This is a genomic window from Pseudaestuariivita atlantica (assembly GCF_001205715.1).
In the GTDB taxonomy this organism is placed as follows: Bacteria; Pseudomonadota; Alphaproteobacteria; order Rhodobacterales; family Rhodobacteraceae; genus Pseudaestuariivita; species Pseudaestuariivita atlantica.
Genome location: NZ_AQQZ01000004.1, coordinates 170,006 through 226,006, shown reverse-complemented (window position 1 = coordinate 226,006; position 56,001 = coordinate 170,006). Strand labels below are relative to the sequence as shown.

General features: G+C 66.6%; 54 protein-coding genes (2 of these 54 only partly in view). 30 read left to right on the top strand and 24 right to left on the bottom strand.

Going from position 1 to position 56,001, the window contains the following annotated elements; genetic code table 11:
- On the bottom strand, nt 1-132 hold the 5' end (the start) of the coding sequence (locus ATO11_RS10460; protein ID WP_050530817.1) for a hypothetical protein. Its footprint begins 174 nt before the window's first position; 132 of the gene's 306 nt are visible here — the first part of the coding sequence; the start codon lies at nt 130-132; its stop codon lies beyond the left edge, outside the window.
- A 207-nt stretch (nt 133-339) separates the two neighbouring features.
- Between ATO11_RS10460 and ATO11_RS10455 the strand changes: the two genes are divergently transcribed.
- The 3 genes from ATO11_RS10455 (at nt 340) to ATO11_RS10445 (ending at nt 2,115) form a co-directional block, all read left to right on the top strand.
- Complete coding sequence (locus ATO11_RS10455; protein WP_050530816.1) at nt 340-906, top strand: HD domain-containing protein; 567 nt, start codon at nt 340-342, stop codon at nt 904-906.
- A 317-nt stretch (nt 907-1,223) separates the two neighbouring features.
- Nucleotides 1,224-1,532 carry a DUF6280 family protein gene (locus ATO11_RS10450; protein WP_134643095.1) on the top strand — a complete coding sequence of 103 codons (309 nt, stop codon included), beginning with the start codon at nt 1,224-1,226 and terminating at the stop codon, nt 1,530-1,532.
- A gap of 112 nt (nt 1,533-1,644) precedes the next feature.
- Nucleotides 1,645-2,115: a GNAT family N-acetyltransferase gene (locus ATO11_RS10445; RefSeq protein WP_082176250.1), complete on the top strand. Its 471-nt coding sequence runs from the start codon at nt 1,645-1,647 to the stop codon at nt 2,113-2,115.
- Between the two features lie 177 nt (nt 2,116-2,292).
- On the opposite strand, the gene ATO11_RS10440 is transcribed toward ATO11_RS10445, so the two are convergent.
- Nucleotides 2,293-2,682 carry a YigZ family protein gene (locus ATO11_RS10440; protein ID WP_050530813.1) on the bottom strand — a complete coding sequence of 130 codons (390 nt, stop codon included), beginning with the start codon at nt 2,680-2,682 and terminating at the stop codon, nt 2,293-2,295.
- Nucleotides 2,682-3,398 (bottom strand): M48 family metallopeptidase, encoded by a 717-nt coding sequence (locus tag ATO11_RS10435; RefSeq protein WP_050530812.1) that lies wholly within the window; start codon nt 3,396-3,398, stop codon nt 2,682-2,684. The genes ATO11_RS10440 and ATO11_RS10435 overlap by 1 nt, the downstream gene beginning before the upstream one ends.
- Before the next feature lie 124 nt (nt 3,399-3,522).
- Between ATO11_RS10435 and ATO11_RS10430 the strand changes: the two genes are divergently transcribed.
- From ATO11_RS10430 to ATO11_RS10415, 4 genes are read left to right on the top strand one after another with little or no spacing between them, the layout of a single operon-like run.
- Nucleotides 3,523-3,762, top strand: coding sequence for a hypothetical protein (locus ATO11_RS10430; RefSeq protein ID WP_050530811.1), 240 nt, complete (start codon nt 3,523-3,525; stop codon nt 3,760-3,762).
- On the top strand, nt 3,759-4,862 hold the full coding sequence (locus ATO11_RS10425; protein WP_050530810.1) for a class II histone deacetylase: 1,104 nt from the start codon (nt 3,759-3,761) through the stop codon (nt 4,860-4,862). Before ATO11_RS10430 ends, ATO11_RS10425 begins: the two co-directional genes overlap by 4 nt.
- Nucleotides 4,863-4,919: 57 nt before the next feature.
- Nucleotides 4,920-5,498 carry a nitroreductase family protein gene (locus tag ATO11_RS10420; protein WP_050530809.1) on the top strand — a complete coding sequence of 193 codons (579 nt, stop codon included), beginning with the start codon at nt 4,920-4,922 and terminating at the stop codon, nt 5,496-5,498.
- Entirely contained in the window at nt 5,495-6,199 is a 705-nt protein-coding gene (locus ATO11_RS10415; RefSeq protein ID WP_050530808.1) for an EI24 domain-containing protein, read from the top strand. The genes ATO11_RS10420 and ATO11_RS10415 overlap by 4 nt, the downstream gene beginning before the upstream one ends.
- Here ATO11_RS10415 and ATO11_RS10410 read toward each other — a convergent pair.
- Nucleotides 6,187-6,468 (bottom strand): DUF1467 family protein, encoded by a 282-nt coding sequence (locus ATO11_RS10410; protein WP_050530807.1) that lies wholly within the window; start codon nt 6,466-6,468, stop codon nt 6,187-6,189. The two genes, ATO11_RS10415 and ATO11_RS10410, sit on opposite strands and share 13 nt — an antisense overlap.
- Nucleotides 6,468-6,872 carry a methylmalonyl-CoA epimerase gene (gene mce / locus ATO11_RS10405; protein ID WP_050530806.1) on the bottom strand — a complete coding sequence of 135 codons (405 nt, stop codon included), beginning with the start codon at nt 6,870-6,872 and terminating at the stop codon, nt 6,468-6,470. The genes ATO11_RS10410 and mce overlap by 1 nt, the downstream gene beginning before the upstream one ends.
- Nucleotides 6,873-6,999: 127 nt before the next feature.
- Here mce and ATO11_RS10400 point away from each other — a divergent pair, with 127 nt between their 5' ends.
- The gene (locus ATO11_RS10400) at nt 7,000-7,725 is read left to right on the top strand and encodes a response regulator (protein ID WP_050530805.1); all 726 of its coding nucleotides are present in this window, start codon (nt 7,000-7,002) and stop codon (nt 7,723-7,725) included.
- Nucleotides 7,726-7,738: 13 nt separating this feature from the next.
- Here the strand turns inward: ATO11_RS10400 and ATO11_RS10395 are convergent, their stop codons facing one another.
- From ATO11_RS10395 to ATO11_RS10380, 4 genes are all read right to left on the bottom strand, one after another.
- Complete coding sequence (locus ATO11_RS10395) at nt 7,739-8,479, bottom strand: GNAT family N-acetyltransferase (RefSeq protein WP_050530804.1); 741 nt, start codon at nt 8,477-8,479, stop codon at nt 7,739-7,741.
- Nucleotides 8,480-8,535: 56 nt separating this feature from the next.
- Entirely contained in the window at nt 8,536-9,765 is a 1,230-nt protein-coding gene (locus ATO11_RS10390; RefSeq protein WP_050530803.1) for a DUF1501 domain-containing protein, read from the bottom strand.
- Between the two features lie 19 nt (nt 9,766-9,784).
- A complete protein-coding gene (locus ATO11_RS10385; RefSeq protein WP_050530802.1) occupies nt 9,785-11,179 on the bottom strand; it encodes a DUF1800 domain-containing protein in 1,395 nt (464 codons plus the stop codon).
- Nucleotides 11,180-11,285: 106 nt separating this feature from the next.
- On the bottom strand, nt 11,286-12,932 hold the full coding sequence (locus ATO11_RS10380) for a sulfatase-like hydrolase/transferase (protein ID WP_050530801.1): 1,647 nt from the start codon (nt 12,930-12,932) through the stop codon (nt 11,286-11,288).
- A gap of 121 nt (nt 12,933-13,053) precedes the next feature.
- Between ATO11_RS10380 and ATO11_RS10375 the strand changes: the two genes are divergently transcribed.
- On the top strand, nt 13,054-13,530 hold the full coding sequence (locus ATO11_RS10375; protein WP_050531096.1) for a hemerythrin domain-containing protein: 477 nt from the start codon (nt 13,054-13,056) through the stop codon (nt 13,528-13,530).
- 33 nt (nt 13,531-13,563) lie between these two features.
- Here ATO11_RS10375 and aspS read toward each other — a convergent pair whose 3' ends face one another.
- On the bottom strand, nt 13,564-15,339 hold the full coding sequence (gene aspS / locus ATO11_RS10370; protein WP_050530800.1) for an aspartate--tRNA ligase: 1,776 nt from the start codon (nt 15,337-15,339) through the stop codon (nt 13,564-13,566).
- 165 nt (nt 15,340-15,504) lie between these two features.
- On the opposite strand from aspS, the gene ATO11_RS10365 reads away from it, so the two are divergent.
- Nucleotides 15,505-16,740 (top strand): SAM-dependent methyltransferase, encoded by a 1,236-nt coding sequence (locus ATO11_RS10365; protein ID WP_050530799.1) that lies wholly within the window; start codon nt 15,505-15,507, stop codon nt 16,738-16,740.
- Between the two features lie 12 nt (nt 16,741-16,752).
- Here the strand turns inward: ATO11_RS10365 and ATO11_RS10360 are convergent, their stop codons facing one another.
- A complete protein-coding gene (locus tag ATO11_RS10360; RefSeq protein WP_165586953.1) occupies nt 16,753-17,427 on the bottom strand; it encodes an HAD family hydrolase in 675 nt (224 codons plus the stop codon).
- Nucleotides 17,428-17,579: 152 nt separating this feature from the next.
- Between ATO11_RS10360 and carB the strand changes: the two genes are divergently transcribed.
- Nucleotides 17,580-20,933: a carbamoyl-phosphate synthase large subunit gene (gene carB / locus ATO11_RS10355; protein ID WP_050530797.1), complete on the top strand. Its 3,354-nt coding sequence runs from the start codon at nt 17,580-17,582 to the stop codon at nt 20,931-20,933.
- A gap of 166 nt (nt 20,934-21,099) precedes the next feature.
- On the opposite strand, the gene ATO11_RS10350 is transcribed toward carB, so the two are convergent.
- Entirely contained in the window at nt 21,100-21,909 is an 810-nt protein-coding gene (locus ATO11_RS10350; protein WP_050530796.1) for an undecaprenyl-diphosphate phosphatase, read from the bottom strand.
- A gap of 215 nt (nt 21,910-22,124) precedes the next feature.
- On the opposite strand from ATO11_RS10350, the gene ATO11_RS10345 reads away from it, so the two are divergent.
- The 5 genes from ATO11_RS10345 (at nt 22,125) to mtgA (ending at nt 30,358) form a co-directional block, all read left to right on the top strand.
- The gene (locus tag ATO11_RS10345; RefSeq protein WP_050530795.1) at nt 22,125-23,546 is read left to right on the top strand and encodes an NAD(P)-dependent oxidoreductase; all 1,422 of its coding nucleotides are present in this window, start codon (nt 22,125-22,127) and stop codon (nt 23,544-23,546) included.
- Between the two features lie 119 nt (nt 23,547-23,665).
- Nucleotides 23,666-24,445, top strand: a complete 780-nt coding sequence (locus tag ATO11_RS10340) for a hypothetical protein (protein WP_134643094.1) — start codon at nt 23,666-23,668, stop codon at nt 24,443-24,445.
- Nucleotides 24,438-24,872, top strand: a complete 435-nt coding sequence (locus tag ATO11_RS10335) for a GFA family protein (protein WP_082176249.1) — start codon at nt 24,438-24,440, stop codon at nt 24,870-24,872. Before ATO11_RS10340 ends, ATO11_RS10335 begins: the two co-directional genes overlap by 8 nt.
- Nucleotides 24,869-29,404: a glutamate synthase large subunit gene (gene gltB, locus ATO11_RS10330; protein ID WP_050530792.1), complete on the top strand. Its 4,536-nt coding sequence runs from the start codon at nt 24,869-24,871 to the stop codon at nt 29,402-29,404. The genes ATO11_RS10335 and gltB overlap by 4 nt, the downstream gene beginning before the upstream one ends.
- Before the next feature lie 171 nt (nt 29,405-29,575).
- Nucleotides 29,576-30,358 (top strand): monofunctional biosynthetic peptidoglycan transglycosylase, encoded by a 783-nt coding sequence (mtgA, locus tag ATO11_RS10325; RefSeq protein ID WP_050530791.1) that lies wholly within the window; start codon nt 29,576-29,578, stop codon nt 30,356-30,358.
- A gap of 138 nt (nt 30,359-30,496) precedes the next feature.
- On the opposite strand, the gene ATO11_RS10320 is transcribed toward mtgA, so the two are convergent.
- On the bottom strand, nt 30,497-30,793 hold the full coding sequence (locus ATO11_RS10320) for a YciI family protein (protein WP_050530790.1): 297 nt from the start codon (nt 30,791-30,793) through the stop codon (nt 30,497-30,499).
- Nucleotides 30,794-30,889: 96 nt separating this feature from the next.
- Between ATO11_RS10320 and ATO11_RS10315 the strand changes: the two genes are divergently transcribed.
- The 4 genes from ATO11_RS10315 (at nt 30,890) to ATO11_RS10300 (ending at nt 35,706) form a co-directional block, all read left to right on the top strand.
- Nucleotides 30,890-31,735, top strand: coding sequence for a LysR family transcriptional regulator (locus ATO11_RS10315; protein WP_165586952.1), 846 nt, complete (start codon nt 30,890-30,892; stop codon nt 31,733-31,735).
- Between the two features lie 214 nt (nt 31,736-31,949).
- The gene (gene fzlA / locus ATO11_RS10310; RefSeq protein ID WP_050530788.1) at nt 31,950-32,615 is read left to right on the top strand and encodes an FtsZ-binding protein FzlA; all 666 of its coding nucleotides are present in this window, start codon (nt 31,950-31,952) and stop codon (nt 32,613-32,615) included.
- On the top strand, nt 32,596-33,690 hold the full coding sequence (gene queG / locus ATO11_RS10305) for a tRNA epoxyqueuosine(34) reductase QueG (protein WP_082176248.1): 1,095 nt from the start codon (nt 32,596-32,598) through the stop codon (nt 33,688-33,690). Before fzlA ends, queG begins: the two co-directional genes overlap by 20 nt.
- A 39-nt stretch (nt 33,691-33,729) precedes the next feature.
- Nucleotides 33,730-35,706 (top strand): hydantoinase/oxoprolinase N-terminal domain-containing protein, encoded by a 1,977-nt coding sequence (locus ATO11_RS10300; protein ID WP_050530787.1) that lies wholly within the window; start codon nt 33,730-33,732, stop codon nt 35,704-35,706.
- Between the two features lie 2 nt (nt 35,707-35,708).
- On the opposite strand, the gene ATO11_RS10295 is transcribed toward ATO11_RS10300, so the two are convergent.
- Both ATO11_RS10295 and ATO11_RS10290 read right to left on the bottom strand, forming a co-directional pair.
- Nucleotides 35,709-36,305: an enoyl-CoA hydratase/isomerase family protein gene (locus tag ATO11_RS10295; RefSeq protein ID WP_050530786.1), complete on the bottom strand. Its 597-nt coding sequence runs from the start codon at nt 36,303-36,305 to the stop codon at nt 35,709-35,711.
- Complete coding sequence (locus ATO11_RS10290; protein ID WP_050530785.1) at nt 36,302-37,054, bottom strand: SDR family oxidoreductase; 753 nt, start codon at nt 37,052-37,054, stop codon at nt 36,302-36,304. Before ATO11_RS10290 ends, ATO11_RS10295 begins: the two co-directional genes overlap by 4 nt.
- 138 nt (nt 37,055-37,192) lie before the next feature.
- On the opposite strand from ATO11_RS10290, the gene ATO11_RS10285 reads away from it, so the two are divergent.
- The gene (locus ATO11_RS10285) at nt 37,193-38,716 is read left to right on the top strand and encodes a DUF2125 domain-containing protein (RefSeq protein ID WP_050530784.1); all 1,524 of its coding nucleotides are present in this window, start codon (nt 37,193-37,195) and stop codon (nt 38,714-38,716) included.
- Between the two features lie 55 nt (nt 38,717-38,771).
- Here the strand turns inward: ATO11_RS10285 and ATO11_RS10280 are convergent, their stop codons facing one another.
- The 3 genes from ATO11_RS10280 to ATO11_RS10270 are packed head-to-tail and all read right to left on the bottom strand — an operon-like array spanning nt 38,772 to nt 40,404.
- Nucleotides 38,772-39,560 (bottom strand): peptidoglycan-binding protein, encoded by a 789-nt coding sequence (locus ATO11_RS10280; RefSeq protein WP_050530783.1) that lies wholly within the window; start codon nt 39,558-39,560, stop codon nt 38,772-38,774.
- A 44-nt stretch (nt 39,561-39,604) separates the two neighbouring features.
- Nucleotides 39,605-39,943 carry a hypothetical protein gene (locus ATO11_RS10275; protein ID WP_050530782.1) on the bottom strand — a complete coding sequence of 113 codons (339 nt, stop codon included), beginning with the start codon at nt 39,941-39,943 and terminating at the stop codon, nt 39,605-39,607.
- Between the two features lie 29 nt (nt 39,944-39,972).
- Nucleotides 39,973-40,404, bottom strand: coding sequence for a hypothetical protein (locus ATO11_RS10270; RefSeq protein WP_134643093.1), 432 nt, complete (start codon nt 40,402-40,404; stop codon nt 39,973-39,975).
- Between the two features lie 119 nt (nt 40,405-40,523).
- On the opposite strand from ATO11_RS10270, the gene ATO11_RS10265 reads away from it, so the two are divergent.
- Nucleotides 40,524-41,876: a TldD/PmbA family protein gene (locus ATO11_RS10265; protein WP_050530780.1), complete on the top strand. Its 1,353-nt coding sequence runs from the start codon at nt 40,524-40,526 to the stop codon at nt 41,874-41,876.
- Nucleotides 41,869-42,645 carry an inositol monophosphatase family protein gene (locus ATO11_RS10260; protein WP_050530779.1) on the top strand — a complete coding sequence of 259 codons (777 nt, stop codon included), beginning with the start codon at nt 41,869-41,871 and terminating at the stop codon, nt 42,643-42,645. The genes ATO11_RS10265 and ATO11_RS10260 overlap by 8 nt, the downstream gene beginning before the upstream one ends.
- Before the next feature lie 10 nt (nt 42,646-42,655).
- Here the strand turns inward: ATO11_RS10260 and ATO11_RS22135 are convergent, their stop codons facing one another.
- Nucleotides 42,656-42,817: a hypothetical protein gene (locus ATO11_RS22135; RefSeq protein WP_165586951.1), complete on the bottom strand. Its 162-nt coding sequence runs from the start codon at nt 42,815-42,817 to the stop codon at nt 42,656-42,658.
- 140 nt (nt 42,818-42,957) lie between these two features.
- Between ATO11_RS22135 and ATO11_RS10255 the strand changes: the two genes are divergently transcribed.
- From ATO11_RS10255 to lpxK, 4 genes are all read left to right on the top strand, one after another.
- Nucleotides 42,958-44,931: a tetratricopeptide repeat protein gene (locus ATO11_RS10255; protein WP_050530778.1), complete on the top strand. Its 1,974-nt coding sequence runs from the start codon at nt 42,958-42,960 to the stop codon at nt 44,929-44,931.
- Between the two features lie 168 nt (nt 44,932-45,099).
- The gene (locus ATO11_RS10250) at nt 45,100-45,345 is read left to right on the top strand and encodes a DUF4170 domain-containing protein (RefSeq protein ID WP_050530777.1); all 246 of its coding nucleotides are present in this window, start codon (nt 45,100-45,102) and stop codon (nt 45,343-45,345) included.
- A gap of 5 nt (nt 45,346-45,350) precedes the next feature.
- The gene (locus tag ATO11_RS10245; protein WP_050530776.1) at nt 45,351-46,568 is read left to right on the top strand and encodes a 3-deoxy-D-manno-octulosonic acid transferase; all 1,218 of its coding nucleotides are present in this window, start codon (nt 45,351-45,353) and stop codon (nt 46,566-46,568) included.
- A complete protein-coding gene (gene lpxK / locus ATO11_RS10240) occupies nt 46,568-47,563 on the top strand; it encodes a tetraacyldisaccharide 4'-kinase (RefSeq protein WP_050530775.1) in 996 nt (331 codons plus the stop codon). Before ATO11_RS10245 ends, lpxK begins: the two co-directional genes overlap by 1 nt.
- A gap of 4 nt (nt 47,564-47,567) precedes the next feature.
- On the opposite strand, the gene ATO11_RS10235 is transcribed toward lpxK, so the two are convergent.
- Entirely contained in the window at nt 47,568-48,257 is a 690-nt protein-coding gene (locus ATO11_RS10235; RefSeq protein ID WP_050531094.1) for a DsbA family protein, read from the bottom strand.
- 32 nt (nt 48,258-48,289) lie between these two features.
- Complete coding sequence (locus ATO11_RS10230) at nt 48,290-48,805, bottom strand: DUF721 domain-containing protein (protein WP_050530774.1); 516 nt, start codon at nt 48,803-48,805, stop codon at nt 48,290-48,292.
- Between the two features lie 81 nt (nt 48,806-48,886).
- Between ATO11_RS10230 and mutY the strand changes: the two genes are divergently transcribed.
- The 3 genes from mutY to ATO11_RS10215 all read left to right on the top strand — a co-directional run bounded on the left by mutY (nt 48,887) and on the right by ATO11_RS10215 (nt 53,494).
- The gene (gene mutY / locus ATO11_RS10225) at nt 48,887-49,924 is read left to right on the top strand and encodes an A/G-specific adenine glycosylase (protein WP_050530773.1); all 1,038 of its coding nucleotides are present in this window, start codon (nt 48,887-48,889) and stop codon (nt 49,922-49,924) included.
- Between the two features lie 95 nt (nt 49,925-50,019).
- The gene (locus ATO11_RS10220) at nt 50,020-51,153 is read left to right on the top strand and encodes an alkane 1-monooxygenase (RefSeq protein WP_050530772.1); all 1,134 of its coding nucleotides are present in this window, start codon (nt 50,020-50,022) and stop codon (nt 51,151-51,153) included.
- 289 nt (nt 51,154-51,442) lie between these two features.
- Entirely contained in the window at nt 51,443-53,494 is a 2,052-nt protein-coding gene (locus tag ATO11_RS10215) for an Ig-like domain-containing protein (RefSeq protein ID WP_050530771.1), read from the top strand.
- Between the two features lie 63 nt (nt 53,495-53,557).
- Here the strand turns inward: ATO11_RS10215 and ATO11_RS10210 are convergent, their stop codons facing one another.
- The 3 genes from ATO11_RS10210 to ade all read right to left on the bottom strand — a co-directional run.
- The gene (locus ATO11_RS10210; RefSeq protein WP_050530770.1) at nt 53,558-53,845 is read right to left on the bottom strand and encodes an HU family DNA-binding protein; all 288 of its coding nucleotides are present in this window, start codon (nt 53,843-53,845) and stop codon (nt 53,558-53,560) included.
- Between the two features lie 170 nt (nt 53,846-54,015).
- Nucleotides 54,016-55,500, bottom strand: a complete 1,485-nt coding sequence (locus ATO11_RS10205; RefSeq protein WP_050530769.1) for an AMP nucleosidase — start codon at nt 55,498-55,500, stop codon at nt 54,016-54,018.
- On the bottom strand, nt 55,500-56,001 hold the 3' portion of the coding sequence (ade, locus tag ATO11_RS10200) for an adenine deaminase (protein WP_050530768.1). 1,304 nt of this gene lie beyond the right edge of the window; the window shows 502 of its 1,806 coding nt (coding positions 1,305-1,806); the start codon falls outside the window, past its right edge; the stop codon is at nt 55,500-55,502. The genes ATO11_RS10205 and ade overlap by 1 nt, the downstream gene beginning before the upstream one ends.

Below are 56,001 nucleotides of genomic sequence, written 5' to 3'. Positions count from 1 at the left end.
GCCGTACCGGGTTTCAAGCTCGCTGGTCAGGCTGTCCCGCAGCTTGCAGCCCCCGGTCTGTGCCTCGACGGCAAGGGGTGCGACGGCCAGGGTCAAGGCGATGGCGGCGGCGGTGCGGGTCGGTCGTGTCATGGTCGGCTCCTGTGGCGGATGGCGCTGTCTCTCTTCTTGGCGCGGTTATCGCCTTAACGCCGCGATGCGCGGATCGGTTCAATCACGCCCGCGTGGCCAAGCCCGCTTGACACCCCGCCCGCATCCTTCGACACCCAAGGCAGGCGCGGCGAACAGGGGGCGACAGGAACGATGGCAGCGGCAAAGGCACCCCGTGCATGGCAGCGCATGTTGTCCGGTCGGCGGCTCGACCTGCTGGACCCGACGCCGATGGATATCGAGATCGAGGACATCGCCCACGGCCTCGCCTTCGTCGCGCGCTGGAATGGCCAGACCGAGGGCGAGTTCGCCTATTCCGTGGCCGAACACTCGCTGCTGGTCGAAGAGATATTCGCCCGCCTCTCGCCCGACTGCCCGGCCCGCTGGCGGCTGGCGGCGCTGCTGCACGACGCGCCGGAATACGTGATCGGCGACATGATCTCTCCGGTGAAGGCGGCGGTGGGGCCGGGATATGAAGGGCTCGACGCGCGCCTCACGGCGGCGATCCACCTGCGGTTCGGTTTGCCCGCCGCCATCCCCGCCACCGTCAAGAAGCAGATCAAGAAGGCCGACCGCATCAGCGCGTGGCTGGAAGCGACCCGCATCGCGGGCTTCACCGTGCGCGAGGCCGACCGGCTGTTCGGCGCACCCGACATGCAGATCGTGCGCGGACTGGACATCGTGCTGCGCCCGCCCGCCGATGTGCGCGCGCGTTTCCTGGCCCGTGTCGACGCCGTGCTGGCCGCGCTGGAATAGCGCCGCACCCGACACTTTTGCAAAACCGGATCGGGGCAACCTGCACGGGTGTCGGGCACGCGCCAAACTAATGTCGCAAATCCGGATACGGATCATCTCCATTTCGGAAACGAAAAATCCAACCGATTGATATCGTGAGATTATTTTTGCAAATACGGGTTTGATCCTGTGCATCCCGGATTTCCTAGAATGGCCGCACTCGGCGGTAAATCATGTCGCCGGGTGGAACGACCCGGCACAAGGATTGCGTAAGTGTGGAGCTAAGCGCAGCAGCCGGGTCGCCAAGGCAGTGTCACCTTAAAAAGGGGTCCTCAAGGATGACCAAAGCAAAGAAGAACGGTGTGTTTGTTGGAATGCAGGCAGGGCGCGTACAGCGGACGTTTGCCGGGTTCGTGGTGGATGCGATCGAGGCCGCGGTGCGCAGCGAGCGGTCGCGCGGCAACGGTCGGGTGCAGATCGACCGCTGGACGCGCACCTCGTCGGGGACGGAGATCCTGACCAAGGCGGGGCTTCACCCGTGCGAGACCACGCGCACCAGGATGCGCGAACTGGTGCTGCGCTACGCCCGGTCCGAAGAGCAATTGACCCGGCGCGCCCTCCTCAGCGGGCTGTCGGTCGCGGCCTGATCCAAGCGGGTCATGCAGGTCTGGCGCGTCTCCGGCAACGGGGGCGCGCCATGCGTTTGACAGCGCGACAGGATCGGGGTCTGTCTTTCCGGGCACGGGATTGGAGCGCAGCATGTTGACCACAAGGGCCATGACGGCAGCGGATGTTCCCGCCTGCGTCGCCATCCTGAACCACATCATCGCGCTGGGCGGGTCCACCGCCTATGACCATCCCTATTCCGAGGACTTTTTCGCCTCGGAGTATCTGGACGAGGCCCCGGTGGCGAACGTCGCGGTGGCGGATGGCCGGATCGTCGGCTTCCAGGCCGCGTTCGATTACGGCGAGGGGCTTTATTCCATCGGCAGCTTCACCGACCGCGAAAACCCCGTCAAAGGCGCGGGGCGCGCCCTGTTCAACAAGACGCTGGCCGATTGCCGGGTGCGCGGCGGCGTCGCGATCCTTGCGCGGATCACCTCGGACAACGCGGGCGGGCTGGCTTTCTATTCGCGGATCGGGTTCGTCGACGACCACGTCGTGCCCGATGACCACACGCGGCCTGACGGCACGCGCGTCGACCGGATCGTCAAACGGTACGCGCTGTGATGCGGGGCTGAAGGGAGGAAGGCGCGCAGGGAGGAGGCGCGCCCCCCTCACCACCATCTTGAGGTGCATCGCCGGAAGTTTCAGGGCCTGTCCTGGCCTGCCTTGATCTTGTCGTCATCGGCGACGGATCATCAAGATGTTGCATAAGTCGCATAATGTGGGCCGAATGTCGAGGATTTAGACATCATCCTGCGGATTTCCGGTTTTTTTGCCCGCAAACCCGGCATCGAGGTAGGCTCGCACCGCGTCCTTCACGCGGCGAAACCGGTCTCCGCCCAGCTTGGTGCCGCCGAACCAGCGGGTGACGATGACAAGGTGATCCGTCACGCCTTCCTGTTCCAGCACCCGCAGGATCACAAGCCCCGCGCCTGCTTCTCCATCATCACCCTTGATCGGCCCTCCCTCGCTCAGAACCGCGCCCCACGTGTTGTGGGTCGCCTTGGCGAAGACCTTGGTTTTCTTCAGATGTTTCAGGGCGGCGTCGATGTCGGCACGGGATCGCACCGGCAGGCCCGACACCGCGTATTTCGATCCGCGGTCGGTGAAGACCGGGTTGATCTGGTGCATCAGCTGGACGTCTGTTCGGCCACGGTCCGCCGCACGATCTCGCGCCGGGCTGCGTTGGGCGGATGGGTGCCAAGGAACCGGTCGCCGGGATCGGGGATGCGGAAGAAATACGCCGCGCCCTTGATCGGGTCATACCCGGCCGCCAGCGTGATGATCGTGCCCAGCCGGTCGGCTTCCAGCTCGAATTCCTTTGAATACCTTCGCGCGCCCACGACGGCACCGATGTCGCGCGCGGTCTTGATCGCCTCTTCCGACCCGCCGGACAGCGCCGTCAGCCCGCCCAGCACCACCGCGCCCGCATTGGCGTTGCGCTGGGCGCGGGCGATGTGGCCACGAATGTGATGGGCGGTCTCGTGCCCCATGATGAAGGCCAGTTCATCGGCGTTCCGTGCATCGGCGATCAGGGCAAGGTTGAAGGCGATGACCGGGCGGCCCGACCGGTCGAGCGTCTGGAACGCGTTCGGCGGCTGGCCGGGGCGGTCATCGACCACGATCAGGAAATCGCAGTTCACCCCCTTCGTGCGGGCGCGGCATTCCTTCTCGGCGACCGGCTCGACCGTCTCCACCACGCTCACGAACTGGCGGGCGGCGCGCACGGCCACGGCGCGCGTGCCTTCATCGACGGTTTTCGGCTTGGGGTCCGCTGGCTCCACCGGCACCACCTCGCATCCGGCTAGAACGGCGAGCGTGGCAAGGACGGCGATCAGACGGGACATGCGGCACCTGTGGTTGGACACCCGAAAACCTAGGATGATGGCCTGCAAAGGGCCAGTCACAAATTGGCAGGCGCGCGGGGATTTGCCCGGTTGCGCATCCGTGTGCCGCAGGTAGGGTGGAGCCATGTTTACCATCGAACACGATTTCGACGCGACCGTGATCACCCTGGTGGACGAGGGCGAGGCACCGCTTCAGGAAGACGTCATCGTCAACACCTTCGCCGAATGCGTGACGGTCGAACAATACGACCCGCGTACCGACACGGTGACCAAGATCACCCTGTCGATCAACCAGATGCACGACCTCGCCGCAGCCATCAACCTGCCCGAAGGCATCTATGCCCGGAAAGAGGCACCCGAGTGACCACCGCTTTCTACTGGGATGAACGCTGTTTCTGGCATGCCGGCGCGCATTACGCGGGCACGATGCCGGTCGGCGGCTTCGTTCAGCCCCTGCCGGACGGCCTTCCCGACGGGCCGGAAACCAAGCGCCGCTTTCTCAACCTCCTGCATGTCAGCGGTCTGGCCAGGGAACTGTCCCTGCGCGGCGCCGATCCGGCGACGGATGCCGACCTCGCCCGCGTCCATGCCGCCGACTACCTCGCCCGGTTCCGCGCGGTGTCGGATGCCGGCGGGGGAGAGATCGGGTTGCGTACGCCGTTCGGCCCCGGCGGGTTCGAAATCGCGGTGCAATCGGCGGGCCTTGCCAAGGCGGCGATCATGGACGTGGCGCGCGGTGACGTCGCCAACGCCTATGCCCTGTCGCGCCCTCCCGGTCACCATTGCACCGCCGACTGGGCGAACGGGTTCTGCCTTCTGAACAACATCGCCATCGGGGTAGAGGCCGCACGGGGCAAGGGCCTGGCAAACCGGGTGGCGATCCTCGACTGGGACGTGCATCACGGCAACGGGACCGAGGCGATCTTCTACGACCGCGCCGACACGCTCACCATCTCGGTGCATCAAGAGCGCAACTATCCCGTCGATACCGGCGAGGCGGCGGATCAGGGTGGGCCATCAGCCCCGCGTTCGAACGTCAACATTCCGCTCCCGCAAGGCTCGGGCCACGCCACCTACCTTGATGCCTTCGACCGGATCGTCGCGCCTCGGCTGCGGGACTTCGCTCCCGACCTGATTGTCGTGGCCTGCGGTTTCGACGCGGCGGCGGGCGATCCTCTCAGCCACACGCTGGCCACTGCCGACACGTTCCGCCAGATGACCCGCCGCACCATGGCGCTGGCGGACGCGCTGTGCGGCGGCAAGCTCGTGCTGGTGCACGAGGGCGGTTATTCCGAGGTCTACGTGCCCTTCTGCGGCCATGCCGTGATGGAAGAGCTGTCCGGCAGCGCCATCCACGTGCCCGACCCGCTGGCCGCGACCTATGCCGCGCGGCAGCCCGGCGCACGGTTCGATGCCTTCGCGCGGGACTGGGTCGATGACCTCGTCGCCACGCTCGTTCCCTGACACGGGGTTGAAACGGCCCGCCAAAACACTGACATCGGCGCAAACGGAGACGCCCACATGCCCGATCGCAACGATGCCGCCCTCGATTTCCTGCTGACGCGCCGGTCGCGCCCGGCCAAGACGTTGACGGGGCCGGTGCCCGACGACGACACGCTGCGCACGATCCTGACGGCGGCGGCGCGCACGCCTGATCACGGCAAACTGGAGCCATGGCGGTTCATTGTCCTGCGCTCTGCCGCGCTGTCGCGGCTGGGTGACCTGGTGGCGCGGCGCGGGGCCGAACTGGGGCTCGATCTCGAACAGATCGCCAAGGCGCGGCTGGCCTATGACCAGACCGACCTCGCCGTCGTGGTGGTCGAGGTGCAAAAGCCCTCGCCCAAGATCCCCGCCATCGAACAGACCTATTCGGCGGGTGCCGTCTGCCTTGCCCTTCTCAACGCCGCGCTTGCGGCGGGGTGGGGGGCGAACTGGCTGTCGGGCTGGCCCAGCCACGACGCCGCCTTCGTGCGCGAGGCGCTGCACCTTGAAGAGGGCGAGCGCGTGGCCGGGATCGTGCACCTGGGGACCGAGAAGGCAACACCCCCAGAACGCCCGCGCCCCGATATCGACGCGCTCACCACGTGGATCGACGCATGATCCTCGGCGCGTTCTTCCGCGCGCTGGGGCAGGTCGGTGACCCGGCCTTCCGGCGCGTGTTGTTCATCGGCATCGGCCTGACCATCGCGTTGCTGATCGCCGCCTGCACCGGGTTCATCCAGATCATGGGCTGGCTGCTGGCCGACGGGACGGGGATCGAATGGATCGACAACGCGGCGTGGATCGGTGACCTCGCCACGTGGGGCACGGTGTTCCTGTTCCTCGGCCTGTCGGTGTTCCTGATGGTGCCGGTCGCCTCTGCGATCACGTCGATGTTCCTCGACGAAGTCGCCCGCGCGGTCGAGGCGAAACATTACCCCCACCTGCCACCGGCCCCGCGCGTGCCCTTCTGGGATTCGGTGCGGGATACGGTGAACTTCCTCGGCATCCTGATCGCCGCGAACGTGGTGGCGCTGGTCCTCTACGTCTTCCTGCCCTTCGCCGCGATCTTCATTTTCTGGGGGCTGAACGGGTTCCTTCTGGGGCGGGAGTACTTCACGCTGGCCGCGATGCGGCGGCTGGGGCGCGAAGGCGCGCGCGCCGCCCGGCGCGAGAACGCGGGAACGATCTGGCTCGCGGGCACGCTCATGGCGATCCCGCTGACCGTGCCGCTACTGAACCTCGTCATTCCGATCCTCGGCGCGGCGACGTTCACGCACATCTTCCACGCCGTGTCGGGGACGCGTCCTCAGCCCGAGTAGTCGCTGTTCCAGCGGTGGAAGAGGTCGATATCCTCCAGCGTGATCATGCCGGTCAGGATGATCGTCGCCACGATGACCCACAGGATCGCTGCGATCACCGTCGTGATCAGCGCCTTCTTGCGCAGGTTGTGGATCTGCGGCGCGCCCGCATGGGTGCCCGGCACCACTTCGCCGACATCGCCCTGCGTCTGCAACCGGATCGGGATCACGACGAGGAAGGTAAGAAACCAGAACACCGCGTACAGAACCAGCGCCGAGGTGATACCCATCAGACCTGCTCCAGTTCGACAAGGCAGCCGTTGAAATCCTTGGGATGCAGGAACAGGACCGGCTTGCCATGCGCGCCGATCTTGGGCTCGCCCGTGCCCAGCACCCGCGCGCCTTCGGCCTTCAGCCTGTCGCGCGCGGCAAGGATGTCGTCGACCTCGTAACAGATGTGGTGAATGCCGCCCGCCGGGTTCTTGTCGAGGAACCCCTGGATCGGGGACGCGTCGCCCAAGGGGTACAACAGCTCGATCTTGGTGTTGGGCAGTTCGATGAAGATGACGGTCACGCCGTGGTCGGGTTCGTCCTGCGGCGCGCCCACGTTCGCCCCCAGCGTGTTGCGATACTGCGCCGCCGCCGCGTCGAGGTCGGGCACCGCGATGGCCACGTGGTTCAACCGTCCGATCATGCTGTTTTCTCCGTCTGCGAGGTCGCGCAGGTTATGCGGCTGACAGGCGGCCTGCGCAAGTCATCCGGGTTTTAACCTTCCGTTAGCCGCCTTGCTGCATGGTTTTCCCACCAGATCGGAGGAGACGATGGACGAGCTTTTTCAGAGTGCCGTATTGCCCAAACCCACGGAAACGCGGCCCCTCTTGGGGTTGACCGTGCTTGCGGTCGAAGACAGCCGCTTTGCCTGCGAGGCGCTGAGGCTGCTTTGCCTGCGCTCAGGCGCGCGGATTCGTCGCGCCGATTGCCTGACCTCGGCCCGCCGGCATCTCAAGGTCTATCGCCCGTCGGTGCTGATCGTGGATGTCGGGCTGCCGGACGGATCGGGGATCGACCTGATCGCCGAAGCTGCGGCATCCTCGCCCCGGATCGCCGTGATCCTCGGGTCGAGCGGCGATGACACGCAGGCAAGCGCCGCCGTGCTTGCAGGGGCGGACGGGTTCCTTGCCAAGCCGGTCGTGTCGCTGGCCGAATTCCAGGAAACCGTGCTGTCGCACCTGCCCGACACGCGCCAGCCCAAGGGCCCGCGCCGCCTGCCGCACGACGTGGTGCAGCCCGACCAAATCGCGTTCCAGGACGACATGCTGCACTTGTCCTCGGTGCTGTCCGATCTCGGCAACCTGTCCTTGGTGGATTACGCCGCGCGTTTTGCGGCCGGTGTCGCGCTCACCGCCGATGACGAGGCGCTGCTCGACGCGGCCAAGGCCGTGTCGTCCGAGGTGGAACGCGCCCCGGCATCGGTTGCGACAAGCAGTGCGGTCCATGATTTCGCCGATCTTGTCGCCATGCGGATCGACCGGCAGATGGCGATCTAGGACCCGCGCCGCCCTAACGGGACAGGGTCGGGTCGCTGCCCGGCCGCACCAGCCGCGTCAGGTCGCTCAACCGTTCCTTCTGCCGCCCCTCGGCATCAAAGTTCGACGGGGCGAGCCACGCGGCATAGGCCTCTTTCAGCGCGGGCCACTCGCTGTCGATGATCGAGAACCACGCCGTGTCGCGGTTCCGCCCCTTGATCACCGCCGCCTGCCGGAACACGCCCTCGTAACTGAACCCCAGCCGCTGCGCCGCGCGCCGCGAGGCGGCGTTCAGCGCGTTGCACTTCCATTCGTACCGCCGGTACCCGGCCTCGAACGCCCAGGCCATCATCAGCACCATCGCCTCGGTCGCCTCGCGCGTGCCCTGAAGCGCGGGCGACAGGCAGATATGCCCCACCTCGATCGTTCCGGCCTGCGGCGTGATGCGCAGGTAGGACGCGACCCCGGCATAGGCCTGCGCCGTCTGGTCGTAGATCGCGTAAAAGCGCGGATCGTCGGCCTCTTCGGTTTCCCGCACCCAGCGGTGGTATTGCGAGGACGAACTGAACGGGCCGTAGGGCATGTAATCCCAGACATGCGGGTGCCCGTCATAACTGCGATAGAGGCGCGCGGCGTGGGCGTCGGCGCGCAACACTTCCAGCCGCACGCGGTTGCCGATCAGCGGCTGGTCACCGGGCCGTGGCGGCGGCGTGAAATCCGGCACCGGGGTCCCAAGATCGGGACCGCCTGCCGCAGTACCATCACGTGAAATCATTGCCTTGCTCGCCCAACCTGGTGGCAGACTACGCGGTCTGCCACCGGACGCAAGCGTCAGGCGATGAGGTTCGGGTCCGCTCCCATGTCGAGGCCGGGGAAGATCGACGTCTCGAGCGTCGAGCGATCCAGCCCGAACATGCCCCGCATGACCCACGCCGCATGGGCGCGCACGTCGCGCGTCGGCATCAGGTCGCGGCGGCCGTACAGGTCGGCCTCGCCAAGGCCGGGCCAGTCCGCGACCACCTGCTGCCGTCGCAACGCGCCGCCAGCCATCAGCATGGTGCCGCCGGTCCCGTGATCGGTCCCGTCGGTGCCGTTGAACCGCGCGGTGCGCCCGAATTCGGTCATCGCGATCACGGTGGTCTTCGACCAGTCGCCTTTCAGTGTGTCGCGCAGGGTGATCAGCGTGTCCGACAGCCGCGTCAGCGCGCGCGGCAGCATCCGGCTTTGCCCCAGATGCGTGTCCCACCCGTTGATCGAGAAGGCGGCGATGCGGCTGTCCTCGCGCAGCCGCTCGGCGGCGAATTGCGCGATCCGGGTGTGGGAGGCGTTGCCCCGCGCCTCGGCCATCGACCGGACGGCGCCGCCCATCGTCGGCTCGGTCGCATCCATGCCCGCGACCTCGGTACCGTCGCTGTCGGCCAGTTCGAACGCCTGCGCCAGCGCATCGCGGAACACCGGGTCGTCATGCATGACGAGGTCCGCCAGCAGCAAACCCTGCGGAGAAATCGTCACGTCCACCTCGGGCGACCAGTTCGAAACCGGCGCGGCCCCGCGCAGCAGGTAGGATTCGCCGTGCCCGATGGCATAGGCCGTCTCTGCCGTGATGCCGGGCACCGTCTGCAGCATCCGGTTCAGCCACCCGTCCCGCGCGGTGACGCCATCGGCATCGGGCGACCCGGCTTCAAGGATGTCCTGCCCGTCGAAATGGCTCCGCTTGCCGCGATAGGGGGTCGATACCGCGTGGGCAAACGACAACTCGCCCGCCTGCCACATCGGGTAAAGCGGCGCCAGCGCGGGGTTGAGGCCATAGAACCCGTCAAGGTCCATCAGCGCATCGTCGCCCGACAGGACAGGCGCGCCGCGCAGCGCCTCGTATCCCGGATCGCCGTAGGGCTGGACCACGCCAAGCCCGTCCATCCCGCCGCGCAGGATGATGACGACAAGGCGGTTGTCGAACGGCGCGGCGGCAAGGCTGACGGGTGTCATCAGCGGGCTTGCAGCCGCCGAACATCCCAGCGCAAGGCTGCGGGTCAGGAAGCGGCGGCGGGTGAAGTCGGTCATCGATCTGTCCCTTCTGCGGTCACAGTCGTTGGAATGCGGGCGAGCTGAGGATCAGCGCGACCCCTTCATGCACGCTTTCGGACGCGCGGGCGGCAAAGCGCACCGCGTCGGTCGCGCGCGGCCCAAGCGCGGTATCGACGAAGGCGCGCGGGTCCGGCAGGTCGCCCATCAGGATGCGCGGCACCGTCACCGCCCAGTTCAGGCGCGCGGCCAGCCCCTGCGGCGTGATCCACGCGTCGTCCTGTTCGGGGAACCCGTCGGGGCCGGCGGGCCGCTCCCAGACCTGCCCCATCTGCGCAAGCGGCGTCGCCAGCAGCGCCTGGCTCTGACGTTCGTTCAGCGGCTCGAACGCGGCGGCGGGCACCGCCAGCGCGCGCAGGGACGACGACACGAATTCGAAGGGCTGCTTCACGTTCGGGCGCTCGGTCTCCCACGCGGCGGGGTGTTCGATCAGCGCGGCGGTCACCTCGGCCAGGTTACCGCCCGTTTCGTTGAACCGGGCCTCGACATGGGCGACATGCGCTGGGTCTGGCGTGTCCGACACGAAATGCACCACCAGCTTGCGCGCGATATGCGCCGCCGTCGCGGGATGCGCGGCGATGTCGCGCAGCGCTTCCTCGACATGGCTGAAATGCTCGTCGGAACCGCCATAGGTCTTGCCCATCACCGTCTCGGTTCCCGGCTCCGCCAGCGGCTTGCGAAAGTTGAACCCGACCTCCGGCTGGAAGGACATCCCGGTGAACAGCTCGGCCAGTTGCCGCACGTCGTCCTGCGTGTAGGGCCCGTTCACGCCCAGCGTGTGCAATTCTAGCACCTCGCGCGCGAGGTTCTCGTTCAGCCCCGAAGGTCGCCCCTTGTTGCGCCGCACGATGCCCATCTGGCTGTTGGGCCCGATCGACCGGTCCTGGTCGAGATACATCAGCATCAGGGGCGCCGTGACCACGTCCACCAGCATGTCGGCGAAACTGCCCGCGACATGCGGTCGGATCGAGGTTTCGACGTAAGGCGTAGTACCCCAGCGCGCGATCCCGCCCTTGCCCTGCGCCGTGAAATGGTCGGCCCAGAAGGCGACAAGCCGCTCGCGTAGGCCCTGCCGCGTGTCCACCCGCCGCAGCATGTGGGTCTGCAACCACCGCATCTGGCGCTGGCGGATGTTCTTGCGGAACACGTTGGCGGCCTTGCGGCGGGCTTGGAAGCCATCGGTCCCGCGCGCCTTGCGCCGGGCGCGCACGAGGTCGCGGTATTCCAGGATCTCGGCCTGGAACGCGTCGAATTCCATCAGCGGATAGGCCGCCGCCATCTCGTCCGGCCCCACGATCTGCTCGAACAGGGAGGCTAGATCGGCAGGCGGGGCCACCACGGGTGAAAGCCCGCACCCGAACCGGATCGCCGCTGTGACTGGTTGGAAAGCCATGGCGCAAGCGCCCTTCGTGCTGCCTCGATCATTGCCAATATAAGCGCCCGCCGGGCCCTTGCACAGACACGGGGGCAAGGGTCGGCAAACCCGCGCCTGAGACGCCTCAGGAGGTGGTGAAATCCTGCGCAACGCGCCTGCGATAGACCTCGGTCATCTCTTCGGGGACCTCGCTGCCGTCGTACAGGAAGGTCAGGATGCCCAGCCTCAGCGACGCCCCGTGTCCCGCCAGCGTCTCGGCATCGGACCTGGTGACCTTCTGCGACCGCCGGAGCGCCCATCCGTGCAAAAGGCCGTACAGGCGCGCGACCTCGGCCTCGTGCGCGTCGCCACGGGCGAGGTCGTTCAACTCGTCCGGGTCGGATTCCAGGTCGAACAGCATGGGCCGGTGCCCGCCCTCGGCGTGCATCATCTTCCAGCGCCCGTCAAAGATCATGAACAGCCGTGCGTCGCGCAGGTGCTCCACCAGGTCCAGCGCGAAGGGACGGCCGGAATAGTCGTATTCACTGATGACATAGTCGCGCCACTCCTCGGGTGTCTCGCCCCGCAGCCACGGCATCAGCGACCGCCCTTCCAGGATGTGATCGGCCACGGTCCCGCCTGCCGCCTCGACAAAGGTGGGCGCCAGGTCGATCTGCTCGACCAGCGCATCGCAGGTCGTGCCGCGCGTCGCGTCCGCCTCGGGCCGGGGGTCGTAGATGATCATCGGCACCTTGGCCGAGCAATCGTGGAACAGGTCCTTCTCCCCCATCCAGTGATCGCCAAGGTAGTCGCCATGGTCCGAGGTCAGGACGATCATCGTGTCCTGCATCCGCCCCGTCGCCTCCAGATGGTCAAGCAACCGGCCCAGCTGGTCATCGCATTGCTTGATCAGGCCCATATAGGCCGGGATCACCTTTTCCCGTGCATCCTCCCGCCAGAACGCCCGGCCCACGGGGCCGTTCATGAAGGCGTTGTAGACGGGATGCGCGTTTTCCTTCTCCGCCTCTTGCCGGTTCGCCGCGGGCACGTGGTTGGGGCCGAACATGTCGTGATAGGGCGCGGGCACCACGTAGGGCCAGTGCGGCTTGATATAGCTGACATGCGCGCACCACGGGCCGTCGGTCTGATCGATGAACTCGATCGCCTCGCTGGTCAGCCACGGCGTCTCGCTGTCCTCCTCCCGGATGTTGGCGGGCTTGTCGACATTGACGTGCATCCAGCCCGACGCGACCTGCCCGTCCTCTTCGACCCCGGAATTGGCGAAGTCGTGCCACGGGTTCGGGCTCTCGTACCCCTTGTCGCGCAGGTAGGCGTTATAGGGGGAGCGCTTGTCGTCATAGAACCCGTTCTTGCCCTCGGCCCACAACCCGTCGTCGCGCACCCACACGTCGAACCCGCACTCCGCCTGCCGCGCGCCGATGACGCTGTCGGGCTCCAGCCCCAGCCGCGCCATGCCCTTGGCGTCGGCCTTCATGTGGGTCTTGCCGATCAGCCAGCACTCCATCCCCGCCTCGCGCAGGTGGTCGCCCATCGTCGGTTCGCCCACGCGCAGGGGCACGTTGTTCCACGCCGCCCCGTGGGAGGACACGTAGCGCCCGGTATAGGTGCTCATCCGGCTCGCGCCGCAGATCGGGGACTGGATGTAGGCATTGGTGAACCGCACGCCCATCTTTGCCACCCGGTCGAAATGTGGCGTCTGCAAATGCGGGTGCCCGGCGCAGGACAGGTAATCCCACCGCAACTGGTCATACATGATGAAAAGAATGTTCATCGACCCCTCCCTGATCGCGGCGACGCTATCGGGCAGGGCAGGCGGGCGCAATCATTTGCCGGGAACCGGGCGCGCGCGGCGCTCGTTGGTCGCGCAACACATCCCGAACGGAGCACGCCCCATGGCCGACATCTACACCGCCATCAAGAACGACCATGACACCCACCGCGACCTGATGGAGCGGATCGCCGAAACCTCCGGCGCCTCGGACGCGCGCAAGGAGGCATGGAAAGAGTTCTACGAAGACGTGAAAAGCCACGCCGCCGCCGAGGAAGAGACGTTCTATTCCAAGCTCATCTCGAAAACCTGGGGCCAGGACGCCGCCCGTCATTCCGTCCATGAACACCAGCAACTCGACGACCTGATGGAAGAGCTGAACGAGATGGACATGTCCTCCCCCGGCTGGCTGCAGAAGTTCCACACCCTGCATCACGAATACGACCACCACATGGAAGAGGAAGAGAACGAGGTCTTCACCCGCGCCCGCGAGGAGATCTCGGACGACGAAATCGCCGGCTACGGCGACCGCTTCGAGGCCCGCAAGAAGGAAGAGCGCGGCCTGATCGAAGAGAAGAAGGAAGACAGTCTGGAAGACTGAAGAAAGCGCCGGGGCACGTCCCCGGCGTCTTCGTTACTCCTGCGGGATGACCCTCAAACCCAGTTCCATCAGCTGGTCGCTGGTCGGATCGCTGGGTGCGTTCATCATCAGGTCTTCGGCCCTCTGGTTCATCGGGAACATGATGACCTCGCGGATGTTCACCGTGTCGGCCAAAAGCATCACGATGCGGTCGATGCCCGCCGCGCAGCCGCCGTGCGGGGGGGCGCCGTACTGGAACGCGTTAACCATGCCGCCGAACCGCTTTTCGACCTCGTCCTTGCCATATCCGGCGATCTCGAACGCCTTAAACATGATCTCGGGCCGGTGGTTCCGGATCGCACCCGACACCAGTTCGTACCCGTTGCAGGCCAAGTCGTACTGATAGCCCAGCACATCCAGCGGATCGCCTTCCAGCGCCTCCATCCCGCCCTGCGGCATGGAGAATGGGTTGTGCTCGAAATCGATCTTGCCGGTCTCGTCGTCCTTCTCGTAGATCGGGAAATCCACGATCCAGCAGAATGCGAACCGGTCCTTGTCGGTGAGGTTCAACTCCTCCCCGATCACGTCCCGCGCCCGGCCCGCGACCTTTTCAAAGGCCGACGGCTTGCCGCCAAGGAAGAACGCCGCATCGCCGACGCCCAGCCCCAGTTGCTGGCGGATCGCCTCGGTCCGTTCGGGGCCGATGTTCTTGGCCAGCGGGCCAGCCGCTTCCATGCCCTCACCCTGATCGCGCCAGAAGATGTACCCCATCCCCGGCAAGCCCTCTTTCTGGGCAAAGGCGTTCATGCGGTCGCAGAACTTGCGCGACCCGCCGCCCGGTGCCGGGATGGCGCGGATCTGGGTGCCGTCCTGTTCCAGCAACTTGGCGAAGATGGCGAAACCGGACCCGGCGAAATGCTCGGACACGACCTGCATCTTGATGGGGTTGCGCAGGTCGGGCTTGTCGGTGCCGTACCAAAGCGCGGCATCGCGATAGCTGATCTGCTCCCACGTGGTATCGACCTTGCGACCACCGCCGAATTCCTCGAACACGCCCTGGATCACCGGCTGGATCGTGTCGAACACGTCCTGCTGCTCGACAAACGACATCTCGAGGTCAAGCTGGTAGAAATCGGTGGGCGAGCGGTCGGCGCGCGGGTCCTCGTCGCGGAAACAGGGCGCGATCTGGAAATACTTGTCGAAGCCCGACACCATGATCAGCTGCTTGAACTGCTGCGGGGCCTGCGGCAGGGCATAGAACTTGCCCGGATGCAGGCGCGACGGCACGAGGAAGTCGCGCGCGCCCTCGGGCGACGAGGCCGTGATGATCGGTGTCTGGTATTCGCGGAACCCCTTGTCCCACATGCGTTTGCGCATGCTGGCCACCACGTCCGACCGAAGCGTCAGGTTGCGCTGCATCACCTCGCGCCGCAGGTCGAGGTAGCGATACCGCAGGCGCGTCTCTTCCGGGTACTCCTGGTCGCCGAACACCATCAGCGGCAGTTCCTCGGCGCGGCCCAGCACTTCCATGTCGCGGACGAAGACCTCGATCTCGCCCGTGGGGATCTTGGCGTTCACCAGTTCGGGGTCGCGCGCCTTCACGTTGCCGTCGATCCGGATGCACCATTCGCTGCGCACCTTTTCGACCTCGTTGAAGACGGGGCTGTCGGGATCGCACAGCACCTGCGTCATGCCGTAATGGTCGCGCAGGTCGATGAACAGCACGCCACCGTGGTCGCGCACGCGGTGGACCCAGCCCGAAAGCCGCACGGTATCGCCCACGTTGGACGCGTTGAGGTCGGCACAGGTGTGGCTGCGATAGGCATGCATGGCTAAATCCCGGGCATTTGTCTGATGCTGCGCGCCGGTACATAGGAGCGGCCCGCCCTTGTCAAGCAGTCCGCCGCGCGTCGGACACTCCATGGTTGTCAAACCTTTGACACCGGGCCGAAACCCGCCTTAAGGTCTGCGCCGGGATTAACAAGGGATGGTGCGATGTGGGAGAAAATACTCGATACTTTCCTGCGCCGCCTGGTCACGCGCGGGCAGCTGACCATCAAGTGGCCTGACGGTCGCAGTTCGACCTACGGGACCGAGGCCGAACCGGCGGCGGCCGTGACGCTGAAAGATGCCTCCATCGTCAGGGATCTGTGTCGCGACCCCGAACTGGCGGTCGGTGAAGGATATGTCGACGAGCGCCTCGTGATCGACGAGGGCACGCTGCGCGACCTGCTGATGATCGGCGTCGTCAACCAGCGCGAACAGGTCTACCCATTCCTCGCCGACATGGTCTACAAGGCGCGCTTTTCCATGCGGCGGATGGCGCAGGCCAACCGCGTGGGCAAGGCCAAGGCGAACGTCGCACATCACTATGATCTGAGCGACGACCTGTACGAGTTGTTCCTCGACTCCGACAAGCAATACAGCTGCGCCTACTGGTCCCGTCCCGGCATGACACTGGAAGAGGCGCAACTGGCCAAGAAGCGCCACATCGCCGACAAGCTGTTCATCGAACCGGGTCAGCACGTGCTGGACATTGGCTGTGGCTGGGGCGGCATGGCGCTGACGCTGGCGCAGGAATACGGCGCGCGGGTCACCGGCGTGACGCTCAGCGAACACCAGCACGCCATCGCCACCAAGCGCGCCGCCGACCTCGGGCTGAGCGACAAGGTGACCTTCCGCCTGCAGGATTACCGCCACCTCGACGAAACGTTCGACCGGATCGTGTCGGTCGGGATGCTCGAACACGTGGGCGCGCCGAATTACGGCGAGTATTTCGACGCGGTGCGCGACCTGATGGCGGATGACGGCATCGCGCTGATCCACACCATCGGCCACAAGGGCCCGCCCAACGTGACCAATTCGTGGATCGACAAGTATATATTCCCCGGCGCCTACGCGCCGTCAGCGGGCGAGTTGATGAAGTCGGTCGACAAGACCGGCCTGTTCCTCGCCGACATGGAAAGCCTGCGCCTGCATTATTCCTACACGCTTGACGCATGGCGGGACCGGTTCGAAGCCAATATCGACCGCGTCCGCGAGATTTACGACGACCGGTTTTGCCGGATGTGGCGCTTCTACCTTGAATCGATGAGCGTGTCGTTCATGTACGGCGTCCTGCTGGTCTACCAGTTGCAGTTGTCCAAGACGCTGGGCCGGGTGCCGATCACGCGCGACTACCTGTACGGGACGGAGCGTAACGACCAGTTCCGCCAACAGAGCGCGGGGTGATCGCAGCCCGCGTCAGGCCGCCCGCGACCGCTCGCGCAGCGCTTCCACCGGTGACCCGATCTTGAACGCACCATGCGGTGCAGGGCGGTGGGCCGCGTTGCGCCCGGCATAGACAAAGGTCGTGATTCCCGCATCCAGCGCCGATTGCGCGCTTTCGGGCGTGTCCTCGACCGCGATGGCCCGGTTGGCGGGGATGTCCATCTCTTTCAGGGCGTGCAGGTAAATGTCGGGGTGCGGCTTCCCGCGTGAGACCATGTCGCCGTTGGTCACGATGTCGAACACGTCCATCGACACCTCGTCCCGCAACGCGCCAGCGATCAGCGCGATCTGGCGGGTGCTGGTGCCGGTGACGAAGCCCAGCCGCATCTCGTTCAGGCGGGCCTCGGCCAGAAGGTCGGCGATGCCGGGCCGCAGGGTCAGGCCCTCGCGGTCCACCAGCCGCTCGAACGCGGCGACCTTGGCGGCATAGACGGCGTCGACATCCACGTCGGCGCCCCGTTCGCGCGCCACGTGGGCGATCCGCGCGCTGCCGCCGGGGACTTCCAGCAGCGACCGGTATTCATCATCCGACCAAGACCAGTCCAGCCCGTGCTCTTCGAACGCGATGTTGAAGGCGCGCCGCTGAAGGTCCGAGCACTCGGTCAGCACACCGATCGATCCGACGAGAAGGGCGGTTGATCGTGTCATGTGGGGGTCCTCCGGCTGGCGCATGCAGGGTAGCAACCAACGCGGGATCAAATGGTTCCGGTTTCGGCACCGGATTTCTTGCCCTCGGTCCCTTGCGCACCGGGGCGCGATCCCTATAACGCAGGACAATTTGCGCGCGCCGGGGGTCTGCCATGCCGAAACGTACCGATATCCAGTCGATCATGATCATCGGGGCCGGTCCCATCGTCATCGGACAGGCCTGCGAGTTCGACTATTCCGGTGCACAGGCCTGCAAGGCGCTGCGCGAGGAAGGGTACCGGGTGATCCTCGTGAACTCGAACCCCGCCACGATCATGACCGATCCAGGCCTGGCCGACGCCACCTATATCGAACCGATCACCCCCGACGTCGTCGCCAAGATCATTGAGAAAGAGCGCCCCGATGCGCTGTTGCCCACGATGGGCGGGCAGACGGGCCTGAACACCTCCCTCGCGCTGGAAGAGATGGGCGTGCTCGACAAGTTCGGGGTCGAGATGATCGGCGCCAAGCGCGACGCCATCGAAATGGCCGAAGACCGCAAACTGTTCCGCGAGGCGATGGACCGCCTTGGGATCGAAAACCCCAAGGCCACCATCGTCACCGCCCCCAAGACGTCCGATGGCAAGAAGGACCTCGCCGAAGGCGTGCGTATCGCCAACGAGGCGTTGGAAGAGATCGGCCTGCCCGCCATCATCCGCCCCGCCTTCACCCTTGGCGGCACTGGCGGCGGTGTGGCCTACAACCGCGCCGATTACGAGCATTTCTGCCGCTCGGGCATGGATGCCTCGCCCGTCGGCCAGATCCTGATCGACGAAAGCCTGCTCGGCTGGAAAGAGTATGAGATGGAGGTCGTTCGCGATAAGGCGGACAACGCGATCATCGTCTGCTCCATCGAAAACGTCGACCCGATGGGCGTGCACACGGGCGACTCGATCACCGTCGCTCCGGCGCTGACGCTGACCGACAAGGAATACCAGATCATGCGCAACGGCTCGATTGCCGTCCTGCGCGAGATCGGGGTCGAAACCGGCGGTTCGAACGTGCAATGGGCGATCAATCCGGTCGATGGCCGCATGGTCGTGATCGAGATGAACCCCCGCGTCTCCCGCTCCTCGGCGCTGGCGTCAAAGGCCACCGGTTTCCCGATTGCCAAGATCGCCGCGAAACTCGCCGTGGGCTTCACGCTGGACGAACTCGACAACGACATCACCGGCGTCACCCCCGCTTCGTTCGAGCCGACCATCGACTACGTCGTGACCAAGATCCCGCGCTTCGCCTTTGAAAAGTTCCCCGGATCGGAACCCTACCTCACCACCGCCATGAAATCGGTGGGGGAGGCGATGTCCATCGGCCGCACGATCCACGAATCGATGCAGAAGGCGCTCGCGTCCATGGAAACCGGTCTCACCGGGTTCGACGAGGTCGCCATCGACGGCCTGCCGCAAGACAGCGCAATCGAATACCGCGAAGGCCCCGAAGGCACCTTGCCGCTGGTGAAGTTCGGCACCGACGCCGCCGCGCAGCAGGCCATCGACAAGGCCGTGACCCGCGCGCTGGGCCAGCAGACACCCGACCGCCTGCGCGTGATCGCCGACGCCATGCGGTTCGGCTTCACCGATGACGAGATCATCGCCCAGACCAAGTTCGACCCGTGGTTCCTGCAACGCATCCGCGAGATCATGGTGGCCGAGGTCGAAACCCGCCGCGACGGCCTGCCGGTGACCGAAGAAGGCCTGCGCGCGCTCAAGATGCTGGGCTTCACCGATGCCCGCCTCGCCAAGCTGACCGGCCGGGACGAGGCCAACGTCCGCCGCGCCCGCATCAACCTTGGTGTCACCGCCGTCTTCAAGCGGATCGACACCTGCGCCGCCGAGTTCGAGGCGCAGACGCCCTACATGTATTCCACCTACGAAGAGCCCATGATGGGCGAGGTGGAATGCGAGGCCCGCCCGTCCGACCGCAAGAAGGTCGTCATCCTCGGTGGTGGCCCCAACCGGATCGGTCAGGGGATCGAGTTCGATTATTGCTGCTGCCACGCCTGCTTCGCGCTGACCGATGCGGGCTATGAAACCATCATGGTCAACTGCAATCCCGAGACGGTTTCGACCGATTATGACACCTCGGACCGCCTCTATTTCGAGCCGCTGACCTTCGAACACGTCATGGAAATCCTGCGGGTCGAACAATCGAACGGCACCCTGCACGGCGTGATCGTGCAGTTCGGCGGCCAGACGCCCCTAAAACTCGCCAACGCGCTCGAAGCCGAAGGCATCCCGATCCTCGGCACCACGCCCGACGCCATCGACCTTGCCGAGGACCGCGAACGCTTCCAGGCGCTGGTCAACCGGCTGGGCCTTTTGCAGCCCCGGAACGGTATTGCCCATACCGATGCCGAAGCGATCCACATCGCGGGCGACATCGGCTTCCCGCTGGTGATCCGCCCGTCCTACGTCCTTGGTGGCCGCGCGATGGAGATCGTGCGCGACATGACCCAGCTTGAACGCTACATCTCGGACGCGGTGGTGGTGTCGGGCGACAGCCCCGTCCTGCTCGACAGCTACCTGTCCGGCGCGACCGAACTGGACGTCGACGCGCTGTGTGACGGGACCGACGTGCACATCGCGGGCATCATGCAGCATATCGAAGAGGCGGGCGTGCATTCGGGCGACTCGGCCTGCTCCCTGCCGCCCTTCTCCCTGTCATCCGACATCATTGCCGAGGTCGAACGCCAGACCCGCGAACTGGCGCTGGCGCTGAACGTGGTCGGGCTGATGAACGTGCAGTTCGCCGTCAAGGGCAACGACCTCTACCTGATCGAGGTGAACCCCCGCGCCTCCCGCACCGTGCCCTTCGTGGCCAAGGCGGTGAATTCGCCCATCGCGTCCATCGCCGCGCGGGTCATGGCCGGAGAGAAACTGTCAGCCTTCGACCTCGTCGATCCCAACATTGACACCTTCGCGGTGAAAGAGGCCGTCATGCCCTTCGCCCGCTTCCCCGGCGTCGACACGATCCTCGGCCCGGAAATGCGCTCGACCGGCGAAGTGATGGGGTCCGACGCGTCCTTCCCCCGCGCCTTCCTCAAGGCGCAGATGGGCGCGGGCACCGACCTGCCGACCGGGGGCCGCGTGTTCTTCTCGATCAAGAACGAGGACAAGACCGACGCGCTGGTCGAGACGGCGCATGCGCTGGTCGATCTGGGCTTCGAGGTGGTGGCGACTCGCGGCACGGCGGCCTTCCTCGAAGGCCACGGCATCTCGTGCGAGGTGGTCAACAAGGTCTACGAAGGTCGCCCCGACATCACCGACCAGATGAAGGACGGCCGCATCCAGCTGGTGATGAACACGACCGAAGGCATCCAGGCGATCGAGGACAGCCGCTCCATCCGCTCCATCGCCCTCTACGACAAGATCCCCTACTACACCACCGCCTCCGCCGCCCACGCCGCCGCGCTGGCCATGAAGGCGCGGGTCGAGGGGGATGTGGAGGTTATGGCGTTGCAGGACTAACCCGCGCGGAATCAAGGCCGCAGGCCGCCGCGCATCGACGGGCCGCCCCCCGGCACGGCGATTTGGTTGAACTTGTCGCAACGCTTGGGCGTCGTGCAGACTTGGCAGGCATAAAGCGCTTAGAAAGCCCGTCGGATCGCCGCACCGCGGCCCGACGCTGCGCGGCTCAGACGGCCGTGTATCCCCACCACAGCAGAACCACCCCAAGCACCACCCGGTACACCACGTACGGCGTATAACTGACCGACCGCAAAAGACGCATCATCAGCGACAGCGCCAATAGGGCCGCGAGGAACGCGAAGACGGCGGCGATGCTGGCGTCGCGGGCGGCGGCGAGGTCGGCGTCGGCGATCACCTCGACACTCAGAACCGCGCCCGAGGCGAGGATGGTGGGGATCGACATCAGCATGGACAGCCGTGCCGCGTCGGACCGTTCGTAGCCGAGGAACCGGGCGGCGGTGATGGTGATGCCCGACCGCGACGTGCCGGGGATCAGCGCCACGGCCTGCCACAGCCCCATGATCCACGCATGTTTCATCGACCAGTCCGCGGCTTTGCGCTCGGACGGATAGAACTGGTCGGCCCAGTACAGCACCAGCCCGAAGATCAGCATCGTCCAGCCGATCACCACGACCGACCGCAGCGCATCGTCCCAGCCCGTCAGCTTCAGCACCAGCCCGAACAGGATCACCGGCACGGTCGCGATGGCAAGGCACAGCGCAAGCCACGCGCCCTGCGTGTCGACCTTGCCGCGCAACAGGCGCGGGATGCCGCTCGCCGCGAGCCTCACGTCGCGCCAGAAATACAGGACCACCGCGCCCAGCGTGCCGACATGCACCGCCACGTCGATCACCTGTCCCTGGTCCGCCAGCCCGGTGAGATTCGGCAGCAGAATGAGGTGCCCCGAGGACGAGATCGGCAGAAATTCGGTCACGCCCTGGATGATCGCGACGAGAAACAGGTGATAGAGCGCCATGTGGCCTCGCATCAGGTTGGCGGGTGCACCCGGTATAAGCGCCTTGTTTTAAAAGGAAAGCGCGCAGTTGTGTCCGAGTCGGACCTAAATATTGACGTTTCCTCACCAGACCGACCGGACACGCGACAAAATATTTGCCAAATAGGTAACGCTTTATGACTTTTCAGACGCAGATCATCTGTTAAAAGGTCCGCTCGACAGACAGAGAGGCTCCGATGGCCAACCAGCCGATGCTCAAATTCGTCAAGATCGACCGCGACATGCCGCAGAAGCGGTCTGCCGACACGCGGAAGGGCGATTTCGACGAGATCTATGCCGAGTTCGCGCGGGAAAAGGCGGCGGAGCAGGCCTCGCGCTGCTCGCAATGCGGCGTGCCCTACTGCCAGTCGCATTGCCCCTTGCACAACAACATCCCCGACTGGTTGCGCCTGACCGCCGAGGGCCGCTTGCAGGAGGCCTACGAGGTCAGCCAGGCCACCAACACCTTCCCGGAAATCTGTGGCCGCATCTGCCCGCAGGACCGCCTGTGCGAAGGCAACTGCGTGATCGAACAATCCGGCCACGGCACAGTCACGATCGGCGCGGTGGAGAAATACATCACTGATTCCGCTTGGGAAAATGGCTGGGTGCAGCCAATCACCCCGATGCAGGAGCGTCCCGAAAGCGTAGGAATCATCGGTGCGGGCCCCGGCGGGCTGGCGGCGGCGGACGTGCTGCGCCGTGCCGGCGTGCAGGTCACGATCTATGACCGTTACGACCGCGCGGGTGGGCTTCTGACCTACGGCATCCCCGGCTTCAAGCTGGAAAAGGACGTCGTGGTGCGCCGCAACGAACAGCTTGAACAGGGCGGCGTGACGTTCGAACTGAACTGCGACGTGGACGCCGCGAAGTTTGCTGACATCCATGCCAAGCACGACGCGGTCATCATTGCGACCGGCGTCTACAAGTCGCGCGAACTGGGCCTGCCGGAACCGGCAACGCGGCAATCGGTCAAGGCGCTGGATTTCCTCACCGCCTCGAACAAGCTGAATTTCGGTGAGGAAACAGAAGGTTACACTGACGGCACCCTGAACGCGAAGGGCAAGCGCGTGGTGGTGATCGGCGGAGGTGACACGGCGATGGACTGCGTGCGCACGGCGATCCGGCAGGGGGCCGAAAGCGTCAAATGCCTGTACCGCCGCGACCGGGCCAACATGCCGGGGTCACAGCGCGAGGTGCAGAACGCCGAGGAGGAAGGCGTGCAGTTCGAATGGCTGACCGCGCCCAGGGGCTTCACCGATGAAGGCGTTGTCGTGCAGCGGATGCGGTTGGGCCTGCCGGACGTGACGGGCCGTCAAGCACCTGAGATCATTGAAGGTTCCGACTATGTCGAACCGGCGGACATCATCATCAAGGCGCTGGGGTTCGAACCCGAGGACCTGCCCAAGATGTGGGATCAGCCCGATCTGGAGGTGACCCGGTGGGGTACGGTCAAGGCCGAGTTCACGACGGGCAAGACGGCGATGGAGGGCGTCTACGCGGTGGGTGACATCGTGCGCGGTGCCTCGCTGGTCGTCTGGGCGATCCGCGACGGGCGCGATTGCGCCGACGCGATCCTCGACGCTTTCGGCCCGGCCAAGGCCATCGCGGCGGAGTGAGTTCTGCACGATCTGTACAGAACACCCCCCGAAACCGAGCATTTCGCGCCGCGTCCACAATGGACCGGCAAAACGACACCAAGGCTGACCTAACCGGCGCCGAGACAGGGAGCACAGACATGACACGCCTTGCAGCCATCCTTGCTGCCTGTGTCCCTCTCGGACCGCGCATCGCGGTCGGGCTGGCCGGGGTCGTGGTCGCCGCCCTTGGCGCGCTGCCTGCCGCGGCGCAGGGCTTCCAGCCGCCCGATGGCTGCACCGGGTTCCTGACGGTCCAGTCCCGCACCTGCCAGGTGGCGAATTACTGGACCTGCGAAGGCGACCTGCCCGGCGACACGTGGCGGGTGACCATAGGGCCGAACGGGCCGACCTTTGTCAGCCGCGTCAACAACGAGGCGGAGTGGGTCGAAAGCTTTACCCTGTTCCCCGTCCGCCGGAACACCCTGATGTCGAGCGCCGACCCGATGTCGATGTCCGAACTGCTCGGCACCGGCGTCGACACCTACGATTTCCTGATCCGCCGTGGCGACGTGACCGAACACGTGACCGGGTTCGACCGCGTCGTGGGCGGGCCGGTCACCATCGACGGCGAGGAATTGCTGCCCACGGCCTATGCCGCGAAAGCCGTCGGCACGGATGGCGAAGTCATCTGGGAGCGCGAGGGGAACGAGTTCATCTCGAACCGGCATCGCGTCTTCTTTTCCGGAAGCGGCACGACGACCCGCAACGGCGAAACCGTGCCCTACGATTTCCGGCCCGTCGAATTCATCTATCCCGGCGAGCCCGGCTTTTTCCCCAACCGCCCGAAATACGATTGCGACAGCCTGAGCGCCGGACTGGACGCGCCCGGCATCCTGCCGGCGGCCTTCGCGCCGGTGCCGGAGGTGCGCGATGAGTGAGTTGCGCACAGGCGGGTGCCTTTGCGGCGCGGTGCGGTTTTCGGCCCGTGTCGAGGCCGGGTTGCAGGCGTGTCATTGCCGCCAGTGCCAGCAATGGACGGGAGGCGGGCCGCTGTTCGTTGCGCATGTTGCCGAAATGCAGATCACGCAGGGCGAAGACGCCCTGCACTCCTATCACGCGAGCCATTGGGGGGAGCGCATCACCTGCGCCACTTGCGGCTCGACCCTGTGGTGGAAAATGCAGGGCAAGCCCACGCGCGGTGTCGCGGCGGGTTTGCTGGATGACCAGGCGGGACTGACCGTCACCGAAGAGATTTTTGTCGATTACCGCCCGGACTGGCTGCCGGCGTTCGAAGGTGCCACGCAAAGCACCGAAGCGCAGGAAGAGGCCAAGTTACGGGCGTATCTCGAAAGGGAAAGCACATGACCAAGTTCGATGCCAACTGGGCAAGGGCCGAGGAAGAGAAACGCCGCTGGATGGCCGAGAACGGAATGTATTCCGAAACGGACGAGCATTCGTCCTGCGGGGTGGGTCTGGTCGTGTCCGTCGATGGCGCCAAGTCGCGGCAGGTGGTCGAGGCGGGCATCGACGCGCTGAAGGCCGTCTGGCACCGGGGCGCGGTCGATGCCGATGGCAAGACGGGTGACGGCGCGGGCATCCACGTGGAAATCCCCGTGCCCTTCTTCGAGGACCAGATCCGCCGCACCGGGCACGAGCCCGAAGAGGGCGAGATGATCGCCGTGGGCCAGGTCTTTTTGCCGCGCACAGATTTCGGGGCGCAGGAGACCTGCCGGACCATCGTCGAAACCGAGGTGCTGCGCAAAGGCTACCGCATCTATGGCTGGCGCCGGGTGCCGGTCGAGGTTGCGTGCCTTGGTGACAAGGCCAATGCCACCCGCCCCGAGATCGAGCAGATCCTGATCGGCAATTCCAAGGGCGTCGATGAAGAGCAGTTCGAGCGTGAGCTTTACGTCATCCGCCGCCGCATCGAAAAGGCGGCCGCCGCCGCGCAGGTGCCGACGCTCTATATCGCGTCGCTGTCGTGCCGGTCGATCATCTACAAGGGCATGATGCTGGCCGAGCAGGTGGCGGAGTTCTACCCCGACCTGCAGGACGACCGGTTCGAAAGCGCCTTCGCGATCTATCACCAGCGCTATTCCACCAACACCTTCCCGCAATGGTGGCTGGCCCAGCCGTTCCGCATGCTCGCCCATAACGGCGAGATCAACACGCTGAAGGGCAACACCAACTGGATGAAGAGCCATGAAATCCGCATGGCGTCGAACACGTTTGGCGAGATGGCGGAAGACATCAAGCCGATTATCGCTTCGGGTGCATCCGACTCGGCGGCGCTGGACGCGGTGTTCGAGGTGCTGGTGCGGGCGGGTCGCAACGCGCCGATGGCCAAGACGATGCTGGTTCCGGAATCGTGGTCCAAGCAGGCGGTGGAGCTGCCGCAGGCGTGGCGCGACATGTACAATTACTGCAACGCCGTGATGGAGCCGTGGGACGGCCCTGCAGCACTTGCCATGACCGATGGCCGTTGGGTTTGTGCCGGGCTGGACCGCAACGGGTTGCGCCCGATGCGTTACGTGGTGACGGGTGACGGCCTGCTGATCGCGGGGTCCGAGGCGGGGATGGTCCCGATTGATGAGACCAGCGTGATCGAAAAGGGCGCGCTGGGCCCCGGCCAGATGATCGCCGTCGACATGGCCGAGGGGAAGCTGTTCCACGATACCGAGATCAAGGACACGCTCGCCGCCGCGCAACCGTTCGGTGAGTGGGTCGGCAAGATCAACGAACTGGACGACACGCTCGCCAGCGTGACCGAACGCGCCCTGTTCAGCGGTGACGAATTGCGCAAGCGGCAGATCGCGGCGGGCTATACGGTTGAGGAGCTGGAGCAGATCCTCGCGCCCATGGCCGAGGACGGGAAGGAAACCGTCGCCTCGATGGGCGACGACACGCCGTCGGCGGTTCTGTCCAAGCGGTATCGCCCGCTGTCGCACTTCTTCCGCCAGAACTTCAGCCAGGTCACCAACCCGCCCATCGACTCGTTGCGCGAGTATCGCGTGATGAGCCTCAAGACGCGGTTCGGCAACCTCAAGAACGTGCTGGACGAATCCAGCGCGCAGACGGAAATCGTCGTGCTCGACAGCCCGTTCGTGGCCAACGCGCAGTTCGAAAAGCTGCTGAATGCGTTCGGGGACGAGGTCGTGACCATCGACTGCTCCTTCCCCACCGGCGGCGCGGCCAATGCGCTGGCCGAAGGGCTGGCGCGCATCCGGGCCGAGGCCGAGGATGCCGTGCGCTCGGGCGCGGGGCATATCGTGCTGACCGATCACATGTCGGGCGAAGGCAAGGTCAGTATGCCCATGATCCTCGCCACCAGCGCGGTGCACAGCCACCTGACGCGGCAGGGCCTGCGGACCTTCTGCTCGCTCAACGTGCGGTCGGCGGAATGCATCGACCCGCATTACTTCGCCGTGCTGATCGGCGCGGGCGCGACGGTGGTGAACGCCTACCTTGCCGAGGACAGCCTTGCCGACCGGATCGAGCGTGGCCTGCTGGACGGTCCGTTGACCGAGGTGGTGGCGCGGTACCGCAACGCCATCGACCAGGGCCTGCTGAAGATCATGTCGAAGATGGGCATCTCGGTCATTTCCTCCTATCGCGGCGGCCTGAATTTCGAGGCGGTGGGACTGAGCCGCGCGATGGTGGCGGAATACTTCCCCGGCATGCTCAGCCGTATCTCGGGCATCGGGGTGACCGGCATCCAGGGCAAGGTCGAACAGGTCCACGCGCAGGGCTGGCAATCGTCCGGCGTGCTGCCCATCGGCGGCTTCTACAAGGCGCGCAAGACGGGGGAGACCCACGCATGGGGCGCCCAGACGATGCACATGATGCAGATGGCCTGCAACAAGGCGAGCTATCAGCTGTGGCAGCAATATTCCAAGATGATGCAGGCGAACCCGCCGATCCATCTGCGCGACCTTCTGGACATGAAGGCGCTGGGCAAGCCTGTGCCGATCGAAGAGGTGGAAAGCATCACCTCGATCCGCAAGCGGTTCGTGACGCCGGGCATGAGCCTTGGCGCGCTGTCGCCAGAGGCGCACAAGACGCTGAACGTGGCGATGAACCGGATCGGGGCCAAGTCGGACAGTGGCGAAGGCGGTGAAGACCCCGCGCATTTCCACCCCGAACCCAACGGCGACAACCCGTCCGCCAAGATCAAGCAGGTCGCGTCGGGCCGGTTCGGCGTGACGGCGGAGTATCTCAACCAGTGCGAAGAGCTGGAGATCAAGGTGGCCCAGGGTGCCAAGCCCGGCGAAGGCGGCCAGCTTCCGGGGATGAAGGTCACCGACCTGATCGCGCGTCTGCGGCATTCGACCAAGGGCGTGACCCTGATCTCCCCCCCGCCGCACCACGACATCTACTCGATCGAAGATCTGGCGCAGCTGATCTACGACCTCAAACAGATCAACCCGCGCTGCAAGGTGACGGTGAAGCTGGTGGCATCCTCGGGCGTCGGCACGATTGCCGCCGGGGTGGCCAAGGCCAAGGCGGACGTGATCCTGATCTCGGGCCACAACGGCGGCACCGGGGCGTCCCCGGCCACGTCGATCAAGTATGCCGGCCTTCCGTGGGAGATGGGCCTGACCGAAGCGCACCAGGTCCTCGCCATGAACAACCTGCGGAGCCGCGTGACCTTGCGCACCGATGGAGGTCTGCGCACGGGCCGGGACATCGTCATGGCCGCGATGATGGGGGCCGAGGAATACGGCATCGGCACCGCCGCCCTGATCGCGATGGGCTGCATCATGGTGCGACAGTGCCAGTCCAACACCTGCCCCGTGGGCGTCTGCACGCAGGACGAGTCCTTGCGCGCCAAGTTCACCGGCAACGCCGACAAGGTCGTGAACCTCATCACCTTCTACGCCACCGAAGTGCGGGAGGTTCTGGCCTCCATCGGCGCACGGTCGCTGGACGAGGTGATCGGGCGGGCGGACCTGCTGTCCCAGGTCAGCCGTGGGTCGGCGCATCTGGACGATCTGGACCTGAACCCGCTGCTCATCACCGTCGATGGGTCGGACAAGATCGTCTACAACCGCGACCGCGCGCGTGAAGAGGTGCCCGATACGCTCGACGCGGAAATCGTGCGCGATGCCGCGCGGTTCCTCGAGGATGGCGAGAAGATGCAACTGTCCTACGCGGTGCAGAACACGCACCGGACGGTTGGCACGCGCACGTCGTCGCATATCGTGCGCAAGTTCGGGATGCGCAATTCGCTGCAACCCGATCACCTGACGGTCAAGCTGACCGGCTCGGCCGGGCAGTCGCTCGGTGCCTTCGCCGCGCCGGGGCTGAAGCTGGAAGTGTCGGGCGATGCCAACGACTATGTCGGCAAGGGCCTGTCGGGCGGGACCGTGGTGGTGCGTCCGCCGATGGCCTCCCCGCTGGTGGCGGCCGACAACACGATCATCGGCAACACCGTCCTTTACGGCGCGACCGACGGGTACCTGTTCGCGGCGGGCCGCGCGGGAGAGCGGTTCTGCGTGCGCAACTCGGGCGCGAAGGTCGTGGTCGAAGGCTGCGGATCGAACGGGTGTGAATACATGACCGGCGGTCTGGCGGTGATCCTCGGGTCGATCGGCGCGAATTTCGGCGCGGGGATGACCGGCGGCATGGCCTATGTCTATGACCCCGATGGCACGGCGGTCCGGATGATGAACCTCGAAACGCTGGTGACCTGCCCGGTGACCGTCGATCACTGGTCGGTGCAGCTGGAAGAGATGATCGAGCGGCACATGCGCGAAACGGGCAGCCGCAAGGCGGCGGACATCCTGCAGCACTGGGATGTCGAGAAGGCGCATTTTGTGCAGGTCTGCCCGATCGAGATGCTCGACAAGCTGCCGGCGCCGCTTGGCATCGACAAGGCCGCGGTTCCGGCCGAATAGGATCAGGCCGGGCAGGCCGCGCGCCTGCCCGGACCGGCCTGTCCCGGTGCGCGGCTGGTCCGTGCGCGGGCACTCTCTCCCCTCTCTTTCCGCGATGCGCTGCGGCCACCCCGCGGGCTGCATGCGCGCAACCGGCTTGACGTGCGCGGCGTGGACGGCAAAGCATTCGCAATGGCGCGGGCCCCGAAAAAGACGCCCAAACGGGCCGAGAAGCGGCGCAAGGTGACGCCCCGGCGGGTCCGCCCGAAAGGGTCGGGTGGCACCGGTCTGTCATGGCGCGCGCGGCTGCGCCGCTGGCTGTGGCGCTGGGTCTGGCGAGGAGTGCTGATCGTGATCGTATTGCCGCTGGTCATCATCGCCATGCTGAGCGTGGTGAACCCGCCCATGGGCCCCTACATGCGGGCCGAGGCCGCGCGGCTGGGCGGGATCGACCGCGAATGGGTGCCGATGGAGGAAATCGCGCCCGTGATGGCGCGGTCGGCGGTGGCGGCGGAAGATGCCAATTTCTGCCTGCACTGGGGGATCGACATGGACGCGATGCGCGCCGCCATCGAATCCGGTGGCGCGCGGGGCGGGTCCACGATCACCCAGCAGGTCGTGAAGAACGTGTTCCTGTGGCATGGCCGCAGCTACACCCGCAAGGCGCTGGAGGCCGGGCTGACCCCGCTGGTGGAGCTGTTCTGGTCCAAGCGCCGGATCCTCGAGGTTTACCTGAACGTGGCCGAGTTCGACGAAGGCGTCTTCGGGGTCGAGGCGGCGGCGCGGCATTATTTCGGCGTCGGCCCGGATGCCCTGTCGCCGACGCAGGCCGCGCGGCTGGCGGCGATCCTGCCCGCGCCCAAGACGCGGTCGGCCTCGCGCCCGTCGACGCTGGTGCGCAATCGCGCCAGCCGGATCGCCGCGGGCGCCGCCACGATCGAGGCCGACGGACGCGCCGCGTGTTTCGAGGGTTAGCCCGGCACAATGACCAGCGCGATCCGAAAACCGATCACGCCCACGCAGGCGCCAGCGTAGACAAGGGCGATGGATGTCATGCCCCGGATGGTGGGGAGCGGGACATGGCTGCGGCAGGACCGCGTTGCGATTGCGGTGTCAGATCAGGCGCGACCCGGCGGCAAACACCCGCCGCCACGGGATGATTGCATAGGATGCGCGCAGGCCGGTGGGCCAGAACGGGTCGGCATGGATCAGCTGCGTGACCAGATCCGGCGTGTCGGCGGTGACGATCCACAATCCGTCGCGCCCCGCCTGCGCGGGGTCAGAGAGCGGACCCGCGGCGGCGACCCGGTCGGCGTTGCGCTCGAGAAAATCGAGATGCGCGGCCATGTGGGTTGTGCGGATGTCGGGATCGGCGTCGGGGGCATCGGTGAACAGGACGACATAGTGCATGGCTGGCCTTTGCTCTGTGGGTTTCGGGCGCAGCATGGCACGGCAAAACTGCGGATTGTGGCATCAGTTTTGCGGCATTAACCTGCAGAAATGCAGATGCTGGACTGGAATGACCTCAAATACCTGTTGGCGCTGTTCCGGCAGGGCTCGCTGAAGGGCGCGGCGCGGATCGTGGGCGTCAGCGACACGACCGTCGCGCGCCGATTGGCGGCGATGGAGCAGGCGTTGGGGGTCACGCTGTTCGTGCGGTCGCACGCTGGTCAATACGTGGCCACGGATGCCGCGAAGGCCATGATCCGCCATGCCGAAACCGTCGAGCGCGAGACGCTGGCCCTGCACGATCACGCGGGGCAGCAGGCGCAGGGTGTCGCGGGCGTCGTGCGGATCAGTTCGGTGCCGATCATCGTGAACCGGGTTCTGACGCGCGCGGTGCGGGACCTGCTGGATGCGCATCCGGGCGTGTCGGTGGAACTGGTGCCCGCGTCACAGAACCTGAGCCTGTCCCGGCGCGAGGCCGATCTGGCCGTGCGGTTCGCCCGCCCGCACGGGGGCGGGTTGCGGACCAAGGCGCAGAAGCTGGGCGAGATGGGATTTGCCGCCTATGCGGCGGCAGGGGCGGATGCCGACGGGATGGCGTGGATCGGATATGACGAGACGCATGCGCATCTGCCGCAGGCGCATTGGATCGAGAAGAGCCGACCGCAGGTGCGGTTGAGGGTAGCGGATGTGGAAACGGCGCTGGAATCGGCGGCCGCCGGGATTGGCAAGACGTTGCTGCCGCGAATGATTGCGGATGCGGACCCGCGGTTGCAGCGGCTGGAGACCGGCAAGGACGCTCGCCTTCCCCGGCGCGAGGTCTGGATGTTGAGCCATGCGGACCAGGCGGAGCGCGGGTCGGTGGCGGCGGTCAAGGCGTGGCTGACCGGGCTGAACTGGCAGTGACCACCTCGGGGTGGCGGCTCGTCGCGCCCGTGCGTGCGCGCCTCGCGGGGGGGCGGGGCACTGGGTGGGACGTGGCGGCATTGGAAGCAGGTTCAGTACGCGCGCATGGTGTGCGGCTGCCCGGCCGTGCAAGCTGTTGCCGGTGGGTGCGGTGAAGGATTGAAACTCGGACCGCTTGCGGGCATTCAGGAAGGACCAACCCCATAGGTCCCTCATGGCAAAGCTGTACCACGTCCCGCTGTCTCCGTTCTGTCGCAAGGTGCGGTTGAGCCTCGCGGAGAAGAAGATCGAGGTGGAGCTGGTCGAGGAACGCTATTGGGAGCAGGACGCCGATTTCCTGCGCCGCAACCCGGCGGGCAAGGTGCCGATCCTCAAGATCGACGGCAAGACGATGGCCGAGTCGGCGCCGATCTGCGAATACCTCGAAGAACAGTATCCCGAACCCTCGCTGATGCCCAAAAGCGCCGACAACCGGTACGAGGTGCGGCGGCTGGTGGCGTGGTTCGACGACAAGTTCCACAACGAGGTCACGTCGAACCTGCTCTACGAACGGGTGAACCGCAAGCTGACCGGGCAGGGCTATCCCGACAGCAAGAACGTCAAGCTGGGCGCGCAGAAGATCAAGTATCACCTCGATTACATGGCGTGGCTGCTGGATCACCGGCGCTGGCTGGCGGGCGACACCATGACGCTCGCCGATTTCGCCGCCGCCGCGCACCTATCGTCGCTCGACTATATCAGCGACGTGGACTGGAACCGGTCGGAGGTGGTGAAGGACTGGTACGCCAAGATCAAGTCGCGCCCCGCCTTCCGGTCGATCCTGGCCGACCAGGTCAGCGGGTTCCGCCCGCCGGCGCATTATGCCGACCTCGACTTCTGATGGCGGACCGAGGGGCCGTACATATTTGAAAAGAGAAGAAGCACAGCTGACGGCGCGGGTGAAGGCAGAGGCGCTGTCGGCGGGCTTTACCCTGTGCCGTGTCTGTGCGCCGGGCGCGGTGGATATTAGCGAGGGTCTTCGCGGGTATCTGGACGCCGGGTATCACGGTTCGATGGGCTGGATGGAGGAGCGGGTGGCGTGGCGGTCCTCCCCTGCCGCGCTGTGGCCCGAGGCACGGTCGGTGATCGTGCTGGGGGAGGCCTATACCCCCGACCATGACCCGCTGGAGGTGCTGGACCATCCGGACCGCGCGGCGATCAGCGTCTATGCCCAGAACCGCGATTACCATGACGTTGTGAAGAAGCGGCTGAAGCGGCTGGCGCGCTGGCTGGTGGCCGAGGCGGGGGGCGAGGTGAAGGTGTTCGTCGACACCGCGCCGGTGCCGGAGAAGGCACTGGGGCAGGCGGCGGGTCTGGGCTGGCAGGGCAAGCACACCAACCTTGTCAGCCGCGAGATGGGGTCGTGGTTCTTCATCGGGTCGGTCTTTGCCACGGTCGCGCTGGAGCCCGACGCGGCAGAGGTCGACCATTGCGGGTCCTGCCGTGCCTGTCTGGATGTGTGCCCGACCGATGCCTTCCCCGCGCCCTACCAATTGGATGCAAGGCGCTGCATTTCCTACCTGACCATCGAACATGCGGGCCCGGTGGACGCGGCGCTCAGGCCCCTTATGGGCAACCGCATCTATGGCTGCGACGATTGCCTCGCCGTCTGCCCGTGGAACAAGTTCGCGCAGGCCGCGACCGAGGTGAAGTACCACGCCCGCGACGACCTGCGCGCGCCCGCGCTGGCGGAACTGGCGGTGCTGGATGACGCGGCGTTCCGGGCGAAGTTCTCGGGCTCTCCGATCAAGCGGATCAGGCGGGGGCGGTTCGTGCGCAACGTCCTTTACGCCATCGGCAATTCCGGCGTACCGGCCTTGCGGGAGGTGGCGCGGGGGTTGTGCGAGGATGCCGACCCGGTCGTTGCTGACGCTGCGCGCTGGGCTGTGTCGCAAACAGGCGCGAAGCGGGGCTGAGGCCGCGCGATCCAATCGCGGACACGGAAAGGACAGGGCATGGCACTGGCGCTGGGCGTCGACACGGGCGGGACCTATACCGACGCGGTGCTGATCCGCGACGAGGAACAGATCGTCGCCCGCGCCAAGGCGCTGACCACCCGGCCCGACCTGGCCCGAGGGATCGGCGCGGCGGTGGCGGAGGTGCTGAAGGGCGTCGATCCGGCAACCGTGTCGATGGCGGCGTTGTCGACCACGCTGGCCACCAATGCGCTGGTTGAAGGGCAGGGGGATCGCGTCGCGCTGATCGCGGCGGGGTTCCGGCAGCAGGACCTCGACAAGCACGGGCTGACGGACGCGCTGAAGGGTGATCCGGTGCTCTTGTTGCCCGGCAAGATGGGTCATGCGGGGGACGAGGCGGAACCTCTCGACACCGAAGCGCTGGAAGCGTGGCTGGCCGACGCGCCGGACGTGGGGGCCTTTGCCGTGGCGGGGCTGTTCGCGGTGCGCAACCCGGCGCATGAACTGGCGATGGCCGAGGCGGTGGCGCGGGCGACGGGGCGGCCCGTCTGCGCCTCGCACCAGCTGAGCGCCAAGCTGAACGGGCCGAAACGGGCGCTCACGGCGCTGTTGAACGCGCGGCTGGTGGGGATGATCGACCGGCTGATCGGGCAGGCGCAGGCGCGGCTGACCGAACTGGGCGTTGATGCGCCGCTGATGGTGGTGCGCGGGGACGGGGCGCTCGTTTCCAGTACCGAGGCGCGGCGCGCGCCGATCGAGACCATCCTGTCCGGTCCCGCCGCCTCGATCGTGGGCGCGCGCTGGCTGACGGGGGCGGATGACGCGCTGGTGTCGGATATCGGCGGCACCACGACCGACATCGCGATCCTGCGCGGCGGGCGGCCCAAGATCGACCCGATGGGCGCGCGGGTCGGCCCCTATCGCACCATGGTCGAGGCGGTGGCGATGCGCACCCACGGCCTTGGCGGTGACAGCGAGGTGCATTTCCTGACCGAGGGGCTGGCGGGCGGCGTGCGGCTGGGGCCGCGCCGGGTGCTGCCGGTGTCCCTGCTGGCGGTGGAAGCGCCCGAGGTGGTGCGCCCGGCGCTGGAGGCGCAGTTACATGCGGCGGTGCCGGGGGAGCATGACGGGCGGTTCGTGCGGCGGGTGCCGGGGGCGTCGGATGCGGGCCTTGCGGCGCGCGACGCCGAGGTGCTGGCGCGGATCGAAGGGGTTGCCCCACTGGGTGCGGTCCTGCGCAAGCGGGTGGAGATCGGATCGGTCACGCGGCTGGTGTCGCGCGGGATCGTGCAGGTGGCGGGCGTGACACCGTCGGACGCGGCGCATGTGCTGGGGCTGGCGGATGCGTGGGATGCCGATGCCGCCCGCGCGGCGCTGACGCTGTTCGGCAGGCGGCGCACCGGGGCGGGTGAGCCCTTGGGCGATGCCGAAGGCGTGGCGCGGATCATCGTCGATCAACTGACCCGCCAGACGGGCGAGGTGCTGCTGGAATCCGCCTTTGCCGAGGACGGGATGGATCAGGACCTTGCGCACCATCCGCTGGTCTGGCGCGGGCTGGGTGCGCATCGCGGGGCGGTGGCGCTGGACGTGCGCGTGGGGATGCCCGTGGTGGGCCTCGGTGCCTCTGCCGCGACGTGGTACCCGGCGGTGGGCGACTTGCTGGGATGCGAGATGCGGCTGCCCGACGGGGCCGAGGTCGCCAACGCGGTGGGCGCCGTTGTTGGCCGCGTGCGGGTGCGCCGCGAAGGCACCGTGACCGCGCCGTCCGACGGGCGGTTCCGCGTGCATCTTGATACCGGGCCGCGGGATTTCGGAACGCTGGATGACGCGATGGCGCTGCTCGAAGACACGCTGCGGTCAGAGGCCGAGCGCGAGGCGCTGGCGGCGGGGGCGTCGGGCCTCGACATCCGGGTGACGCGCGACATGCGCATGGCCGAGGTCGAAGGCCGCGAGATGGTGATCGAGGCGGTCCTGCGGGTCGAGGCCTCGGGCCGCCCCCGCATCGCCGAGGGCTGAGGTCAGAACAGGCGCTTGATCGCGGTGACGTTGGCGGGGTCGGCGGCCTGCGCATCGGCGGCCAGCGACGTCGCCACGGCGACGGGATCGTCGCACAGCCGGTCCACCAGCCCCCAGTCCAGCGCCTCGTCGGCGGTGGCCTTGTGGCCCGCCATCAGGATCAGCTTGGCCCGCGCGGGACCGATCAGGGCGGCCATGCGGCCGGGGTCGGACGGTTGCGGCAGGAAGCCCAGCCGCATCACCGGGTAGAAGAACTTGGCGCCGTGCACCGCGACCCGCAGGTCACAGGCCAGCATCATGCCCATCGCGCCGCCTGCGCAGGACCCGTTCAGCGCCGCGATGGTCAGGCCCGGATAGGTGGCGATGGCGCCCGACAGCCGCTCCCACAAGGGCGAGGTGGCCAGCCCGGCACGCGCCGCGTCCAGATCGGCACCGGCGGAAAAGACGCGGCCCGCGCCGGTCAGGATCAGGACGGGGGCGGCCTGCGCCTCCACCGCGCTGCACAGGTCTTCGAGCATCGCGGCAGTCAGCGCGTTGGCCTTGTCGGGCCGGTCGAGCGTGATGCGGCGGAGGCCGTCGGTATCGGTGACCTCGATCATGCCAGGCCGACGCTCTTGCGGATGCCCTCGTCGCGGAGCGAGATCTCGTCACCCAGCCAGCCATCGGCCTCGGGGCCGCACATCCACAACAGCGCCTTGGCGGGCCAGTCGGCGGGGATATGCGCCGACCAGTCCAGCTGGCTGACCGGGTTGATGCCGGATGCCTTGATCTCTTTCTGCATCTGGGTGGCGACGGTGCCGGGGCTGAGGCCGATCGCGCGGATGCCCTTGTCGCGGTATTCCTTGTCGAGGCACCGGGTCAGCATCGCCGCTGCCGCCTTGGAGGCGCAGTAATGCGACCAGCCCTCCACCGGGCCGTGGGCCGCGCCGGATGATACCGTCAGCACCGTGCCCCCGCCGCGCGCGATCATGCCGGACAGGACGGCGTGCATGCCGTAGAAGACGCCCTTGAGGTTGATGTCGATGACATGGCTCCACGCCTCGGGATCGGCGGTTGCCATGTGGGCGACGGGTTCGATCACGCCGGCGTTGTTGACCAGCACGTCGATGCTGCCGAACGCATCCTCGGTCGCGGCCACGGCGGCGGCGACCTCGTGCTGGCGGCTGACGTCGCAGGGGATGGCAAGGGCGGCGTCGCTGCCGATTTCCCCGGCAAGTTCGGCCACCGCCTCGGTCGAGCGGGCCAGCAGGGCGACCTTGGCCCCCGCCTTGGCGAATTCGCGCGCCGTGTCGGCGCCGATCCCTCGGGACGCCCCTGTAATCAGGGCGGTTTTTCCTGTCATGTCCATGGCGCTCTCCTTCGTGGATGTGTCGCTTGGGGCGGGTGACTTTGGGTCAGGGGCCTCGCAGCTTCCGGTTTCTCCTACTTGACGGTTGCGGAGCGCGCCAACAAGTTCAGAGACAGATATTTCACGAAAGGTTCTGACATGACCCGCATTTTCACCCTCGGCAGCAGCACCGCGCTGGCGTCCGTTCTCCTTGCCGCACCCGCTTTTGCCGAATTGACGGCCGCGCAGGTCTGGGCCGACCAGAAGGCGTACCTGGCCGGTTTTGGCTATACCGTTTCGGCCTCTGAAACGCAGTCGGGCGACACGCTCGAAATCTCGGATTATACCGTTGTGGTTCCCGTTCCCGAGGAAGGGGTGGAGGTGACCATGATGTTGCCCGACATGTCCTTGACCACGCAATCCGACGGGTCCGTGGCGATCGGGCTGGGCCGCGATCTGCCGATCGTGATGGACGTCACCGCCGAGGGCGAGGATCCCGTGCGGATCGAGCTGGGCGTGACCAATTCCAAGTTCGATATCGTCGCGTCGGGGTCGCCGAACGACATGACCTATACCTACGATGCCGACGACATCGCCATCGCGCTTGAATCGCTGACGGTCGAGGGCGCGAACGCGGTGCCCGGCATCATCGACTTCAAGCTGTCGATGAGCCAGTTCGACGGCGTGTCGGCGGTGCAGGTGGGTGACCTGCGCAACATGCAGCAAAGCCTGTCGCTGGGCGACATGTCCTATTCGGTGAAGATCGACGAGCCGGGCAGCGAAGAGGGCGGCACCTTCGCCGGCAACGTGGCCGGTATCTCGTTCGAGGGCGACATGCGCCTGCCGCTGGAAATCGACCCGACCGACCCGGCCGCGTTCTTTGGCGGCGGTTTCCTGGTCGACGGGACCTATTCCGCCGGTCCGGGCAACACCAACTTCAACTTCACCGCCGATGGCGAAACGCTCGTGGGCGCGCTCAGCTCCACCTCCTCGACCCTGTCGGTGTCGATCGACGACGGCGTCGTCGGCTATGGCCTGACCGGGACGGACAACACCGTCGCCCTGCAGGGCACCGACCTGCCTTTCCCCGTCGAGTTCGCGATGGAGGAGACCCGGTTCGAGATCGGCGTGCCGCTGGCCAAGTCGGACGAGGAACAGGGGTTCGGCCTTGGCGTCACCTTCGGCAAGTTCACCATGGGTGACCTGCTGTGGTCGATCTTCGACCCGGCGGGCCAGCTGCCGCGCGACCCGGCCACCATCGACCTCGACCTCGTCGGCGGCGTGAAGCTGCTCGTCGACCTGTTCGACGAGGACGCGATGCAGGCCGTGGAACGGGGCGAGATGCTGCCCGGCGAATTGCAGTCCCTCACGCTGCAGAACCTGCTGATCGAGGCGGTCGGCGCCAAGCTGACCGGGTCGGGGGACTTCACCTTCGACAACACCGACATGCAGACCTATGACGGCATCCCCAAGCCCATCGGCGCTGTGGACCTGCAGCTTGCGGGCGCGAACGCGCTGATCGACACGCTGATCAACATGGGGCTTCTGCCGCAGGAACAGGCGATGGGCGCGCGGATGATGATGTCGATGTTCGCGGTCCCCGCGGGCGATGATGTGCTCAAAAGCCGGATCGAGATGAACGAGCAGGGCCAGATCCTGGCCAACGGTCAGCGCATCCGATGACCCCGTTCACCTGAAATGGCAAAGGCGCGCACGATGCGGCGCGCCTTTTTTCATGTCACAGGTCGATGCCCAGCGCGGCGGCGGTGTTGGGGCCGACGACACCGTCGATGGTCAACCCGTTCTGGCGCTGGAATTCCATCACCGTCGCCCGCGTCGCGGGGCCGAACACGCCATCGGTGTCCAGATCCAGCCCCAGCCGCAGGTTCAGCACCTGCTGCAACTCGGTCACCTCGGGGCCGCGGTCGCCGAAATCGAGCACGCCGTTGTCGACGTTGCCGCCGCCGCTGGTGATCTTGCCCTCGTCGACCCATTTGCGGATCAGCTGGTCGCAGATTTCGAAATGCATCGAATCCTCGCGCGAGAAGGCCGCGCCCCAGAAGAAGCCGTGGCGCTGGAAGATCTTGTAGATCCGCAACAGGCCCTTCTGCACCCGCCCGTCCTTGAACTTGTCGAGCTTGCCTTCGAGCGTCACGTCGATGGCCGTGCCCCACGAATGGTTCGAAATGGCCGAGGTCGATCCGCGCACCAGACGGCAGCACAGCATGCCCATCGTGCCCAGCGCGTCGTAAACCTCGCGGTCCTCTGCCTTGATGTCGTCCATGACGTTGCCCAGCGCCTCGACCGCGGGGGCAAGGCCCGACACCTTGAAGGGGCCGACATCCTCGATCTTGATCTGGTTCAGGATCGCCTGGTTGGTGGGCCAGCGGCATTCCTGGTCGTAATTGCCGCGCGGGTTGCCGATCAGCGACAGCATCGTCTGGTTGCGCGCGCTGCGCATGTCGCCGTTCACGGTGAACCGGTCGATGCCGTGCGTGGCGAAATCGGTTGGTGTCGAAAGTGCCATGAGAAAAATCCTTCTTCTGAAAATCGGGTCGTCGCGGAAGTGGGTTAGAGGCCGACAGCCTCCGATGCGGAGGTCACGATCAGGCTGATCAATCCCTGCCGGAACCGCTCCAGCTGTGCCTTGGCAAGGCCGATTGCCTTCAGCGCGTGCAACTGCGCAAGGTCGCGCTGCCCGCCCACGAGGAACTCGAAATCGTCAAGGTCGATCACCCCGTCGGCCAGCGCGTCACCCCATCGTTTCAGCCGGGTTTCGGTCTTGGCGATGAAGGCCTGCGCGTCGTTCTGCGCCTGCGAGACGGCGTCGTTCACCGTGTTCTTCGCAAGGACGACCACGCCGTCGCGGACCGCCTCCAGAAAGCCGTCCCAGTTGTTTGTCAGGCTCATCCCGTTCTCCTTGCCGTCTGTTCAGGCCGTCAGTTGGTGCAGGAATCGGCGGCCCGCTTGTTGATCTCGACACAGATGATGGTGTCGAAGCCCTCGGCGATCAGCTCCGCCCCTTCGTCCCGCACGAAGGGGTTCAGGCGGCCCTTGTCGCGCCAGCGCCCGATGAAGCCGCCCAGAAGGTTGCCATTCGGATCGCGCATGATGTCCCACTGCTTGGCCGAAACCTCGTTGCGGGGCAGGCCGCGCGAATATTCATAGGCCGCGTCGACCGCGACCAGCAGCGCCTCTGCCTCGGTCCTGTGCTGCGGGTAGGGATCGGAGGCCTTGGCCACCAGCGCCGCACTGCGCGCCTTCAGCGTCGTCGCGTTCTGGTAGGCGGTTTCCCGGTAGGGGCTGATCAGCGGCTCACATGCCGCCACGAACACCATGACAAGGGTGAAAAGGGCCAGTCGCAGTCGCATAACAAATTCGCTCAAATAGAATCATGCATATTATACACACTTCATGCGTGTCTTGTGACACATTTTTTGCCGCGCCCGCCTCCCTTGCGGCGCATGGGTGCGCGGGCTAGGTCTCGGGCATGTCCCAGACGCGTTCCCTGTCCGACCTCGCCCATGCCCTGATCGACGCCGCGCGCGCCGCCGGGGCCGATGCCGCCGACGCGCTTGCCGTGTCCGGTTCCTCCGTCTCGATCGACGTGCGCGACGGCGTTCTGGAACAGGCCGAACGGTCCGAGGCGACGGACCTGGGCGTGCGGGTCTTCGTCGGGCAGCGGTCGGCCATTATCTCCACCTCTGACGCCCGGCCCGAGACGTTTGCCGCCATGGCCGAACGCGCCGTCGCCATGGCGCGCGAAGCGCCGGACGATCCCTTTGCGGGCCTCGCCGATCCCGCGCAACTGGCGACCGACACCGACGCCACGCCGCTCGACCTCGCCGATCCCGCGCCGGAACCCGCGCCCGCCGATCTTCAGGCCGATGCCGAGGAAGCCGAGGCCGCCGCGCGCGACACCGGCCTGATCTCGCAGGTGCAATCCGCCACCGCGGGATATGGCGCGCGCGACATCTGGCTGGCCGCGTCGAACGGGTTCTCTGCCGGCTACCGCCGCACCTCCCGCTCCCGCTCCTGCGTCGCCATCGCGGGCGAGGGGCTGGGGATGGAGCGCGACTATGACGGCGACAGCCGCACCTACGGCGCCGACCTGCGCGGCGCGGCCGAGATCGGGCGCAGCGCCGCCGAACGCGCCGCCGCGCGTCTTGGCGCGCAAAAGCCGCCCACCGGCACCTACCCGGTCCTGTTCGACGAGCGCATCTCCTCCTCGCTGATCGGTCACCTGATGGTGGCCGCCAACGGTGCGCAGATCGCGCGCGGGGCGTCGTGGCTGCGCGATGCCAAGGGACAGCAGGTCCTGCCCGAGGGCCTGTCGCTGGTCGAGGACCCGACGCGCCCCCGCATCTCCGCCTCCCGCCCCTTCGATGCCGAAGGCCTGCCCTGCACGCCCCGCGACGTGATCCGCGACGGCGTGCTGCAGGGCTGGACGCTCGACCTCGCCACCGCGCGCAAGCTGGGGGAGGCACCCACCGGCAATGCCGGGCGCGGCACCACGTCTGGCCCCAGCCCGTCCGCGTGGAACCTTGAACTGACGCAAGGCACCGCCACCCGCGACGACCTGATCGCGCAGATGGGGACCGGGCTGATCGTCACCTCGATGATCGGCGCCACGATCAACCCCAACACCGGCGACTACTCGCGCGGCTGCTCGGGCCTCTGGGTCGAAAACGGCACCATCAGCCACCCGGTCAACGAAGGCACCATCGCGGGCTCCCTGCCCGACATGCTGAAACGCATCGTCCCCGCCAACGACGCGCGCCCGTGGCTCAGCCGCGTGGTGCCCTCGATCCTGATCGACGGAATGGCGATCGCCGGTGCCTGACGACCTCTCCCTCCTGATCGAGGCCGCGCGCGAAGCCGGGGAGATCGCCACCCGCATCGCTGGCCCCGACGCCCGCCGCTGGGACAAGCCCGGTGACGCCGGCCCGGTGACCGAGGCCGACCTCGCCGTCGACACCCACCTCCGCCAGCGCCTGCGTGGCGCGCGCCCCGGCTATGGCTGGCTGAGCGAGGAATCCGAGGCCGACCCGACCCGCCTCACTGCCCGCGACGTGTTCATCGTCGATCCCATCGACGGCACCCGGTCCTTCATCGAAGGTTCGAAAACCTGGGCCCACTCGCTCGCCATCGCGCGCGACGGGGAGGTCACCGCCGCCGTCGTCTACCTCCCCCAGCGCGACCTGATGTACGTCGCCGAAAAAGGCGGCGGGGCGACGCTGAACGACGCGCCCCTCACAGCCTCCGCCCGGCAGGACGTGGACGGGGCAGAGGTGCTGATCGCCAAGCCCGGCCTCGCGCCCGCGCTCTGGCCCAACGGCGTGCCGCCCATCACCCGCGCCTACCGCCCCTCGCTCGCCTACCGCCTCGCGCTGGTGGCCGAGGGCCGGTTCGACGCAATGCTGACCGTGCGCGCGACATGGGAATGGGACATCGCCGCCGGAGCGCTTTTGGCGACCGAGGCGGGCGCGCTCGCCACCGACCCCACCGGCGCGCCCCTGCGGTTCAACAGCCCCACGGGCCAGACCCGCGGCATCCTCGCCTCCGCCCCCGCCCTGCACCCGGCCCTTCGGCCGGCAGTGCCGGGGGCGTGAGGGCACCCGCCTACCGCATCATGCACAGCCCGGCATAAAGCCCCGCACAGGCCGCGTAGGACAGGCTGGAATCGACGCCCATCAGCGCCCCGGCATAGGCCGCCGCCAACCCGGCATGCACACAGACATGGCCATCCATCCCGGCCAGCTTTTCCTTGATCCACTTCAACATCTTTCGTCTCCGTAAGGTTGAGCGGGGCCCCGCGATTGCATTAGTGTCGACAGGGGAAACATGCCGTCTCGCGGCGTGGGATTTCAGAGACCAGAAGTTGTTGCGCCGAATTGCGGCCCTTGTTGCGGAGTTGTGGAAAGTTGTTCGATACCGTCGCGCTGGGCCGCCTGATCAAGAAGACGCGCGGTGATCTTCGCATCTCCCAAGAGGTCCTCGCCCAAGATGCGCTGGGTAGTCCCGACCGCAAGGCCGACATCTCGCGCCTTGAAAACGCCCGCGTCGACAACCCGCAGGAATACACCATCCGCCGCATCGCCGACGCGTTGGGCCTGACAGAAGAGCAGATCGACACCTGCCGCACCGACCCCGATCACCGCCCATCCCGCGATATGGTCGACCGCTTGGTGGCCGAGAAAGAGGCGCTGGCACAAAAGCTCGACCTGCGTCGCAGTCTCGTCATGTCGCTCGCCTACCGCATGGCCGACACGCAGGCGCAGGATTTCGACGGCGCCCTGAACGCGCTCGAAGCCGCGCTCGAAACCGCGTCCCGCCTGATCAAGGGGGGGCAAGACGGGTCGAACGTCGATGACTTCGTGGATGACGTGTTGAAACGCATCGCTGACCGGGTCGCGGACGAGGACTTCACGGGCGCCGCCACCGTCGCCTCCGACGCCACCGCTCAAGCCACCGCTGGCCTCTCCCGCTTGCTGCAAGCAGAGGCCGACGCGCACCTGCTCGCTCAGGACCCCACCGCTGCGGCATCCGCCCTGATCCGGATGCACCATTTGGATCACAGCGACCCGGATGCACTCATCGAGGCGCTGCGCGCCGAGCAGGACAAATGGTACGTGGAAGGCCGCGACAAGGGCATCGACCTGCGCCTCGCCCTCGCGGAACAGATCAGCGCGCAAACCCTGCCGCTGTGCCAGACACCGGATCAGCGCGGCGCGGTTCTCAACAACCATGGCAACGTGCTCAAGTATCTGGGGGAACGTCGCGGGGACGAGTCGGTGCTGGAGCATTCGGCGGAAGCCTATCGCGCGGCGCTGGAAGAAGGGACGCGAGAGCGTGTGCCGCTCAACTGGGCGGGGACGCAGAACAACCTCGGGAACACGCTTCGGGTGCTAGGCCAACGTCGCGGGGACGAGACGGTGCTGGAGCAGGCAGTAGCGGCCTATCGCGCGGCGCTGGAAGAGTGGACGCGGGAGCGTGTGCCGCTCGACTGGGCGATGACGCAGAACAACCTTGGGATCACGCTTCAGGTTCTGGGCGAACGTCGCGGGGACGAGACGGTGCTGGAGCAATCGGCGGCGGCCTTTCGCGCGGCGCTGGAAGAACGGACGCGGGAGCGTGTGCCGCTCGACTGGGCGATGACGCAGAACAACCTTGGGATCACGCTTCAGGTTCTGGGCGAACGTCGCGGGGACGAGACGGTGCTGGAGCAGGCAGTAGCGGCCTATCGCGCGGCGCTGGAAGAGTGGACGCGGGAGCGTGTGCCGCTCGACTGGGCGATGACGCAGAACAACCTTGGGATCACGCTTCAGATTCTGGGCCAACGTCGCGGAGACGAGGCGGTGCTGGAGCAGGCGGCGGCGGCCTATCGCGCGGCGCTGGAAGAACGGACGCGGGAGCGTGTGCCGCTCGACTGGGCGATGACGCAGAACAACCTTGGGATCACGCTTCAGATTCTGGGCCAACGTCGCGGAGACGAGGCGGTGCTGGAGCAGGCGGCGGCGGCCTATCGCGCGGCGCTGGAAGAACGGACGCGGGAGCGTGTGCCGCTCGACTGGGCGATGACGCAGAACAACCTTGGGATCACGCTTCAAGTGCTGGGCGAACGTCGCGGGGACGAGGCGGTGCTGGAACAGGCGGCGGCGGCCTATCGCGCGGCGCTGGAAGAGCGGACGCGGGAGCGTGTGCCGCTTGACTGGGCGGCGACGCAGACAAATTTAGCCAACTTGCAGGGAGCGCTTTGCGAAATTACTGGGAATCGTGCGCACATCAAAACGGGGCTCGCGCATATCAAGGATGCCATCAAAGTGTTCGAGAAACACGGTGCGAAAGGCTATCTTGAGATTGCACACAACGTCAAAGCCGACCTCGAAGCCCTTTGACCCCGTCCCGGGCTTGACCCGGGACCTCTCGCCGCTCCATCCCACCCGATCTGCTCACTTTCACCCCCCGAAGTGAGCAATTTGTACACTTTGACGGGGCCGCGCGCCCTTGACCCCGGTCGGTGGGGGCTCCAATCCTGAGGGCAGCGAAACGCAAAGGACCGTGCCATGACCCAGCGCCTGCACCTTGTCTTCGGGGGTGAGTTGACCGACCCCACCAAGACCCAGTTCAAGGACACCGACGACATCCATGTCGTCGGAATTTTCCCCGATTACGCAACGGCTTACAATGCGTGGAAGGCCGAGGCGCAGCGCACGGTGGACAATGCGCACATGCGCTATTTCATCGCCCACCTGCACCGTCTGCGGGATGAAGAGGCCCCCGCATCCCCGACCGAGGAGCTGGGCGTCTGAAGCCCATGCGCCACTCCCTGACCCTGACCGCCGAACTGGTCCTGCGGGGCCGAAAAGAGGCAGGAGGATCAAGGATTTACGCGCCGCGCCCGGCGGGGGAGGTGGTGTGGCTGCACATCGGGGTAGAGGCCGTCGCCGACATCGCCCTGCCCCTGATCGACCGGCTGGTGACCCAGCGCCCCGGCCTGACCGTCGTGATGACCACCGCGCCCGGCCTGGCGGCGCGACCGGACCCACGCGAGGACGTGATCGGGGCGGGTGAGTTGCCGGAAAAAGTGCGTGATGCCAAGGGCTTCGTCGAGCATTTCGCGCCGGATATGGGGCTGTGGGTCGGCGGCGCGCTGGCCGCGCCCGCGCTGGCGGCGGCGGCAGAGGCGGATGTGCCGATGGCGCTGATCTCGGCCGTTGAGGATGGCGTGCCGGTGCCGGGGTTCCGCTGGGGCACCTCGGTCGTCGCGTCTCTTCTTCCATACTTTTCAGCTATTTACGCCGAGACCGCCAATGCCGAAAGGCGGCTGGCCAGCTATGGCGTCGACCCCGATCACCTGTTCCTGTCGGGTCCCATGCAGGTCGGCACCGTCCCGCCGCCCTGCAACGAGGCCGAACTGGAGGCCCTGCGCGACACCACCCGCAACCGCACGCTCTGGTCCGCGCTGCACGTCCGGGCCGACGAGGTCGCCATGATCGTCGAGGCCCACCAGCTGATGGCGCGGCTGGCACCGCGCGCGCTGATGATCCTGCAGGGCGAGGGGCCGGGGTTCGACGAGGCTCTCGCGGCGGCCCAGCGCGGCTCGCCGCTGGTCTTCGCGGACCGGGACGAGGGCGAGGACATCACCGAAGCGGTGCAGGTGCTGGTCACCCGCGAGGTCGAAACGCTGGGTCTGTGGCAGCGGCTGGCGCCGGTCACGATCCTTGGGTCGTCGCTGACACGGGCGCATGTGGGCCGGTCGCCTTGGCCCGCCGCGTCGCTTGGGTCGGCCATCATCTGCGGGCCGCATGTCGCGGCGCATCGCGGGGCCTATGCCCGGTTGCAGCATGCGGGTGCCGCGCGGTCGGTGGAGACGGCGCAGGAGCTGGCCACGGCCCTGTCGCATCTGAGCGCGCCGGACCGTGCCGCAGCGATGGCCCATGCCGGGTGGCAGATCGCGACGGCGGGGGCGCTGGCGACCGACATGGTGGTCGACCTTGTGCAGGACACGCTGGATGCCGGGGGCGGGGCCTGATGGCGCAGGCCCCGGCGTTCTGGAACAATCCGCCCGACGCTCCGGGCTGGCAGGCGCGGCTGCTGTCACCGCTGGGCTGGATCACGGCGGCGGCGACGGCGCGGAGGGTTGCGAAGCCCGCGCAAGTGCGGCCCGCCATGCCGGTGATCTGCGTGGGCAACCTGACGGCGGGCGGGGCGGGCAAGACGCCCACGGTCATGGCGCTGGTCGACCGGATCGCGGCGCGGGGGCTGCGCCCGGTTGTCCTGTCGCGGGGATATGGCGGGTCGTTGCAAGGGCCGGTGCGGGTCGACGAGCGGACGCACAAATCGGACGAGGTCGGGGACGAGCCGTTGTTGCTGTCCGCCGTCGCGCCCGTCTGGGTCGCACGGGACAGGGCCGAGGGCGCCCGCGCGATCGAGGCGGCCGGGGAGGTCGATGTGCTGGTCCTCGATGACGGGTTTCAGAACCCGGCCATTGCCAAGGACCTGTCGATCGTCGTGGTGGATGCGGGCGTGGGGTTCGGCAACGGGCGGTGCCTGCCAGCCGGGCCGTTGCGGGAGCCGGTGCAGGCCGGGCTGAAACGCGCCGACCTCGTGATCGCCATCGGCCCGGCAGAGGCGCAGGCGGATTTCATGGTGCGCCGGGACCTGCCGGTGCCCTGCATCGGTGCCGAGTTGACGCCCTTGCCGACGGGCATGGAATGGGAGGGCACGCGGGTTCTGGCCTTTGCCGGGATCGGGCGGCCCGAGAAGTTCTTTGACACGCTGCGGGTGCTGGGGGCGGATGTCGTGCAGGCGGTGCCGTTGTCGGATCACCAGGCGCTGCCGCCGCAACTGGTGGCGCGGCTGAAGGCGGATGCGCGGCGACTGGGCGCGCAGCTTGTCACGACCGAAAAGGATGCGATCCGCCTGAACGCAGAAGACCGGCGGGACGTGCTCGCCCTGCCGGTCCGCTTGTCGTTTGCCGATCCCGCGCCGCTGGATGCCGCGCTGGATCGGGTGCTGTCAGCTTAAGGGATCAAAGCCCCTCTTCGATCAGGGCCGACATCTCGTCATAGGGCATGTTGGCGTACTTGGTGCCGTTGATGACGAAGCTGGGGGTCGAATCGATATTGTGCTCGGTCGCGTTGGCGCGGAACCATTCGACCAGCGCGCGGACCTTGTCGCCATCGGTCAGGCAGGCCTCCATCTGGTCGGCCGAGATGCCCGCGACGCGCCCGATCTTGCGCAACTCGTCGGCGATGGCGGCGTCGGACCCGGCGCGAGACCACGAGGACTGGGTTTCATACAGCATGTCGGTGATGCCGAAGAACGCTTCTTGCGTGCCGGCGCAGCGGGCGATCATCGAGGCCCAGACGCCGTAGCGGTCGAAATAGACCTCGCGATACACGAACCTGACCTTGCCGGTGTCGATGTAATCGGCCTTCAGCTGCTTGTACGGCCCGTTGTGGAAGTTGCCGCAATGGGGGCAGGTGTAGCTGGCATATTCGATGATCTCGACCGGTGCGTCTTCGGCGCCGAGGACCATTTCCATGATCTCGGGCGCGGCGGCGTCATCGTCGGTTGCGGTCGTCTCTTGGGCCATGGCGGCACCGGGCAGCGGGAACGCGCCCGAGGCGACTTGTTCGGGCGAGGGTTGCAGCAGTTTCCATCCGCCACCCGCGATGAGGGCGATGGCGAAGACGGCGACATAGAACAGGCGGTTCATCAGCGGACCTTTCATTCAGTCAGGCGCAGCTTTCAGCCGCGCGGGTTAGGCTTGGAATAGACGTTGAGCGCGAGACGTTCCAGCGCTTCGGCCAGGTCGGTGTCTGCGACATCGGCGCGCGCGGCGGCGGCGCGGGCGCGGGTTTCGGGGGCCGGGGCGGCGGGTGTTTCAGGCGCGCGGGAGCGGTTGAACTGTACCTTGCCGTCGGCGAAACCGGTGGGCGCGGTCTGGGTGATGCGGATGCGGGCGATGGCGTTGTAGCCGTAGGTCGCGTTGACGCGGGCGCGCAGGTCTTCCTTCTGCATCTCCAGCATCGGGGCCTGCGCGCCGGTGGTCAGCACTGTCAGCGTCGCGCCCATCCCGCCGCGGGAATACGACACCTCGACCGGGCGGGCGATGGCCGCGATCTGTTCGCCCACGATGTCGTGCCAGTGGGTCAGCACCCGCGATTCGGAGAAACCGCGCGTGGACGAGGCCGCGCGCACGCGCTTTTCCAGCAGCGTGGCGGTACGTTTGAACCCTCGGGTCGTGCCGGTGTGGCGGGACATCGCGTTGACTCCTTGGATCACGAGTTTAAGCCCAAGTGCGGCGGGAGGCATCCTCTAATCGCACACACGGAGGCATAACGATTGCGTGACGCGGACCTGAGCGCGACGCTTCTGGCGTGGTACGACCGGCATGCGCGGGTGATGCCGTGGCGCGTGGGTCCGGCCGCGCGGGCCGAGGGCGTGCGGCCAGATCCCTATGCTGTGTGGCTGTCGGAGATCATGTTGCAGCAGACGACCGTGGCGGCGGTGCGCGACTACTTCCGAACCTTCGTGACGCGCTGGCCAACCGTGGCCGACCTTGCCGCGGCCGAGGACGGGGACGTGATGGCGGCGTGGGCGGGGCTTGGATACTACGCCCGCGCGCGGAACCTGCTGAAATGCGCCCGCGCGGTGGTCGACCGGCATGGTGGCGCGTTTCCCGCCGACCCCGACGCGCTGCGCGCGTTGCCGGGGATTGGCCCCTACACGGCGGCGGCGGTGTCGGCGATTGCGTTCGATCTGCCCGAGACGGTGGTGGACGGCAATGTAGAGCGGGTGATTGCCCGCCTGCGCGACATCCACACTCCGTTGCCCAAGGCCAAGGCGGAACTGACGGCGCTGGCCGCCGACCTGACGCCAGAGGTGCGGCCCGGCGATTATGCCCAGGCGGTCATGGACCTTGGCGCGACGGTCTGCACGCCGCGCAACCCGGCCTGCGGCCTGTGCCCGTGGCGGGACGGCTGCGCGGGGCGGCTGGCGGGCAGCCACGTGGACCTGCCGAAGAAGGCCCCGAAGAAAAAGAAACCCACGCGGCTTGGCATCGCCTATGTCGCGCGGCGGGTGGACGGGGCGCTGTTGCTGGAACGGCGGCCGGACAAGGGGCTGCTGGGCGGCACGCTGGGCTGGCCGTGCAGCGCATGGGACGATGCCCCGCAGGAGGATCCGCCGATCGCGGCGGAGTGGAAGGATGCGGGCGCCGAGGCGCGGCACACCTTCACCCATTTCCACCTGCGCCTTGCGGTGCGCACCGCGCTTGTCCCGATGGACCGCGCACCCGCGCGTGGCACCTTCATCGAGGCCGGGGCGTTTGACCCGAAGGACCTGCCGACGCTGATGCGCAAGGTGCATGCGCTGGCGTGACCTTGGGTCACACCCGCCCTAAATGCGTCAATATCCTTTGATACGCCCCGTGCCGCGCCGGTAAACTGCGCGCATACCGATGGGAGCCGGATGAAATGCTGAGTGCCGCACAGGTCGCCAAACTGCAAAACGCCTTGCCGTTCTGGATGTCGATCCTGCTGATCCCGCTGATCTGGGTCAGTGCGACGCAGGGCGGCTGGTGGGTGCTCTTGCTGCCGCTGACGACGTGGTACCTGTTTTCGGGCCTCGACTTCGTGACCGGCCTGAACGAACAGAACGCCGATCCCGAGATCGGGGACGAGCATCTGCGCTGGTACACGCTGATCACGCTGATCTGGGCGCCGGTGCAGTTCGTCACGCTGTTCGCGCTGATCTGGTACGCCGCCCGCGCCGATCACCTGAACGGGTGGGAGATTTTCGGGCTGGCCTTCGGCATGGGCGTGATTTCGGGCACCATCGGGATCAATTACAGCCACGAGCTGATGCACCAGAAAAACAGGGTCGAACGCTGGATGGGGGATATCCTGCTGGCCATGGTCCTGTATTCCCATTTCCGAAGCGAGCACCTGCTGGTGCACCACCGCTATGTCGCAACGCCGAAGGACCCGGTGACCGCGCGGTATGGCGAAGGCTTCTTCCGCTTCTTCCCGCGCGTGTTGGTCGAATGTGGCGCGTCGGCGTTCACCGCCGAACGCGCGATGCTGGCGCGCAAGGGCAAGCCGTGGTGGGACAGGTCGAACCCGTTCTGGCGTTACTGGGCGTTGCAGGCGGGGATGCTGGTACTGGCGGCGTTGCTGGGCGGGTGGATCGGCCTTTGGATGTTCGTCACGCAGGCCATCGTCGCCATCTGGCAGCTGGAACTGGTCAACTACGTCGAACATTACGGGCTGACCCGTCGTCACCTGGGCGAGGGCAAATACGAACATGTCAAGCCGCACCATTCGTGGAACGCGGCGCACCGGGCGTCGAACTGGCTGCTGATCAACCTGCAGCGCCATTCCGACCACCATTACAAGCCCGACCGCCGGTTCCCGCTGTTGCAGACCTATGGCACGGACGAGGCGCCGCAATTGCCCTATGGCTACCCGGTGATGACCATCGCGGCGATGTTTCCGTCGCTGTGGCGGCGGGTCATGAACCCGCGCGTCAAGGCGTGGCGCGCGCGCAATTACCCCGACATTAGCGACTGGTCGTCGTACAATTCCGGGACCAACCCGCTGCCGCGCTAGGCGAGGGGCTGCCGGGCGCGAAAAGGCGCCGGCGAATTCTTGCAGCCGTTGTTCACGGAGCGTTAACATTGACGTGGCTCCAATGTGCAGAGTTCACGGCACGGCAACAGTTTGGGAATTCGGCTGCGCCTCTCCCCGTTGACCGAATCTGAATCCGCTGTACCTCTGGCGTCGGTGGGGACGTCTTGTCGCCGGGCCGGGCAGGACTGGGGCGGCGCACCTCATCACGTGTGAAGATCGACCCTGATCGCGGCCTTGTCCAAGGCCCCCCGACCGAGTGTGTGTCCCGATGCCGACCAGTGTTTCGCAGTATATCTTCGGCAATTCGCTGGTGAATTTCGCCGGCGGCAGCGGCGAGACCAACATCCTCGTCTGGCTGGACCAGTTGGCCGAGGAAGCGGGCAACACCTATGCCGCGACGGGCGGTTACGGGTTCCTGCGCAACTTTGCCGACCGGCCGGAGCCTCTGGACAGTTGGGGGTTTCCCGGTGTTACCGACAGCTGGGACGGCGATACCGAGACATTCGCGCAGGCGGGGTTCAACTCGGTCCTGATCACGCCCGCGAACTTCATCCAGTACCAGGGCCCGGATGCCGATTACGCGTTCGACACGCGTTCTCCGCTCGACGCGGTGAATGAAATCGTGGCGGACGTTCGGGCGGATTATCCGTCGGCGGACGTGCTGATCTATGAAGGCTGGGCTGACATGGGGCCGTTTGCCGCCACCGTCCCGCCCAGCGCCAACGCAGAGGCGGCGTATTACGCATACACGTCCGGCGATTATCACGACTGGTTCGTCGACCTGATCGACGCGGCCAATGCCGCGAACCCGGATGCCAACCTGCTGCTGGTGCCCGTGGCGCCCGTGCTGGCCGACCTGTTCACCGGCACGCTGGCGGATATCCCGGTGGATGACCTGTTCGTCGACAACGCCCCCCACGGGACCGAGACGACCTATTTCCTTGCCTCGCTCATCACCTATTCCGCGATCTATGGCGAGCCCGCGCCCGACACCTTCACCGTGCCCGCGAACATTCACCTGCTGGTGGCGTCGAACTATGCCGCGCTGACGACCGAGATCCACGCGGCGGTCGAGACCTACCAGGCGGAGGTGGGCGGTGGTGTCGGCGCGGATCCCAACAGCGACCCGATGGTCGTGGATGACGCGTTCGAGATGTTCACCGACACGACCTCAGAAATCCTTGTGCTGGCCAATGACAGCGACCCCGATGGCGACCCGCTGACGATCACGTCGGTGAGCGTGGCGGGCAGCGGCATGGCCGAAGTGGTGGGCGAGTTCATCTATTTCACCGCCGATGGCACGACCGGGACGTCCGAAGTCACCTATACCGTGTCCGATGGCAATGGCGGCACCGCGACCGGTACGCTGACCATGACCGTCGTCGCGCCGGACCCGACGCCGCCCGCCCCGCCGCCGGTGCCGGAACCCGACATGGTGGACGACCCCGACCCGATGATCGATCCCGGCGAGAACACCCTCCCCGAGGCGATGCCGGACGACATCATCGTGCCGCTGGGGCAGACGGTGTGGCTGGACGTGCTGGACAACGATACCGACGGCAATGGCGATCCCCTGACCATCCAGGCGATCGCGCAGCCGGTGCTCGGATCGGCAGAACTGATCGACGGGCGGATCGAATACGTGGCCCCCGCAACGGGCGTCTCGGATGTTCTGAGCTATTCCGTGTCGGACGGGCGCGGCGGGTTCGACCAGACCGACATCTTCATCACGCTCGACAACGGCGTGGCCGGTGCCCCGGAAGAAGCCGGGGCGGAGCCTGACCCGGTCATGGTGGCCGATGACGAGGCCGGGCCGGCGGGGTTCGACGCCAGCTTTTTCGCGCTGTCATCGGATGTGCAGGGTCTTGGCGACGTGGATTTCTCTGTCACGCCGGATGCGACCGACATGGTGTCAACGCTGAGCTTCCTCGACCAGACCGGCGCGTTGTGGGAGGGCGGGCCGACCGATTACTTCGCAGCCCGGTTCGCGCAGGAGGTCGACGTGGAGGAGGCGGGCGTTTACCGCTTCCTGCTTTATGCCGATGACGGGGTGCGTCTGAGCGTCGACGGCACGACCGTGGTTGGGCATGAAGAGACGGGCGAGCAGCAGTTGATTGTGGGCGAGGTGTTCCTTGAACGGGGCCTGCACGAGGTTGAAGTCGATTACTTCGAGCGGACGGGAGAGCAGTCGTTGTACCTTGAATGGATCGCGCCGGACGGGGCGGACCTGATGGACAGCCTTGCCCGCCCGGACGGCCAGACGCTGGAAACGCTGGCCGGGGAGAGCGCCGAAGACGTCACCGACGACGTGTTCGCCTGACCCCGAAAATGGAAAAGCCAGCCGGGTGGCTGGCTTTCCTGTGATGTCGGTGGTGACGCGGGATCACTCGTTCACGCAATCCTTCAGCGCCTTCGCGATGGTCACTTTCACGACCTTGTCGGCGTCTTTCTTGAACTGCTCGCCCGTGGCGGGGTTGCGCACCATGCGCTCGGGGCGTTCGCGGCAGTAGAACTTGCCGATGCCCGGAATGGTGACGGCGCCGCCGCCCGCGACTTCGCGGGTGATCAGGTTCGACACGGCGTCGAGCGCCGCGCTTGCCGATTTCTTGTCGGTGCCCATTTCTTCGGCCAGTGCCGCAATCAGTTGGGTCTTGGTCATCGCTTTGGCCATCGTATCTGTCTCCTTGCCTGTGCCTGTCTGTTACGGCTTCATTTGCGGCATTTAAGAGGGTTTGCCGACGCAACACAACAAATTGTGGGCAAAACACCCCAAAAAACATGCATTTTGGGGCCTCCACCACGGGTTGCGGAGGGTGACGCAAGGTAACACGCCGGTAAGCGTCACAGAAACGCGGTTTCCTCGAACGAGCGGAGCTTCCGGCTGTGGATGCGTTCCAACGGCATTTCGCGCAGCGTCTCCATCGCGCGGATGCCGATCATGAGGTGCCGCGCCACCTGCGTCTTGTAGAAGGACGAGGCCATGCCGGGCAGTTTCAGCTCGCCATGCAGGGGCTTGTCGGACACGCACAGAAGCGTGCCGTAGGGGACGCGGAAGCGGAACCCGTTGGCCGCGATCGTGGCGCTTTCCATGTCCAGCGCAACGGCGCGGGACTGGCTGAGCCGCTGCACCGGGCCGGTATGTTCGCGCAGTTCCCAGTTGCGGTTGTCGACCGAGGCAACGGTGCCCGTGCGCATGATGCGTTTCAGGTCGTAGCCTTCCAGCTGGGTCTCCATGGCCACGGCCTGTTCCAGCGCGATCTGGATCTCGGCCAGTGCCGGGATCGGGACCCAGACGGGCAGGTCGGCATCCAGCACCTTGTCTTCGCGCAGGTAGGCGTGGGCGAGGACGAAATCGCCCAGCGATTGCGAGTTCCGCAGGCCCGCGCAATGCCCGACCATCAGCCATGCATGGGGGCGCAGGACGGCGATGTGATCGGTCGCCGTTTTCGCGTTGGACGGGCCGACCCCGATATTGACCAGCGTGATCCCGGACCGGTCCGGGCGGGTCAGGTGGTAGGTCGGCATCTGCGGCATCTTGGACGTCTCGGGGATCGGTTCGGACGGGTCGGTGATGACCCGGTTGCCGGTCGAGACGAAGCTTGAATACCCGCTGTCGGGATTGGCCAGCGCCGCGCGGGCATAGGCTTCGAATTCCGAGACGTAGAACTGGTAGTTGGTGAACAGGACGTGGTTCTGGAAATGCGCCGGATCGGTCGCGGTGTAATGCGCCAGCCGGGCCAGCGAGTAATCCACCCGCTGCGCGGTGAAGGGGGCGAGCGGTTCGGTCCCGTCGGGGCTGACATAGGTGCCGTTGACGATGTCGTCGTTGGTGGTGCTGAGGTCGGGCACGTCGAACACGTCGCGCAGGATGAACTCGGCCGCGCCTTCCTGCGGGACATTGAGCGTTGCGTCGTTGGCGACCGCGAAATGCACCGGCATCGGCGTGCCCGAAATGCCGATTTCGACCGGCTGGCCGTGATTGCTGACCACCAGCCTGATCTGCTGGATCAGGTAGTCGCGGAACAGGTCGGGCCGGGTGATCGTCGCGGTGTGGGTACCGGGATGCGACACGTGGCCGAAGGCGAGGCGGCTGTCGACCTTGGCGAAGGTTTCGGTGGTGATCCGCACCTCGGGATAGAAGGCGCGGATGCGGGTGCCGGGGTGGCCATCGACCAGCGCCGATTTGAACGCCTCGCACAGGAAGGTGGTGGAGATGTCATAGATCTCCTGCAACCGGTCCACCGCCGCGGCGGGGTCGGTGAAGCTTTGCGTGGAGGGCACGCTGGGCGTCAGGTAGGCATTGGCGGCGTCGGTCAGGCCTTGCATCAGCTGTCCTCGAAGAGGTCGGTGAATTCGAAACGGGTCACGTCCACGAGCCCGAGATCGGAGATCCGCAATTCCGGGATCACGACGAGGGCGAGCAGCGAATGCTGCATGTAGGCGTTGTTGAGCGTGCAGCCGCAGGTCCGCATCGCCGCCATCATCGCGTCTGCCTGTCGGGCGACGTCGCTGGCGGGGCTGTCGGACATGAGGCCCGCGATGGGCAGGGGCACGCTGGCAAGCTCGGCACCGTCGCGCCAGACGGTGATGCCGCCGCCCAAGGCGCGCAGGTGGTTCGCGGCGGCGGCCATGTTGGCGCGGTCGGTGCCCACCACGATCATGTGGTGGCTGTCATGCGCCACGGTGGAGGCCATGGCCATGTGCCCGTCATATCCAAAGCCGGACACGAAGGCATTGACGACGCCGCCCGTCGCGCGGTGGCGTTCGACAAGCGCAATCTGGGCCACGTCCTGCGCAGCGTCCGGATCGACCCGCCCGTCGGTGACA

Coding starts and splice junctions, on each gene's coding strand:
- ATO11_RS10365 (WP_050530799.1), top strand. CDS start 15,505: ATGTGGGAGAAAATACTCGATACTTTCCTGCGCCGCCTGGTCACGCGC.
- ATO11_RS10440 (WP_050530813.1), bottom strand. CDS start 2,682: ATGCACCAGATCAACCCGGTCTTCACCGACCGCGGATCGAAATACGCG.
- ATO11_RS10390 (WP_050530803.1), bottom strand. CDS start 9,765: ATGACCGACTTCACCCGCCGCCGCTTCCTGACCCGCAGCCTTGCGCTG.
- ATO11_RS10455 (WP_050530816.1), top strand. CDS start 340: ATGTTGTCCGGTCGGCGGCTCGACCTGCTGGACCCGACGCCGATGGAT.
- ATO11_RS10235 (WP_050531094.1), bottom strand. CDS start 48,257: ATGAACCGCCTGTTCTATGTCGCCGTCTTCGCCATCGCCCTCATCGCG.
- ATO11_RS10445 (WP_082176250.1), top strand. CDS start 1,645: ATGTTGACCACAAGGGCCATGACGGCAGCGGATGTTCCCGCCTGCGTC.
- ATO11_RS10450 (WP_134643095.1), top strand. CDS start 1,224: ATGACCAAAGCAAAGAAGAACGGTGTGTTTGTTGGAATGCAGGCAGGG.
- ATO11_RS10295 (WP_050530786.1), bottom strand. CDS start 36,305: ATGATCGAGGTCACCGATACCGACGGCCTCCGCCGCATCACGCTCGAC.
- ATO11_RS10210 (WP_050530770.1), bottom strand. CDS start 53,845: ATGGCCAAAGCGATGACCAAGACCCAACTGATTGCGGCACTGGCCGAA.
- ATO11_RS10335 (WP_082176249.1), top strand. CDS start 24,438: ATGAGTGAGTTGCGCACAGGCGGGTGCCTTTGCGGCGCGGTGCGGTTT.
- ATO11_RS10320 (WP_050530790.1), bottom strand. CDS start 30,793: ATGCACTATGTCGTCCTGTTCACCGATGCCCCCGACGCCGATCCCGAC.
- ATO11_RS10250 (WP_050530777.1), top strand. CDS start 45,100: ATGACCCAGCGCCTGCACCTTGTCTTCGGGGGTGAGTTGACCGACCCC.
- mtgA (WP_050530791.1), top strand. CDS start 29,576: ATGGCGCGGGCCCCGAAAAAGACGCCCAAACGGGCCGAGAAGCGGCGC.
- ATO11_RS10280 (WP_050530783.1), bottom strand. CDS start 39,560: ATGGCACTTTCGACACCAACCGATTTCGCCACGCACGGCATCGACCGG.
- aspS (WP_050530800.1), bottom strand. CDS start 15,339: ATGCATGCCTATCGCAGCCACACCTGTGCCGACCTCAACGCGTCCAAC.
- ATO11_RS10400 (WP_050530805.1), top strand. CDS start 7,000: ATGGACGAGCTTTTTCAGAGTGCCGTATTGCCCAAACCCACGGAAACG.
- ATO11_RS10350 (WP_050530796.1), bottom strand. CDS start 21,909: ATGGCGCTCTATCACCTGTTTCTCGTCGCGATCATCCAGGGCGTGACC.
- ATO11_RS10345 (WP_050530795.1), top strand. CDS start 22,125: ATGGCCAACCAGCCGATGCTCAAATTCGTCAAGATCGACCGCGACATG.
- lpxK (WP_050530775.1), top strand. CDS start 46,568: ATGGCGCAGGCCCCGGCGTTCTGGAACAATCCGCCCGACGCTCCGGGC.
- ATO11_RS10415 (WP_050530808.1), top strand. CDS start 5,495: ATGATCCTCGGCGCGTTCTTCCGCGCGCTGGGGCAGGTCGGTGACCCG.
- ATO11_RS10430 (WP_050530811.1), top strand. CDS start 3,523: ATGTTTACCATCGAACACGATTTCGACGCGACCGTGATCACCCTGGTG.
- ATO11_RS10380 (WP_050530801.1), bottom strand. CDS start 12,932: ATGAACATTCTTTTCATCATGTATGACCAGTTGCGGTGGGATTACCTG.
- ATO11_RS10395 (WP_050530804.1), bottom strand. CDS start 8,479: ATGATTTCACGTGATGGTACTGCGGCAGGCGGTCCCGATCTTGGGACC.
- ATO11_RS10340 (WP_134643094.1), top strand. CDS start 23,666: ATGACACGCCTTGCAGCCATCCTTGCTGCCTGTGTCCCTCTCGGACCG.
- queG (WP_082176248.1), top strand. CDS start 32,596: ATGCCGACCTCGACTTCTGATGGCGGACCGAGGGGCCGTACATATTTG.
- fzlA (WP_050530788.1), top strand. CDS start 31,950: ATGGCAAAGCTGTACCACGTCCCGCTGTCTCCGTTCTGTCGCAAGGTG.
- carB (WP_050530797.1), top strand. CDS start 17,580: ATGCCGAAACGTACCGATATCCAGTCGATCATGATCATCGGGGCCGGT.
- ATO11_RS10275 (WP_050530782.1), bottom strand. CDS start 39,943: ATGAGCCTGACAAACAACTGGGACGGCTTTCTGGAGGCGGTCCGCGAC.
- ATO11_RS10300 (WP_050530787.1), top strand. CDS start 33,730: ATGGCACTGGCGCTGGGCGTCGACACGGGCGGGACCTATACCGACGCG.
- ATO11_RS10435 (WP_050530812.1), bottom strand. CDS start 3,398: ATGTCCCGTCTGATCGCCGTCCTTGCCACGCTCGCCGTTCTAGCCGGA.
- ATO11_RS10315 (WP_165586952.1), top strand. CDS start 30,890: ATGCTGGACTGGAATGACCTCAAATACCTGTTGGCGCTGTTCCGGCAG.
- ATO11_RS10230 (WP_050530774.1), bottom strand. CDS start 48,805: ATGTCCCGCCACACCGGCACGACCCGAGGGTTCAAACGTACCGCCACG.
- ATO11_RS10385 (WP_050530802.1), bottom strand. CDS start 11,179: ATGGCTTTCCAACCAGTCACAGCGGCGATCCGGTTCGGGTGCGGGCTT.
- ATO11_RS10410 (WP_050530807.1), bottom strand. CDS start 6,468: ATGGGTATCACCTCGGCGCTGGTTCTGTACGCGGTGTTCTGGTTTCTT.
- ATO11_RS10220 (WP_050530772.1), top strand. CDS start 50,020: ATGCTGAGTGCCGCACAGGTCGCCAAACTGCAAAACGCCTTGCCGTTC.
- ATO11_RS10265 (WP_050530780.1), top strand. CDS start 40,524: ATGTCCCAGACGCGTTCCCTGTCCGACCTCGCCCATGCCCTGATCGAC.
- ATO11_RS22135 (WP_165586951.1), bottom strand. CDS start 42,817: ATGTTGAAGTGGATCAAGGAAAAGCTGGCCGGGATGGATGGCCATGTC.
- ATO11_RS10215 (WP_050530771.1), top strand. CDS start 51,443: ATGCCGACCAGTGTTTCGCAGTATATCTTCGGCAATTCGCTGGTGAAT.
- ATO11_RS10285 (WP_050530784.1), top strand. CDS start 37,193: ATGACCCGCATTTTCACCCTCGGCAGCAGCACCGCGCTGGCGTCCGTT.
- gltB (WP_050530792.1), top strand. CDS start 24,869: ATGACCAAGTTCGATGCCAACTGGGCAAGGGCCGAGGAAGAGAAACGC.
- ATO11_RS10205 (WP_050530769.1), bottom strand. CDS start 55,500: ATGCAAGGCCTGACCGACGCCGCCAATGCCTACCTGACGCCCAGCGTG.
- mce (WP_050530806.1), bottom strand. CDS start 6,872: ATGATCGGACGGTTGAACCACGTGGCCATCGCGGTGCCCGACCTCGAC.
- ATO11_RS10290 (WP_050530785.1), bottom strand. CDS start 37,054: ATGGACATGACAGGAAAAACCGCCCTGATTACAGGGGCGTCCCGAGGG.
- ATO11_RS10270 (WP_134643093.1), bottom strand. CDS start 40,404: ATGCGACTGCGACTGGCCCTTTTCACCCTTGTCATGGTGTTCGTGGCG.
- ATO11_RS10375 (WP_050531096.1), top strand. CDS start 13,054: ATGGCCGACATCTACACCGCCATCAAGAACGACCATGACACCCACCGC.
- ATO11_RS10245 (WP_050530776.1), top strand. CDS start 45,351: ATGCGCCACTCCCTGACCCTGACCGCCGAACTGGTCCTGCGGGGCCGA.
- ATO11_RS10420 (WP_050530809.1), top strand. CDS start 4,920: ATGCCCGATCGCAACGATGCCGCCCTCGATTTCCTGCTGACGCGCCGG.
- ATO11_RS10360 (WP_165586953.1), bottom strand. CDS start 17,427: ATGACACGATCAACCGCCCTTCTCGTCGGATCGATCGGTGTGCTGACC.